We start from the raw sequence: 55468 nt of genomic DNA, 5'->3' as shown, positions 1-55468 counted from the left end.
CGACGTTGACGATGGTGGTGTCGAGCAGGTCCATAAACCCCGCGACGAGGACGACTACGAGCGCGATCCAACGTCTGCGCCCGGGCGGCGTCGAACGCTGCTGGGATACCGGCGCGCTCGCGACGGCCCGGCAGACGTCGTGAGCCTCCGAATCGCGAATCGACGGCTGCACCATGTCGACCTGCCTGCTGGTCCACGAAGCGGCTGCGGCCCTTTCGGTGACCGTACGACCCCACTGCCACTCCATCTATGGCCCTCCCATCGTTGACAGTGCTATAGCGCGGATGATTTCGGTCAGGGCCGAGAGTTCGCCGACGACGGCTTCCGCACGGTCGCGAGGCTCATCAGGGACGAGTTGAAGTGCCCCACCGACTCACCGCCGGCGGGGACGGCACGGCCGAGGGATTGCAAGTAGTCGACCAGGCCGGTGGCGGCACCGGTCCAGCCCTGCGGTGTGAACCATTGCACCGCTTGGGTTTTGCGATCGTTGTAGATGAGTCCGGCCCAGCGTGCGCCCGCACCGCGGTCGTAGCTGTCGGGATCGGTGGACGGCGTGGTCATGGCCGAGTAGACGCCGGAATCGATCGTGGCCATTTCCTCGATGCCCAGCCAGCTGCCCGGGGCGGACAGTGCGTTCAGGGTGTCGAACAGTTGATCTTGGGCGGCGGGGGTGAGGTAGATGACGAGACCTTCGACCAGCCATGCTGTCGGTAGCGATGGGTCGAAGCCGCTGTCGCGCAGGGCAGTTGACCAGTCGTCGCGCAGATCGACGGCGACTTCGTGACGATCGGCGGTAGTCGTCGCGCCGGCCTGGTCGAGCACGGCGCGTTTGAATTCGAGTACCGGCGGGCGGTCGAGTTCGTAGATGACCGCGCCGTCCGGCCAGGGCAGGCGGTACGCGCGGGAGTCGAGTCCGGCGGCGAGGATGACGACTTGACGCACGCCCGCCTCGGCGGTGGAGCGCAGATAGTCGTCGAAGTACCGGGTGCGTGCGGCTTGGAAATCTTGAAACAGCGATCCGAAGTCGGCCGAGCGCAGCGGATGGTGTTTCGTCAGTTCCGGGTCGGCGGTGAACAGCTCGGCCCATTCGTCACCTGCGGCGCGACAGAACACTTCGGCGAACTCGTCGACGGCAAGGGCCTGCGGGTGCCGAGCGGCCAGGCCGCGGGCTGCCGCGACGAACAGCGCCGTGGCGCCGACGCTCGTCTTGATGTCCCAGGAATCGTTGTCGTTGCGCATGCTCACTTTTCTCCGATCAGGGTGGGGTTGCTGGTGCGATGGGTGGGGGATGGTTCGGCGGCCGTGTGGTCGGTGGCCAGGACCTGCTCGAGGCTGTAGCCGTGCAGCGCGAGCCCGTAAGTGCCGACACCTTCGAGAAGCCACCGCAGTGTGCGGACGAGGACGGGCGGCACGGTGAAGGTCGATAGGCGGAGGCCGGACGAGTCCGGGCCGGCGCGGGATGGTGCGGTCGCGGTCACGAAAGTTCTCCTTCCGGCGCCGGCGTGGCGGTGTTCGTGGGCGAGGGGATGTGTGCGGTACTGGAGTGCGCGACGATGTGGATGTCGCGGCGGACTCGCCCCGCCCAGTACGGACGCATGGGGGTGGTGGTCTGCCGGTGGATCGGGGCGTCTTCCCAGGCGAGGAACGCCTCTTCGTCGGTCCATTCCGACAGCAGGATGTAGTGGTCGTCGTCGGCGCACGGCCGCAGCAACTCGTCACGAATATGGCCTGGTGTACCCGCCACCTGCGCAGTGACCTGCGCATATGCGGCTTCGAAGGCTGCTTCCTCCCCCGCCCGTATGCGGGCGCGGACCATCACTCGCGCCGTCATGCGATCACCTGGCCGGTACGGGCCGGTACGTCCACCGTGCTCAGTTGCATGTCGTTGCTGGTGCGGACGGCACGCAACGCGGCGGTGGCGGCGTCCTGTGTGCGGCTGCGTTCGAAGGCATGGAAGCAGCCCTCGTCAGCCCAGTCGCTGGTGACGACGAAGGTGCGCACGTCCGGGTCCGCGGATACGGCTCGGGTGATGCGCTGCCGGAGGAAACCCGGGGACTGTGCGGCCAAGGTGAACACCGGCCGCAGGCCGTTGAGCAGGCGGGTAGCGTCGCGTCTTGCGACGGTCATGGTGATGGTGGCGCGCAAGGCGGTCATCGTCAGATTCCTCCGTCGACGTTGAGGCAGATGCCGTTGACGAACTGCGCGAGTTCGCTGGCGAGGAACAGCACGGCACCGGCGACGTCGCCGGGGCGGCCGAGACGGCCGAGGGCCGCCAGGGCTGCGTAGCGCTGTTTCTGAGGTTCGGCCAGACCGATGAGCTGGTCGGTTTCGATGATTCCAGGGGCGACGGTGTTGACGCGGATGCCCTGTGGCCCCAATTCCTTGCACAGCGAGCGAGTCAGGCCGTGCACGCCGGCTTTGGACGCTGTGTAGTGCGTCCGGTTGGGCATTCCGACGTTCGCGACGGCGGAGGAGATGTTGACGATCGACGCGGACTTGCCGAGGCGAGGCAGAAGCGCGCGCACCACCAGGTACATCCCGGTCAAATTGGTGTCGACGATGCGGTGCCATTCGTCCGGATCCATCTGCAGCAGTGGCGTATTCGACACGACCCCTGCGTTGTTGACGACGATGTCGACGGTGGCCGGGGCAGTCTCGACGGTGGCGGCGACTTCCGCGGGGTCGGTGACGTTCGCGAAGCACACACGGCCGGGTGCGGTGGCCTTGTCCAGTTCGCGTGCGAGGTTGGCGGCGGCGTCGCTGGGTTTGCTGCCGATCGCTGTCACGTGCGCGCCTTGCGCGGCCAAGGCGCGGACGATGCCCAGGCCGATGCCGCGGGTGCCGCCGGTGACGATCGCGGTCTTGCCGGTCAGTCGCAGGTTCAGCTGCGCCTGCTGCACGGCTGGGGGGTTGGCGGTGGTCGGATGCTCACGCTGTCGCGCAGCAGCGGGTCCGAGCCGGCCGGCGCCGGTGTTCTCGTTGTCGTTCACTGGTCTCCTTTGGTTCGGCGCAGTATCAACGCACTGTTGAAGCCGTCGTATCCGCGGGCGGCGACGGCGGCGACGTGGACGGCCGCTCGTTGCGGAGCAGCGATGAAATCGAGTTCGCATCCGGGGGCCGGGTTGGCCAATGCCCCGAACGCAGGCAGGGTTTGTTCGCGCATTGCCAGCACGGCGGTGGCGACGTCGAGCGCGGAGCTGCCGTGGGCGGCTCTGCCCAGCAGTCCTTTGTGACTGGTGACGGGCACCCCGTCGGGGAAGACGGTGCGGATCGCCTCGGCTTCGGCCCGGTCGGCGGTCGGCACGCCGGTCGCGTCGGCGAACAGGACATCTGTTCGTCCTGGCGAGGTCTGCGCGCGCTGCAGTGCTCGATGTAAGGCAGCGGCAAGGTATTTCGACGGCTGCTCGCCGGTCATGTCGCCGCGCGGGCGGGAGGTGCGCCCGTCGTGGGTGGCGGCGTACCCGGCGACCTCCGCATACACGTACGGTGCGCCGCGCCGCAGGGCGTGCTGCTCTTCTTCCACCACGAAGATGGCACCGCCTTCGGCGGGGACGTATCCGGCGGCATCGGTGTCGAAGGGCAGATATCCGCGTGCCGGGTCGGTCCGCCGGCTCAGCCATCCGCTGCGCTGCAGGCAGGTCAGCGCGTAGGGGCCCAGTGGCGCTTCGGTGCCGCCGGCAACGACGACGTCGACTCCGCGACGGATAGCGCGTGCCGCGTATCCGAGGCTGTCCAGGCCGCCCGCTGCTTCGGCGACGAGCACGCTCGACGGGCCCTTCATCTGATGCAGAATCGAGGTTTGCCCAACGCTTGCCGCATAGAACCAGGCGATCGACTGGTAGGCGCCGACGGTGCGGCTCGCTCCTGACCACAGCCGCTGCAGCTCCCGCTGGCCGAAGTGATTTCCGCCCGATGAGCTCGCCAATGCGACCGACATCCGATACGGATCCAGGCTGGACGGATCGAGTTCCGCATCGGCCAAGGCTTGGGTTGTGGCCGCCAGCGACAACCACGTCCACCGGTCGGTCTGCACGATCAGTCGGCGGTCCAGGTGCTGTTCCGGCACGAAGTCACGGACCTCTCCGGCCAGCGTGGTCGAGTACTCGGAGGCGTCGAAGTGGGTGATCGGTGCGATTCGGTTCTCGCCCGCCACCACGGTCTTCCAGTGCTCGCTCGCCGACGTGCCGCTCGGGGCCACGACGCCGATCCCGGTGATCACTGCCCGTCGGCTCATCGCAATTCCTCCGGACGGGTGAAGACCATCGCGGACTGGAACCCGCCGAACCCACTGCCGACCGACAACGCCGTATCGACTGTTGCGTTGCGGGCGGTATCGGGGACGTAGTCCAAGTCGCACTCCGGGTCTCGGTTACTCCAGTTGGCGGTCGGTGGTATCACCCCGGTGTCGATCGCCAACGCACAGGCCACCATCTCGATGGAGCCGATCGCGCCGAGCGAGTGCCCGACCATCGACTTGATCGAGCTGATCGGCACCTCGTACGCGGCGGCACCGAGCGCCTTTTTGAAGGCGGCCGTTTCATGGCGGTCGTTTTGCTTGGTGCCCGAGCCGTGGGCGCTGATGTAGTCGATCGCGCCTGCATCGAGCCGGGCCTGGTCCATCGCTTCGCGGATGGCGATGCTCATCTCCAGTCCGTCCGGGCGGAGTCCGGTCATGTGGTAGCCGTTGCAGCGCGAGGCGTACCCACCGATCTCGCTGTAGATGTACGCACCTCGATCCAGGGCGTGTTCGAGCTTCTCCAACATCAGCACCGCCGCGCCTTCCCCGAGCACGAATCCGTTCCGCGTCAGATCGAAGGGGCGGGACGCGTGCGGGGGATCGTCGTTGTCATCGGTGGTCGCCCGGATCGCGTCGAACGCCGCGACGGAGATCGGTGAGATCGGCGCGTCCGATGCTCCCGCGAGGACGAAGTCGGCGTCACCGTCTTCGATCATGTGCAGTCCGTGACCGATCGAGTCGATCCCGGACGTGCAGCCGGTCGAGATGACCGCGGCCGGGCCGTGCAACTCGAAGTCCGCAGCCACCTCGCCGGCCATGCTGCTGGGGACGAGGGCCTGATACAGGTACGGCAGCACCGAGCCCTCGTCGACCAGCCATTCCTGGCCGTTGTTACTGGCGACCAGGTACTCGCTCTCCAGGGTGATGGTCGCCCCTACCGCTGAGCCCAGCGACACCCCGAATACCGCACGCGCGGCGTCGGACAACTCGAGACCGCAGTCGTGCAACGCCTCGCGGGCGGCGACGAGAGCGAACTGGGTCATCCGATCGCAGCGGCGCGCTTGCCTGGGCGACAACCCGCATGCCTGCGGGTCGAAATCGCATTCCGCCGCCACCTGGGAGCGGAATCCGGTCGGATCGAAGGAACTGATCCGGCGGGTCGCCGTCCTCCCGGACGACAAACAGTCCCAGAACGGCTCGCGTCCGATTCCGCCTGGAGCGACGACCCCGATCCCCGTCACGGCGACGCGTGTCATCGCACCTCCGGCATCGCGGGGGAAGCTGCCGGCGACTCGGTGTCGACGTGGCCGAGTTCGGGTCGTGGGGCCAGCGGTCCGAGATGGAAGACGATGCTTGCGGTCTCGTTCCCGGTATTGCGCAACCGGTGCCGGACACCGATCGGCACGAACAATCCCTGCCCCGCGGTCAGGGACCACTCCGCACTGTCGAGGTCGACGGTGAGGTCGCCCTGCACGCAGAACAGAAACTCCTCGGAATACGGGTGGTAGTGCTCGGCGATGCGTTCCCCGGGCTCGAGCGTGGCAACGCCGGTGAATCCGGACGTGCTGCCGACGGTTTTCGGGCTCAGTACGGTCTTGATTTCACCTCCCCGGCGGCGGTCGGCGGGAAGGTCGGAAATATCAACGCGGTTCGGTCGAATATCCGGCATGATGACAGATCCTCTCGACGAATGATGCGGCGGCATGGGTCGGGCGCTGGGTGCCGCGGTCAGGTGAGCGTTCGCGCGAAGTTGCGGGACCTTTCGACCTTTTCTTTGATGAGCTGCATTTGGACCGCGCTGTTGGTGTTGATTCGGTCGGTCATCCCGGCGTCGTCGAGCGGCGCATCCTGGCGCATGTGGAAGTCCTGCACCCAGGTCATTCGGGTGCCCGATCCGGACTCGGCATAGTGCCAGTGGATGCGCATGTATTCGAACGGCCCGGTCTCCACCCGATGGGCTTGCACGGTCCTGTGGACCGGATCAACGGTTCGCTCGCTGACCCAACTCCATATGCGACCCGCCTCGTCCGGATGCATCGTGAGCCGGAATCGGACGGCGTCGCCGTGCTCTGCGAGAACATCGACGGCGGCGTATTCGGAGAACAGATCCGGCCAGCGGCGCACGTCGTTGGTCGAATTCCATACCACGTCGAGTGGTGCGTCGATGTGGATCGAGTTTTCTGTATGTCCTGGCATCAGGCGACCTCCACACTCGATTTGCGCTCGACGTACCGGACCACTTGCGCGCCGGTCATGTCGAGGAGCTCGTCGGGCAACTCGACGTCGAAGTCGCGTTGCACAACGCTCTGAATCTCGAAGACGGCCAGCGAATCCACGCTGAGTTCCGCCATTGTCAGCCGGTCTGCGGCCGTCAACTCGTCTGGGCTGACGTCGACCCCGACGTGCTTATCCAGGATCGCCCGCAGAGTTTGGATGGTGAATCTTTCGGACATTTATTTTTCCTTGTTCCATTTCGTAGGGACATCCGACACGCTTTCCGGCGTCGGGCCTGTTTGCGGTGTCCAGCTGTAGAACATGCGTGCGCGGGCATCCGCCGGGGATTGCCAGGTAGGAAGGTAGGGTGAAATGAATTCACCCAGCCGGGAGCTCACGCGGGCGAATTCCGGATGCTGCTGAGCGAGACCGATTGCGGTATTACCGGTTTCGGTGGTCTCCAGCATGTGCACATACAGATCGTCCAGGGCGTAGAGTTCTCGCCGGGAGACGCCGGCGATCACCGGAAGAGCTGTCGCGTCGGATTCGGCGAAGATCTCGGCAACGCGGGAAACGGCGTCCGGGCGTATTCGAGCGATAATCAGTGAACGGTTCATCCGGCGACTCCCCGTGGAATACGCGGCACCGCCGCGTGACTGCTGCAATATTGAATGACCATGAATCTTCTCCGATCCGGCTTCGTGGGGAATGGGCCCAACGCCTCATTGCATCGGAACACAACATGAACTTTATGAGCGAAGCCGGCGGGTGATCCACCACCCTGATGTCCCCGATCCGGAACCCGAGGGTGGTGATAATCAACACTCAGGGTGGCGCCCGACCGCGAGAAAATATTTCTCGACCTTCGTGCCGCCGGTATGCACGGCACACCTCGAAGTGGTGTCGACGGTAACGCGGAAGTATGCGATTCGCCGGCACCAGGCTGGATTCGGAAAATGATCAAGCGGATTGCAATAGTCAAGAGAGGCGAAGCGGCCGTGCGCCTGACCCGGGCCGTCCGGGAGCTCAACGCCGAGCACAATCACGGAATCCGCACCATCGCCCTGCACACCGATGCCGAGCGGCGCGCGATGTTCGTGCGCCAGGCGGACGAGAGTGTCACCCTGCGGCGCAACGGCGTGGTCAACCCATACCTCGACCACGCCGAGCTCGAGCGCGCGTTGCTCGCGGCCGAGGCCGACGCGCCGCCAGCGGCAGCCGTCCGGTGGTGGTACTGGCGAATCTCTCCGGCTTCGACGGCTCACCAGAATCGCTGCGCGGCATCCAACTCGAGTACGGCGCCGAAATCGGCCGCGCCATAGTCAATTTCGACGGCCCGATTGTGTTCTGCGTCATCTCGCGCTACCATGGCGGAGCGTTCGTGGTATTCCCCGGCGCGCTCAACGACAAGATGGAGGTGCTCGCCGTCGAGGGATCCTTCGCCTCCGTCATCGGCAGCGCACCTGCCGCGGCGGTCGTGTTCTCCCGCCAGGTGAACACCCGCACCGCTGCGGACCAGGCAGTGCGCGAGCTCGAGCAGCAGATCTCGACCGCCGCCGACGGTGCCGAAAGAGCCCGGCTGCGCGTCGAACTCGCTGCCACTCGTTCCGCGGTGCGCTCGGACAAACTGGGCGAGGTCGCTGCTGAGTTCGAGGCTGTGCACAACATCGAGCGCGCCCGCGAGGTCGGTTCCGTGCACTCGATCGTCCACGCGGCCGCGCTACGCCCGCGACTCGTCGCAGCCATCGAGCGCGGCATGGCCCGCACAGCGGTCTGCTAGTCGCGAGTATCGGCGCGGGTGGTCAGCTGGTGTTCGCAGCGACCGCCATCACGAAGAACACGGCATGGTTTTTCGAGTCAGGCACGCAGGTAGTCGGCCTCTCGACGCGGCTTCTTTGCTGGTCAGGCGCCGACCCAGAACTTTCTCGGAGACAACCCACCGAACCGTCAGGCCGGTGCTATGCCGGTGATCAGGGTCTGGCTCGAGCCCGTCCGGGTGGTGACGATCTGTGTGAACGTGCTGGGCTGCTCATCCGGGAACTGCTGGGTCAACCGGACCTCCCACCGCGCCTGCCCATCGGCGACGTCCCCGGTGCGGGTGATCAGCACGCAGTAGCGGGTGCCGGCCGGCACCTGATTGATGCCGCGCTGGATCTGCTCGGCGGGCGCGACCGCCGCGTCCGGGGCGACCACCGCGCGGGCCCGGTACCCGGAACGCTCGGCGTAGTAGGCGTACTCGAAGGCCAGGATGGCGTCGGGGCCGTTGCCGGTCCCGCCGGGGTCGGTGCCGGAAATGACGTCGGCGGTGCGCCGTTGCTCGCAGCCTGGTGTCGCGATGGCCCATGGTGGCCTGGCCGATGTCGTTGTCGCCGAGGTGGCTTGTGCGGAACGTGATGCACGCGCGGGTGAACTCGCCGCGGTCGTGCGCGAATTCGATCCGGAACCGTAGAGGATGGTCAGCGCGATCGAGACGGCCGCGACCACGACCCCGAGCACGATCAGCACGGCCAGTGGACGATTGTTGCGCTGCTGATCCGTTCGCCGGGGTCGGCGAACCGGAGTGCCGGGGTGGATTCCGGATCGGTTGACGATCGTGGGCGCCTGGACGGCGTTGTCCTCGACCTTCGGTGGTTCGTCGTCGACGGCAGGCACATGCCGGTTCTGCGCGACGGGTGGGTCGGGCAGCTTCTCGCTCGGGGCCGCAGGCTCGAGCCATTCTTCCCACTCCCCGAATCGCGGCCGCGTACTCGTCTTGTCCGTCGGTGACGGCTCGGAAAGGTCGAGTTCCGATTGGGGAAGGTCGAGTTCCGGTTCGCGGCGACGAACCGGTCTGCGGCGACCAGGTGGGCGTCGGCGCTTCGCCCCCTTGCCCGCGGGCGTGCGCAGCATCGGCAGACCCGTGTCGAACGGATTGCTCTGGGCCGGGCCCTGACTCGGATGCTCCCGGTCAGGGGGCGTCATCGTCGAATTCGCCCAGCACGGGCACGACGGCGGTCGCCATGGACGGCACGGTCACGCCGAGTTGGCCGTCGCGGGGCTTGTGCTCCTGGTCTGTCCCGGGCAGGGGCGGCGTCGGCGGAATCACCATGCCGCCCGCCGGTCCCGGGCGGGCCTGCTGGTCCGGGCGGGTGGCAGGCGCGGGGGCGGATTCGGCAAATGGTCCCGTCCCGGGAATGGGCCTGCTCTGCGGCTTCGGCGCGTCCGACTTCGCGGTGGGCGCGGAAGTGGAGGCGCCGGGACCGGTCGACGTCCCGGGTTTGCTGTCCTGCGACCCACCGCCGAAGTCGAACAGTTTCGAGGAGTTGGGCGAGTTCTTCACGCTGTCGTCGTGGGTGGTGGAGCCGGGGTGGATCGCCTCGGAAATGGCCTTGTCCGCCGACGCCGCAACGGTGTCGATGGTGTGGATGCCGACCTCGGCGATCTTGTCGATGATGTGCGTGCCGATGTCGACGCCCGCGCTGATGCCCGCGGTGCCGATCTGCACTCCCGCGGAGATGAGCTGCTGCTGCAATTGAAGCTGCGCGGCCAGCGCCGGGTCCATCGGCTGCCCCGCCCCCTGCGCTGCGGTGCCGGGCACGAATTGTCCTGTGGCGCCGGGTTGGACGGATTGCCCCTGCGCCACCCCTGCCGGTGTGGTGACCGTGAGCGGTCCCATGCCATCCAGTTTCCTGGTGTGGTCGTCCATCTCCGATCGCGCGTTCGTGACCGTGGTGAGGGCGTCGCGCAGCGCCTGGGTGGCGCGTGCGATGACGGCGTCGGTGTCCGGGGCGGTGGTCGCGTTGTCCAGAATCTCGCGCGCGTCGCGTCGGAACTCCGCGATGATCTGGTCGACGCGCTGCGCTGCGCGCCCGGAGGTGGCGTGCGCGTCGGTGAGCACCGACAGATAGGCCGGGCCCCGGTCGGAGATGTCGCCGATCTGGGTCTGCGTTGTGCGCAGTGCGGGCACCGCGGCGTCGGCGGCGCGAGAGATCCAGGTCGACTCCAGCGCATGCAGGCCGTCGCGATGCGGGCCTTCGGTATCGGCCGCCTTGGTGGACGCGGACGACAATGCGCTGGTCGCCGTTTCGTTCGGAATGCCGACGCCGGTGCCGAGTGAGGAACGTAACGCCAGCAGCGGGCGCACCAACGCGGCCACGATCGGTGGGTCGACCCCAGGATCGGTACTCAGCGGCCTTGTGGTCTCGGCGGAGGCCTGCGTGGCCTGCGCCCGTTTCCGCAGTCCCATCAAACTTCTCATGCCAGTGCCTCCCCCGCCTGGTCGATGGCGCCCGCGGTGTCTGCGTCGGCGCCTTGTGCTTTCGCGCTGTAATCGCGCAGGACCTGCCCGTAGGTGCCGACCAGCTGTCCCGCGGTCGACAACGCTTGCGCGTGTTCGGACACGGCCGTAGCGAACCGTGTCGCGAATTCCGCTCCCACGAGGCCGAGATCGGCGGCCAGCTGGTCGGGATTCACCGCGCCGGACGCGACCGCCGCCGCCGACGCCAATTGTCTGGACACCGCGTCCGCGATCGCGGTGTAGGCGGCCACCGCCGCCGGGTCGAGCCTGAGCGTATCCACTGTTCCCCTCCCGGATCCCAGTCTGTCGCTGCCGCGCCATGATTCATCGCCAAGCGTACTGTGCGACCCGGACACCACGCGGCCGATCCTCGGTGTCCGTTTCGATCGAGTGCGGCCGCGGACGCCGGCAGCGGATCCGATGGCCGCCGTCCGGTGTCTCGCCGGCATCGGAGTACCGGCGCAGGGCGATCGGCCGACGAGCCTGCTCAGGAGCGTTCGCGGCACGGTGTCGTGGGCCCGATAAGGCCTTCACCTGACTCATGTATCGAAATCGTCATCGGGAACACGAATCGCCTTCTCCGAACATCATATTGTGCGCCGCGTCACAGTCGAATATGTTGCCGGGTCGAGCGTCGAGGACCACCGGAAGCGCGACCAGACCGTGCGCGCGCCAAGAGTCTCGGTAGGCCAACTCGGCTTGCGGGACGGCCAGCCGCGCCCGCGGGTGCCGGGCCGAAAATTCCGGCACGACGGCGTCCACGATGAGGTCGGCGGTTCGCGCGCCCAGACAGTAGTGCGGGCCACGGCCGAACATGAGGCTGGGCCTTCCCGCGCGGGCGGGATCGGAGTCGGCGCCGAACACCGAGAGCAAGACAGTGTCGCCGCGGGGGATGGTGTGGCCGCCGACGGTCAGATCGGTTACCGCGAAGCGGCGGATGGCGAACGGCAGCGGGTTCGCCCGTTCCATCAGGTCGCGGCGGCGGGTGGCCCAATCGGTCGCGGCGGTACCTCCGGAGCCGAGCAGCGCGGCAATCAGGTTGCCACACAGGTGTACCGCGTTTTCCAGGCCGGCCAGCATCATCAGGAAGGCGAGCGAGACGAGTTCGTCACCGGTGAGGGTCTCGTCGTCGGTGGCGCGGATCCATCCGCTGAGCAGATCGTCGCCGGCCTCAGCGCGCTTCGCGTCGATCAGAGCAGTGAAGGTCGTGGTCAACCAGCCGATCGCCGTGCCGAGCCGCTGGCCGGACTCCTTCGACGCCGGGTCGAAAGTCACCATGGCCGTTGCGGCATCCCGAAGGCCGGGATGGAGATCGGCAGGCACGCCCAGCAATTCGCCGATGACCAATGCGGGAACCGGAACGCACAACCGGTCCAACAGGTCTACCGTCTGGCCCGCGGACGCGGCCAGCGCGGCGAATGTCTCGTCGGCGATCCGGCGCACCACGAGCTCGAGGCTCTCGGTCGAGCGTCGCGAGAACGCGGGCATCGCGAGCCGTCTGATCCTGCCGTGCTCGTCACCGTCCATGTTCAGCAGATTGCGGTCCAGCGCGGGCGGCAGCGCGAAGCCCGCGTACCCGCCGCCGGAGTGCCGTTTGTCCAGGCTCAGCCGTTCGTCGGCGAGCAGCGCGGCTACCTCGTTGTATCCCGAGATCACCCAAACCTGTTGACCACCGGGGAGTTCCGCGCGCCGAACCGCTCCGCGCCACCTCGCGTGCTCGTCCCACCGCAGCCGCGCCGCTGTTCCGATCGCCCGCACCATCACTCAATCCTCACTGCCGCCGTCCTGGCAGAATAGGCGGCTGCCTCGCCTTCGCTCGGCCCGGCGCGGAGCTGTGGACGGACTCCGTCCGGCTGCGCGCGTTGTGCGGCTGCCTCGCCTTCGCTCGGTCCGGCGCGGGGCTGTGGACGGACTCCGTCCGGCTGCGCGCGTTGTGCGGCTGCCTCGCCTTCGCTCGGTCCGGCGCGGGGCTGTGGACGGACTCCGTCCGGCTGCGCGCGTTGTGCGGCTGCCTCGCCTTCGCTCGGCCCGGCGCGGGGCTGTGGACGGACTCCGTCCGGCTGCGCGCGTTGTGCGGCTGCCTCGCCTTCGCTCGGCCCGGCGCGGGGCTACTGGGCGCCCAGGGCACTGAACGCGGAGAGGTGCGAAGCGAGCAGTCGCACTCGGGACCGCTGCTGGACGGTGGTCTCCTCGGGATGGTGGATCTCGATGCTCAGTCGGTCGTCGAAGGTGCTGATGATGATGGTGCCGCTGGGCTGCTGCAGCCGGTGTCCGGTCTTGTCGGGCTTTCCCAGCATGATCGAGCGGAAGTCGGTGACCCGCAAGCCGTCCGGGACCTGGGGCCGTCGCACGCGACCCCAGTTCGTAGCGAGGACGATTCCCGGCGCGGACGGCGGGGGCCCGGACGCGATATCCGGAATGTGCAATGGGGTCTGCTGCACGGCACCCGTCGCGAGTTCGGCGCACAGGGAGTCGCTGATGCCGTGGGCCAGGCCGACGAGCGTGCCGACTCCGGGCGCCGGGACGAAGTTCGCGAAGCCGAGGACGTTGGTGCCCTCGGTCATGCCGATCCGCTGCGCCACGCGGGTGCGCAGGTCGACCGAATAGGTGTAGCTCAGCTCGGAGAGGGGTAGCTCACGCAGCTCGGCCTCGGTGAGCAGGATCGCGGCGGAGGCGAGTCCGTTGATCGTGGTGTTTTCCCGGTGCCCCAGCTCGGCCAGTGCCGCGGTCTGCTCTCTCGTCAGCCTGCATCGTGCCGTGCGGGGGAGTAGATAGCCGGGATCATCTGGGCCGCAGGGAGTTCGGGCCGCCGCGGTAGGACGGGGCGGCATTGCGGGTGTATCGAACTTTTCGATACCGCGCGCGGTCAGCAGCTCCTCCACCGAACTCGGGTAACCGTGCGGCTCCAGCTCGGGTGAGCGGCCCCCGGCCAGATCGGCATAGCTGGACCATAGCTCGGCGAGCACGGCCAGCGAATGGCAGGCATCCGCGATGCTGTGGTGGGTGACCAGCGTGACGCCCGCATTCTCGCCGTCGCGCACGACGCACAGCGCACAGAGCGTTCTGCGCTGATCCAGCTGCGCGCCGGCGAGCAACCGTTCCGGATCTCCTTCGGCGACCGAGATCTCCGGTGGCGCGCCGGGCGATTCGAGCAGGATGTGTCCGCCGTGCCCATCCGGCTCCAAGCGGGCGCCGAGGATCGGGCGGGCCCGAACAACCGCCTCGAACGCTGCCGCCAGCGCGGCCAGGTTCAACCGGCCCGTTACTCGAACCGAATAGCCGACGAAGACTTCGCTGTTGGCGAAGATCTCCTCACTAGGAGCCAGCGGACGGATGACGATTGCTGTGGTCATATCGATTCCTCCACCTGAGCTCCTCCCAGACGCCAGCCCAAGGCGGTGCGCCGGTCTCCTTCGAATCATCGCTTCTGTCGTGTATCGCGACATCCAGCGGTGCTGTTTCTCGTCGTTGCTACAGCAGCATTTCGCGCGGTGCTCGGCGACGGGACGGTCGACTCCGGCGAGCAGAATGCGGCTCTGGAGAGCCGCACCACCGGAGGTTTCTCATGACCGGGCAGGTCAGGCGAAACTGCCATCGAGTGTCGGGCTACCTCGAGGGCGTGATCCGCTCCGGCGAGCGCGCGGCCGCCCAAGTGCTGGCGACACGGGAACCGGCGGAATGAATCGCTTGGCATCGGCCGAATGCTGGTTCAGCTCCCGACGAGGGATCACAATGGAGAGGTGTTCCAGCGGATCGTGGTGGGGTACGACGACTCACCCGGCGCCCGGGCCGCCTTGGAGATGGCGCTCGAACTGGCGGCGGTGCACAACTCCGCGCTGATCGTAGTCGCCGTCGAAGAGTATCTGCCGCACTATGGTCCGGTGGTCGGCGAAATAGAGGATGAGCGTTCGGTCGGGGAGTTGGCCTGCCGCCGGTGGCTCAGCACGGCCGCCGAGGCCGCCGGAAGGAGGGGCATCGAAGTGCGGGCGGAGATCCGGGCCGGGCAAGCGGCGCGGGAACTCGCCACCTCCGCTGCCGACCACGCTGCCGACCTGCTGATTCTGGGACGGAGCGGGCATTCCGGCATCTGGGGTCGGTTCATCGGCAGTACCGCGGAGAAGGCTGCGCGGCATGCCGACTGCTCGGTCCTCGTCGCACACGACGGCAACGGATAGGCCGATCACCGGTAAGCACGTCGGGACGCCTCGACCCCGGAATCCGGCCGTCGCATCCCCTTCCGTGTTCCCGATCGCGCTGCCGGTGTGACTATCCTTGGCACAACGCGGCGGTGGGGCTCGCCGCTCCGGTATCCGGAACAACCGCGGCAGACCGCCGCCGACAGTCCCTATTCGAACAGCACCTCGTCGTTCGTGTAGGAGACATCCCGTGCCCGGTGAACTGACCGAAGAACCCATCGCCGCGCGAGGGTCGGCACACCGCCGGCAACTCTGGCGCACCCACGGCACCGTGCTGCCGGTCGTCGCCGCGGGCGGTGCCTTCGGCGCGCTGGCCCGCTACGGTCTCGCGCAGTGGCTGCCCGCCCGGCACGGTCACGTGCCGTGGGCCACGTTCCTCACCAATGTCATCGGCTGCTTTCTGATCGGCGTGCTCATGGTCGCGGTCACCGAGATCTGGGCGGCGCATCCACTGGTGCGCCTGTTCCTCGGCGTTGGCGTGCTCGGCGGGTTCACCACCTTCTCCACCTACGTCAACGAGATTCGCGACTTGCTGCGGCTCGACACGATCGCTGTCGCGTTCGGCTACCTGGCGGGCACGCTGGTCTGCGCCCTGCTCGCCACACTCGCGGCGATGTGGCTCACTCGGGCCGGGTACGAGCGCCTGCACCACGCGCGGGAGGGGTCGGCGTGATCGTGTTGCTGGTGGCACTCGGCGGCGCGATCGGGGCGCCGCTACGCTACCTCACCGTCCAGGCGGTGCATGCCCGCCGGGACAGCTTGTTCCCGTGGGGCACGTTCGTCGTCAACTTCGCCGGATGCCTCGTGCTCGGCGGACTCGCCGGCGCCGGGACCGCGCTGTCGACGCCCGTGTTCGTTCTGCTCGGCACCGGTTTCTGTGGCGCGCTGACCACCTACAGCACCTTCGGCTACGAAACCGTGCGGTTGGCCGAACGCGGCGCCTTTTTCTACGCCGCGATGAACGTCGTGGTCAGCGTTGTCGCCGGGCTGGGCGCAACCTTCGCGTCCTACGCTGCGGTGCACGCCCTGTTCGGCTGACGGCTGGAGGTGGGCCGCCCTCACTCACGCGCTTCGGTTCCGACCTCGCCGATCAGAGTCCGTTGCCGGGTGCACCGTGTCGCGTTGCGAGGGAAGATGTTCAGGGCGCTGGGCCGTGGGCGGGGAAATTCACTATCTTCGTGTCAGCAGCTGGGTAGTAGGCGTGATCCAGGTCACTCGACGGGGATGTCGTGGACCATTCCGGGTGAGCTAAGCTGACGTAACAGATGCAGATATGCGCATACGTCGCTGAGATGAAAGCGGGCTGGGTCGATGGGACATGAACACGAGCATGATCACACACACGGACACGGGATGTCCGTCGATGCCGACCGGAAGTGGCTGACCGTAGCGCTGGCACTGATCGGCGGCTTCATGGTGGTCGAGGTCGTGGTCGGTCTGCTGGCCAACTCGCTGGCGCTGCTGTCCGACGCGGCGCACATGCTCACCGACGCCGCGTCGATCGTGCTTGCGCTCGGTGCCATCCGACTCGCCGCCCGTCCCGCGCGCGGCAAGTACACCTACGGCTACAAGCGCGCCGAGATCCTGTCGGCGCAGGCGAACGGCATCACGCTGCTCGTGCTCGCCGGCTGGCTGACCTACGAGGCCGTCCGGCGTCTGCTGGAGCCACCGGAGGTGACCGGCGGGCTCGTGGTGGTGACCGCGCTGGTCGGCATCGTGGTCAACATCGCGGCCGCGTGGGCGATCAGCAAGGCGAATCGGTCCAGCCTCAACGTGGAGGGCGCCTTCCAGCACGTGCTCAACGATCTGTACGGATTCCTCGCCACCGCCCTGGCCGGACTCGTCGTGCTGGTCACCGGATTCGCCAGGGCGGATGCGATCGCCACGCTGATCGTGGTCGCGCTGATGGTCAAGGCGGGGCTCGGGCTGGTGCGTGAATCCGGCCGGATCTTCCTGGAGGCGGCGCCCGCGGGTGTCGATCCGGACGCGCTCGGCCACCGGCTGGTGGAGATCGACGGCGTCGACGAAGTGCACGACCTGCACGTCTGGCAGATCACCTCCGGTGACATCGCGCTGTCGGCACACGTGCTGGTCCGGGCCGGCGCGGACTGCCACGGATTGCGTCAGCGGATCGAGCGGCTGCTCGATCACGACTACGACATCACCCACACCACCTTGCAGGTCGACCACAGTCACGTCGTCGAGGTGGCGGCGGCCGCGGACTCGCAACGCCTGCTGCCGGTCTTGGACGACCACTGCGACGATGCGCACGGCCCGGTGCACCGCGACCGCCCGGCGTCCGCGGCGGGCATCGGCGCGCCGTAACCTACCGAGTGAGCTCGGTCGGAATGCGCTGGTCGCGTCGGGGAGCGGAGTCCGAGCATCGGCGGTGACCGAATCCAGGGTGTGAACGAGGCAATCGGGCTCGGCGAGCCGAAAGGAGCGCAGGTGGACGCCACACACCCGGATCCGATGCCGCCGAGGAGCCGGATCGGCGCTCTGCTGTTCGCGCTGCCATCGGTGGGCAGGCGATGGAGCGCGGCGGTGCGCGCTGCCGCGGCGTTCGCCCTGCCCGCCGCACTCGTCACGGGGCTGGGGCACCGGGACGCGGCGGTATTCGTCATGTTCGGCGCCTTTGCCGTGCTCTACGGCGAGCGGCGGCCGTTCCGGGCGCGCGGCTGGGTGGTGCTCACCGCCGGTGTGGCCCTGTTCGCCGCGTGTGCTGTCGGCGGGCTGGTCGGCAGGGGGCTCTCCGTCGGATTCGGCTCCTCGCTGATCACCGTGGCCGTGGTGTCGGCTGTCGCGGTGATCACCGTTTTCGTGATCGACGCGCTGCGGCTCGGCCCACCGGGCGCGCTGTTCTTCGCGCTGGTCTGCGCGGGCGCGGTGAAGGCCGCCGAGTCCGGCACCTCGATCGCGATGCTGTTGTCCTGCACTGCCTTCGGAGCGGCGGGGTCGGTTGTCGTCGCGATGGCCGGAGTGCTGCGCGACCACCGCAAACCTGAACGAATGGCCGTCGAGGCCGCGGTGCGCGCGGTCGAGGAGTACGTCGTGGCGCGGGAGGCGGGCACGCGGGCCATCGATCTGCGGCACCGGGCAGGCGCCGCGATGGCCGACGCCTGGGCCGCAGTGTACGACGCGGGTCTGCCGACGGGCGTTTCGGAATCCGAGATGTTGGCCACCCTGCTGGTGGCACGGCGCAGGCTCGCGGGGCACGCCCTCGACGACGACACCGATGACCTGTTGGTCGATCCGCTGATCTCGTTCGCCCGCCCGAGCGTGGCATTCCGGCTGCGGCGTTCACTGTCGTTCTCGTCGCACGCGGCGATCAGCGCCCTGCGCGTCGCGGCGGCTTGCTTCGGCGCAGGTGTGCTCAGCGCGCTGCTCGGCATGGAACGGCCGCACTGGGCGGTGCTCAGCGCGCTGATCGTTTTGCAGAGCGGGCCCGATCGGGTCCGCGGTCAGGTGCGTGGCATCCATCGTTTCGCCGGCACCGTCGTCGGCCTCGGACTATTCGCGGGCGTGTACCAGCTCGCGCTGACCGGCTACGCGCTCATCGTGCTGATCGCTGTACTCCAGTTCTGCATCGAACTGTTCGTGCCGCGCAACTACGCGCTGGCCGCCGTCTTCATCACGCCCGTCGCGCTCATCGCGGGCGGCGTAGCCGCGGGCGGGCCGGTCGGGCCCGTGATCCGGGATCGTCTGATGGAGACCGTCCTCGGCGTCGCCGTCGCCGTGGTCGCGCTGCACGGTGTCGCGCCGCACGCGCATCGGCACACCTTCCGCTGGATGGCCCGCAGAGTTCGGTCCGTGGCCCGCGCCCTGCTCGACCTGTTGCGCACCCAGCCGATGAACGCCGAGGCATGGGCACTGGTCCAGCGGCTGCAATTCGAACTGGTCGGGGTGGTCCGCAGCGGAATCGACTCGGCAGCCGACGATCCCGCGTGGACCCGCGAGCACTGGCCGGAGCACGCAGCCGTCGCCCATCTCGGCTACGACCTGCTCGCCGCCTGCTGGGTGCTGCCCTCGGGTCGGCCGCTGCCCGACGTGGACAGCTGGGCCGCCCGTCTGGAATCCGGCACACTCGATCCATCGGCGCCGAACCGACCGCCTGCTAGCGTTCGGCGTATGCAGGACAGCGTGACGGTCCGGATGGCCGCCTCTGCCGACAAGATCTGGGAACTGGTCAGCGACATCGAGAACACCGGGCGGTTCAGTCCCGAGACGTACGACGCGCAATGGCTCGGCGGCGCCACCGAGCCCGCGGTCGGCGTCACCTTCCGCGGCCATGTCAACCGCAACGGCTGGGGTCTGAAGTACTGGACGGTGTGCCGAATCGTCGCCTGTGCGCCGGGCCGCGAGTTCGCGTTCACCGTTCTGGGCCCGGGCGGCATGGCGATCAACACCTGGCGCTACGTCTTCGAGCCGGTCGAGGGCGGCACCGAGGTGACCGAGTCGTTCCAGCTGCACAACAACCCGGTTCTGCGGCTGTACTGGCTGCTGGCCGGATGGACCCGCGGCAAGACGAACGTCGAGGGGATGCGGGAGACGCTGAACCGGATCAAGGCCGTCGTCGAATAGCGCACGGATCAGAGCATGCGGTCCGCTAGTTCACGCAGGGCACCGAGTTGCCGATGGTGGTGGTGACCGGCTTGCCCGCATCCGGCGTCGGCGGAGCGGAACCGCTCGGCGTGGACGATGCGGTGCCCGCCGAAGTCGAGTCGATTTCGGCGGGCATGGAGAAGTCGCTGCCGACGACGATCTTGACGTGGCCGGCCGGGACGTCTGGTGACGCGGTGGCAGTGAATCCGCCGAGCAGGTCGGCTAGTTGGGTGGCGTCGGTCTCGGCGCCGGGGCCGTAGGTGATCGTGGTGGCGGAGCCGTCGGCGTAGGTGCCGTTGGCCACTGTGCCCTGCTGGTAGCCGCGCCCGGCCAGCGCGGAGGAGAGCTTGGCGGCCCGGCCTGCGACGTGGCTGGCGTTGTGCACATCGACGACGCTGGTCGGCAGGCGCACCGAGGTAGGCCGCGGCTGTTCGACGCCGAACGCGGCGCGTACCTCCTTCTTGATGGCCGCAGCGTCCACGATATTGACGTCTTGGCCGTCGATGTTGTCGTAGCGCAGGACCGGCAGCGTGCGGAACTCGACCGACGTCGCCCCCGCCGTGCCGAGGTCGCGGGCGAAGTCGAGCAGGTTCCAGTCGTCGGAGAGCACGACGTCGCGGTGCGCCACGTCCATCAGCTGGGAGAGCTTGCCGATATTGGTCAGCGTCCCGGAATCCTGTAGCGACTTGGCCACCGAGGTGAGGAACGCCTGCTGACGGTGGGTGCGGTCGAGGTCGCCGTTCTCCAGGCCGTGGCGCTGCCGGACGAACGCCAGCGCCTCGGAGCCGTCGAGATGCTGCGGTCCGGCCGGGAAGGTGGCACCCGAGTAGTAGCTGTCGTCCACGGCGTGGTTCAGGCAGACGTCCACGCCGCCGAGTGCCGTGGCGAGGTCGTAGAACCCGGCCAGCGAGATCTCGGCGAAGCGGTCGATCGGGACGCCGACCAGGTTGCGCACGGTAGACACGATGGACGCGCGTCCAGCCTCCCGTCCCTCGCGTTCCAGGGTGACCTGGTCCTTCTCGCCCGCGGCGATCAGCTTGGTCTGGGCGGCGGCCTTCTTCAGGCCGTACGCCTCCTTGATCTTGGCGTGGTCGTAGCCGGGGATGCCGGAGACCTGGACATAGTCGTCACGCGGAATGGAGAATGCCACGATCTTCCGCATGTCCGCCGGAATGTGCAGCAGGATCAGCGAGTTCGCGTTGTAGCCGCCCTCTTCACCATCGCCGGCGTGCAATTGGTCGAGGATCGGCTTCGGCAGATCGTTGCCGTTCTGGTCTTTGCGGGTGTCCAGGCCGATCAGCAGGATGTTGAGGTCGCCGCCGAGGGAGCGCGGCGCGTCCGCGCCGATCGCGTCGGTGCGGGTGAACCCGTGGTCGAAGTCGGTCTCGGCGGACCAGGCGAAGCCGGTTCCGGCCAGGATCCCGAGGGCGGAGGCCGCCGCGACCAGCCGGGTCGCGATGCGGGCTGCGTGCAGGGTTCGCCGGTGCCGCTTGGTTTCGGGGTGACGGCGGGCGTTGTTGCGGCGGTGGTGAGGTGCGGCGTCGCGCGGTAGCGCGCTGATCCTGGCAAGAGGAACGGTGTCGTCGTCGATCGGTGCGGCGGTTCTCCTGGCCGGTATCCGTCGTCGTTCCACCGGATCGCTCCTTGCCGCCGCACCATCGCCCTCGACTCGACAGTACCCACGGTCCGGCGTGATGGTCTGGCCTGCGGTCACGAACCGCCAGTGTCATTGCTCCTCGCCATTGCATGAGCACCCGTTCGCCGGGACGGTCCCGTCGACGGTGAGCAGCGGCGCGGCTATACGGTCCATGTAGGCACTGAGCGTGGCACGGTCGGCGCTCGACAGCGCTGTCGTGCCGACCTTGTTGCGCAGGAAACTGACGCCGACGAGGAGCGCGGCGAGTAGCTCCGCGCGGAGGGCGGCATCGGGGCCGTCCAGGCGGGTGGCGAGCAGGTCCCCGAAGGCGGAATTGATGCGATCGCGGAGTATGGCGCGGACGGTGTCGTCGTTTGCCGCGCTGAGGAACCGAGAGATCGAGCCGCCATCGTCCCCGCCGGCCGCGCTCACCTCGAGCGCATGGTCGAGCAGGATGTGCGGCAACTCGGCCAGCGGTGTGTCACTGATGATGCTGTCCGAACCGTCGGCGCCGCCGGCCGCTTCGGCGAACAGCTTCTCCTTGGAGCCGAAATAGCGGTAGACCAAGGCTTGGTTGACGCCCGCGGCCGCGGCGACATCGCGGGTGCTGGTGCCAACGGCATCCAAGCCGGGATCACGCGCACCGGCGCCGACGGCCGGTTCGAGGTCCCCGACCTGGCCTCCGGTGCATATCTGGCGATCTTCTCCTGCATCGGTTATCACCCGCACGCGACGATGGTCGTACCCGGCCTGGCGGCGGCACCGCTCGATGTCATCCTCGACCCTGCCACCAGTATTCGTGGCGTCGTCTACGACCGACACAGCGAGCAGCCCGTCGCAGCGGTGACCGTCACCGCGGTCGGTCCGGGCGGCGAGGTTATCGCCAGCACTGTGTCCGATCCGGATGGCGGGTACGTCATCACCGGGATCGACGCGACGGAGATCACGCTCGTGGTGGTCGCCGCCGGCGCCGACCCGGTAGCCACCGTGGTCCGCTGCGGCAACGGCACCGAGTATCAGGTGGACCTCCCGCTGGACACCTACAGCTCGCTCGGCGGGATGGTCACCGAAGACGGTGTGCCCGTCGCCCACTTGCGGCTGACACTTCGGCACAGCAACGGCTCCGTGGCCGCGACCACGTTCACCGATGCCCACGGCGCCTACCGGTTCGTCCGGCTGAAGGCCGACCAGTATGTGCTGGACAGCGCTACCAGCGGGCCCGGCGCGATCACGATCGCGCCGGATACCACCACCGCTGACCTGGCACTTGTTCCTTGGGGCACCGATCCATCTGCCGCACAATCGCTTTCACCCCTCGATAACGGGCAGAGCAGCTGGCCACGCGCATAGCCTTCGCCTGGCCGATGACAGCCCGGTCAGGCGGACATCGAGGGCTGTCCGCGCACCGACTCGATATCTCCGCCGCGCCGAACCTCGAGTCCCTCAGGCCGCGAAGCGATGAGGAAACGCTCCTCTAGGCTCGGGAAACATGACTGCTCCTGTGCTCCTCGTGCTCGGCGCCGGACCCGGCGTCGGGCTCTCGGTCGCCCGTCTGTTCGCCCGTGACGGCTTTGCCGCAGTGTTGGCTTGTCGCTTCGATACCGAGGCCGAGCCGCTGGCGAAACAGCTGCGTGGCGAGGGGTTCGACGCGGACGGTATTGGAGTGGATCTGGGAGATCCCACCGACGTGGGCCGTGCCGTCGCTGGTGTGGGGGAGCGGCACGGCCGCATCGACGTGCTGCATTTCAATCCGAGCATCTTCCGCCAGGCCGATCCGCTGCAGCTGTCGGTGCCCGAGCTGATCGAGGACTTCACCGTCGGCGCCGCAGCACTGCTTCCCGCGGTCCAGGCCGCGAGTCCGTACCTGTCCGAGGGGGCTCGCGTACTGGTCACCGGCAGTGCGGCCGCGGACAAGCCGTGGTATCAGGCTGCCTCGCTCGGCGTCCAGAAGGCGGCGGTGCGCAACCTGGTCACCAGCCTGGACACCACGCTGGCGCCCGCGGGCATTCGTGCGGTCGCGGTGCAGATCAATGGTGTGCTCGGCGAAGGGGCGTTCACCCGGGACCGTGTCGCCGAGGCGCTGCACGCGGCGGCTACTCGCCCGGCCGACGCGTGGACGCCGCACGTCTCCTACGACGGCTGAGCTATCAGGGTCCGATCGCAGCGAACTCGTGCGGAGGCCGAACACAGTGCGCACCGGATTGTCGAGGCCACGGGAGGCGACCAGCTCGCGATGCGCTGGAACCGTACGCGTTCAGTCCAGGAGATGGGTGATGGCTTCGGCCAGATAGACCGGCAGCAGGAGGTAATACAACAGCATCGCCATCGAATCGGCTCCGATCATGAACGCAGGCCCCACCCCGTGCCGCGGCGGATACGTCGGGCAGGGATCGGAGACCGAATGGTCTCGCGACAGCGGGAGGTTAGTGCAGGCGCCGATCGTCGGCAAGAGCGCTCAGCGTGTCGGCGAGCCGGTGCGCTACCGCAGCGCGCTGCCCTGCACCCACTGATCCCACGGCAGACCCCAGTCGCCGTTCTGCCAGACCTCCAGAGGGGCGCCGCCGGTGTTGCGGATCTCCACCACGTCACCGGGGACGGCGAAGGTGAAGAACCACTGGGCGTTCTCGCCGCTGAGGTTGAGGCAACCGTGCGAGACGTCGGTGTTGCCCTGAGCCCAGACGGTGGAGTCGAGCTGATGCAGGTAGATGCCGTCGGTGCTGATCCGGGTGGCCCAGCCGATGGCCTCCTTGTAGCCGAGGCGGGAGTTGATCGGCAGGCCGTAGGTGGAGGAGTCCATGATCACCGGGTTGGCCTTGTCCATCACGGTGTAGACACCGGGCTGGGTCCAGAAGGTGAGCGTCTTGCCCGCGATCACCTCGCGACCGCCCATGCCCATCGAGGTCGGCATCGTGCGAATCAGCTTGCCGTTCTCGAAGACCTGGATCTGCTTGGTGTTGTCGTCGGCGATCGAGACGTGCGAGGCGCCGATGGTGAACGAGGTCTTGGTGTCCTCTTGGCCGTAGAGGCCATGGCCGAGTTCCTGGCCGTAGATGTTCGCCGCGACGGCGACCTTGGTGCCCGGGGTGTAGTACTCCTTCGGGCGCCAGTGGGCGTTGCGGTCGTCCAGCCAGTACCAGGAGCCTTCGACCGGCGGGTCGGTGGTCACCGAGAGTCGCTTCTCGGCGGCGGCGTGGTCGGGGATGTCCTCATCGAAGTGGGCCACGACGACGGTGCCGACGCCGAATGTGCCGCCGTCGGCCAGCGGCGTGCCGCCGGTGGTGGTCAGATACACCTTGGTCTGGTTGTTCGGCTTCAGTGTGGCGAAGGTGGAGCTGGTAGGGCCGATCCGGCCGGTGATGGTGAGCCCCTCGGCGGTGACCGTGTACGTGTGCCCGTAGCCGAGCGGTTCGACGGGCTTCCAGGTGGTCTTGTCCGGGGTCAGGATGCCGTCGACCGCCTTGCCCTGTTCGTTGGTCATCGTGACCGAGGTCAGCATGCCGTCGGTCGCGCTCACCTGGACCGGCGCGAGCGGATCGACAACCTCGGCGCCGGACCCGGGCGTGATGGCGATCGGCGCGACCGCGGGGCCGGTGGCTCCCGGGGCGGGTTTCGGTGCCGATGAGGATGAGCACGCCGCCACGACGAGCGCCGTCACCAGGGCGAACCCCGCGATGACACCGGATCGGAAGCGGGGGGTCGCCATGGATTCTCCTGTGTTCGCCGTGCGCCACCGATAGCGCACCCTCGTACTGTCCAGGGCAGTAGTTTACCGGTCACCCATGCGGTGAAATGCCCGCGACAGCGGCTCACGGCAGGTTCCCAGCCGCTCCACAGGAACGGTCTGCGATCGCCGAAATCGGTGGATTGCGGCTCGACTTCGAGGATCTGCTTGCGCCGTCCTACTTCGATTCCTGCCGGTCCGGTCGACGGCGGCAGGGTTGTTGCGCCTGCGGAATGTGGGATGAGGATGCGAGGGCCCGCGCGAGCTAGTTGCGGCGAATCCTGGCCAGCCAGGCAGCGACGTCGACCTGGCCGGACTCGGAGACGTCCAGTTGCGCTGCCTCCTGGGCCACGACGTCGGTGATCCGTCCCCGGTAGCGCGTAGGGCGTAGGTCTTCGATCTCCCAGCCGTCGCGGAAGGAGTCCCGGATTACCGAGTCGCTGATCCGCGGGCCGAACCCCGGTTCGATATCCGAGAGAGCGAGGATATGGACCGCGCCGCCCGGCTTGCAGATCGCGTGCAGACTGCGGACATAGGCAGCTCGTGCCTCGTCCTCGTTGCCGAAGACATGGAACAGGGCGCTGTCCACGATGGTGTCGAACGCGGGTGCGGAGCCGGGCGGATCACCGGCGAAATCCGGGCGGTCGCCGAGCGCGAGCGCGTCGGCCACCTCGAATACGGCGGTGGGGACATTCTGCTCGGCGGCATTGGCGCGAGCATAGGCGACGGCGCTGGGCGACATGTCGATACCGAGTACGTCGTAACCGAGTCGCGTCAGCAGGATCGTGTGTTCGCCCGCGCCGGAACCGGGGTCGAGTACCCGTCCGTTGATCCACCCGTCACGTTCGAGTGTGACGATGGCGGGCTGTGGTGCACCGATCACCCATGGCGCGGTGTCGTTGTCGTAGACGGTGTTCCAGAATTCGGCGGGCCTTGTCATGGTCTCCATGGTCCATCCTGAACCGGGGTTGAGGTCAACCCGCGGGTCGCGGCCGCGCAAGCCACGGTCGGTCTCGGCCCTGCATTCCTTCGCCGACACCGGGTACGCGGCGATCATGAGCACACCGGAAATCGATCCGACGACGGCGGAGTCGATGCAGCAGGACTCCGATTTCGCCGAGGAGCACAGCAAGCCGACCCACGCCGACGAGCACCCCACCGACGAAGAACTCGAGACCGACGAATCCACCTCGCGCGGACACGGCGGGATGGACCACTGAGCCGGGTGCGTGGCACAGCTCCCGCGCAACCGTGCCACGCACCGGGTTCAGACGACGGCGACCAGTCGGGCCGCGTTCGCGGACTCGTCGTCGGCCGCCTGGTTGGCGGCCAGTTCGGCGTGCACCCGGTCTCGGTAGCGGGTGATCTCGCGGTCGGTGTCCGCGGCGTCCCAGCCGAGGCGAGCGCCGACGAGCCAGGCTACCGCGGGTGCGGCGGCCAAGCCGCGGTCCGCGGCCTCGATGGAGATGCGGGTGCGGCGGGTGAGCACATCGTCCAGGTGCAGGGCGCCCTCATGGGTCACCGCGTACGCGGCTTCGGCACCGAGGTAGTCGGGCGCCCCGGCCAGCGGCTCGGCCAGTTCGGGCTCGTCGGCGATCAGGTCGAACAGGTCGGTGATCGCCGAGCCGTAGCGGCCGAGCAGGCGTTCGACCGTCGCCCTCGGCAGCCCGCGGCGCAGCGCGGGGCTGTCCAGGTCGGCGGCGAGTTCGTGGTAGCCCACCGCGCCGAGAATCGGCACTGATTTCGACCCAGCACGTCATCAGGATCGTCGAATGCGTTTCTATCGCCTGTTCGACCCTGTTGTTGGATCGGCATGCCCGAGGCGGCTTTTCGCTGTTCCGATGCTGCCATCGCCGTGAGCGGAATGCAACAGTCGTGGTGATCCTAGACGGGAAGGTGTCGCAGTCTTCGACGTCGGGTCGGTCGACCGCTCGGCGGCGACGATCGTCGGGGTTTCGAGTTTGCTAGCGCCGACCGGCGTGTAGGGCGTGATAGCCGTGGCTCAATCGTCGGCGAGGCGGTATCCGACTCCGCGATGGGTTTCGATGCTGTTGGTGCCGAATGGGGTGTCGATTTTCTTGCGTAGGTAGCCGATGTACACCTCGACCACGTTGGCGGGGCCGTGCCAGTGTGCGTCCCACACGTCGGCGAGGAGATCGGTCTTGGTGACGACGGTTCCTTTGTGCCGCATGAGGTGTTCGAGCAGCGCGAATTCGCGGGGAGTCAATGCCACGATTGCGTCGCCCCGCTGGACTCGGCGTCGTGTGGGGTCGAGGGTGAGATCGCAAACGGTGAGGATCTCGTTGGGGTCCGGTGCTCGGCGTAGCAGTGCGCGTAGCCGTGCGACGAGGACCATGAATGAGAACGGTTTGGTGAGGTAGTCGTCGGCACCCATGTCGAGGGCGTCTATTTGTTCGTGGTCGCCGTCTTTGGCGGTGAGCATGAGGACCGGGATTCGCACGTCGTATGCGCGGAGCTGTCGGAGCACTTCGTAGCCGCTGAGTCCGGGGAGCATGATGTCCAGGACGACCACGTCGAATTCGCCGTCGGTGGCGAGGCGGAGGCCGTCAGGACCGGTGAGCGCGACGCGGCTGTCGTAGCCTTCGAGTTCGAGTCCACGTCGCAGCATCTCCGCCAGGTGGGGCTCGTCTTCGACCACCAGCACTCGTGTCATCCGGGGTGTCCTCCGTGCCCGGTTGGTGTTGTCATGCCACCGCTTGCGTCCATCCTATGGCGGGGTGACCAGACGCGCGGCATGGGTGCGCCGCGTGTGCTCACCCGGCCGGGGCTGTCGCGGTGCTGCTGGTGCTGTTGGTTTCGAAGGTGTTTCGACGATGTTGGCGGATGTTGTATGCGATGCCGATGGCCAGGATCGCGAGAATGACCACCGAGGTCCATCCGCTGCCCAGGTTGAGGCCGCCCTTGGCGTGTGGCTTCCACAGGAAGTCGCCCATGGTCGCGCCGAGCGGGCGGGTCAGCACGAACGCGGTCCAGAACAGGAACACCCCGGAGATGTTGGTGAAGTAGTGAGCGAGCAGGATCGCGACCATGGTCCCGGCGATGACGGCGGCTCCGCCCCAGTAGCCGAGGCCGGAGCTGTCGGACAGGAAGTCGCCGGTGGAGGTGCCCAGGGTGTTCGAGAGCACGATCGCGGCCCAGTAGAGCAGTTCGCCTCGGTGGGTGGTGATGTGGGCGACGTTGTAGGTTTCGCCGCTGAATTTCCAGATGACGAACACGATCGCCAGCGCGGAGATCAGGATCGCCGCCCCGGCCCGGTAGCCGAGTCCGTTTTCGGCGGAACCGGATTGGTCGCCTCGGTTGAGCAGGTCGGACAGGGTGGTGCCCGACGTGCTGGTGGCGGCGATCAGAGTCCAGTACAGCGCCGGGTGGAATGTGCGCGCCCGCAGTTGGCCGATCAGCACGACGACCATGGCGGCGAAGAAGAACAGTGTCGCGTCCAGGTATCCGAATTTCAGGGTCTGCGCGACCCAGTCGCCGCCGGTCTCACCCAGCGTCGTAGCGGCGATCTTCAATACCCAGAACAGGACGGTGATCTGGGGAAGTTTGTATGAGGTGTGGGCGCTGCCCGCTGCTCGACTCATCGCCTTGGACTCCCATCCCGATGGCGCCAGTGTGCGCCCGATATGTCGAGGTGAAGTGTGCCCGAAGACCGCTGAGAGCACGCTGAGAACCGTTTCCGTATCGGTGCGGCGTGTTCTGGACGCGCCGGGCTTTTCATCGGGTGGGTGGCGGCTCGGTGGTGGGGAGTTCGACGACGAAACGTGCGCCGCCGGTGGGTGAGTTCTCGACAGTGACGGTTCCGTGGTGGGCCGCGACGATCTCGGCGACGATGGCCAAGCCGAGGCCGGTGCCGCCGCTGTCGCGGCTGCGGTCGGGTTCCAGGCGGGCGAACCGCTCGAATATCCGGACACGGTCATCCGGGGGAACGCCGGGTCCGTCGTCGTCGACGGTGAGACGGGCACGCCCCTGCACGACGGCTGTGGACACGGTCACGGTCGTGGTGGCGTGGCGGGCGGCGTTGTCGACGAGGTTGCGGATCACCCGGTCGATGCCGGTGCGGTCGCCCACCACGCGGGCTGGCACCAGCTCGGCCCGCACGATCGCCGCGTGACTGGTGTCAGCGGCGCTGACCGCGGCGGCGGCGAGGTCGTCCAGATCGATGTCCTCGTGTCGCGCGCTGGGGCCGTGCTGGTCGGTGACGGCCAGGATCAGCAGGTCGTCGATGAGGTGGCGCATCCGCCGCCCTTCCGGCAACAGTGTGTCGGCGAGCAGATCACGGTCGAGGAACCCGGGGTGTTCGAGGCCGAGTTCGAGCGCGGTGAGCAGGGTGGTCAATGGGCTGCGCAGCTCGTGGGAGGCGTCACCGACGAACCGCCGTTGGGCCTCGTGCCCGGCCTGGATGCGAGACAGCATCTCGTTCATGGTGACCGCCAGCCGCGCGATCTCGTCGCGGGTGGGCGGGATCGGGACCCGTTGCGACAGGTCGCCGGTCTCGATCCCGGCCACCCGAGCACGGATGTCCTCGACCGACCGCAGCGAGCGGCCCACCAGCCAGTACGTGGCCGCCGCAGTGACCAGCACGATCAATGGGCCCAACCCGGCCAGCAGTTGCGTAACGTCGGCGACGGTGTCCTCGATCGGTTGGGTGTCCGCGGCGGCCAACACCGTCACCGACCCGTCAGGTCCGGCGACGGTGCGGGCGCTGATCCGCAGATCCTCGTTCGATGCCGCCGCGACACCGTTACGACGATCGACGCCCGCGGTGATCGGGTCACCGATCAACGGCGCGGTCCAAGCCTGGCTCGAGGTGCGCAGCACATGTCCGTCCGGGCCGATGATCTGCACGATCGTGACCCGGCCGACGCTGGCGAACAACGACTCGTCCAGCTGGTCGGGCCGATGCGTGCGCAACTGCTCGGCGACGGCGTTCGCCCGCGCCGATGCCGACTCACCGGCCACACGCAGCAGCGACAGATCCAACAGCCGCAACACCACTCCCGCTCCCACCAGCGTCGCGACACCGACCACCAGCGCCACTACCGCAGCCGAGCGGACACGCAACCCCCAATGGGACGGGCGTGCCGACAATGCCAATCGAGTCACGACCGACATCATCACCCGCGCTCCGGTGTGACCGGTCACATTCTCGACATGGCTTGTGCCGCGCGTTGCACTCGTGCACGCGGCGCGGCCAACACTGGACGCAGCCGCGAGTGGGTCGCTCGGAGTACGACGGCGGTCAGCCCACGGCGTATCAGCACCCACCCGATGAGCGTGACGGCAGCGCCCAGGACAAGTCCGGCGATGACGTCGTGGGGGTAGTGGGCGGCGATGTAGACGCGGGCGAACGCCATCAGCAGCGCGGCGGCCACGGCGGCCTTTCCGAGACGGGGCGAGACCAGGAACAGCCCGGCCGCCGCAGCACCGGCCATGGTCGCGTGATCACTGGGGAACGACGGGTCGGTGCTCCGGTCCGCGAGCACCAGCAGACCCGGGACGGCATCGTAGGGCCGTTGCTCACCGACGGCGTGGACGAGGGGTTGATTGACGCCCACGGCCAGCACCGTCGCGACACCGGCCCAGATCGCCGCGGCCATCCGTGCGGGGTCGCCGCTGCGGCGAGCGAGCCACCAGCCCGCGATCAGCAGCGCGGCGAACAAGACCACGCCGTAGGTGGCGTAGTCGTACATCACTGCACGCAGCCAGGGCGTGTGCCGGGCGAAGGCGTTGATCTGCCGAAGCTGCTCGTCACCGAGCCCGTTCACGTCGAGGGCCGCGATAGTGGGTGTGGTCATGTGGCCTTTCGGTCGGGTGTGGCCGGTCGCCGGCCGTGTGCGCTCGATGTCGTCGCGCGCGGCGGAGTTGGTGCCGGCAGACTCAGCCGAGCGTGGTCAGCAGCGTGGTGAGGGTCCGTGTTTCGGTCGCCGGGTCCGGGTTGTGCGCGCGCAACGCTTTCAACGCACTGTCGATACTGTGGTCGACCACGTCCCACCCGGCCTCATCCATCGGCTGCAAGCTCGACTGGTCTTGATCCCACGCGGTTTCCAGGTCCTTGATCCGGGCCGTAGCCGCGTTTTGCTTGCCGCTTTCCACCAGCGCCAAAGTGTCCTGCGTGATGGTGCGCAGCCTCGCGACCTCCGCTGTCGGGAAATGCGCGGTCGCCTGACCTGAGGCCGGCGCGGCAGCAGCCGGCGCGGAGGAGGTCTCTTCGTCGCTGGCGGCGGCGTGTGGTTGGGTGGAGGCCCATCCCAATAGGCACCCGACCAGCACCGCCACCACCGCGTAGTACCCGAGCATGATGCGCTCGCGGGCCGGGCTGGTCCTCGCGGTCTCGGGTGCGGGTGGTCGCTGATCGTCGATGACGTCGCTGCGGGTGCGAGTGAGGTAGACGACGGTCGCGCCGATCGCGGCCAGGAAGATCACGCTGGTGGCGGCGGTTCCCAGACCGAGACCGTGTGCGTTTCTCGGGGAGGCGAGCCAGTCGCCGAGGTTCGCGCCCAACGGGCGGGTCAGGATGTAGGCGAGCCAGAACGACAGCACCGCGTTCGCGCCCGACCGCCATCCGATCACGATCGCGGCGATCAGTCCGGCGGGCAGCAGTACCGAGGTTCCCGGCCCCCAACCGGTCGTGGCCAGCGTCCAGTCACCGACCGCGGTGCCCAGAGCGAAGGTGACCAGCACCGCCAGCCAGTAGAACAACTCGCGCGGCGTGGTGACGATGCTGTGAATCGACAGTGTGCGTTCCCGCGCGAACCATACGGCGAACACCACCGCCAGGACCGCGGCGAACACGGCGGTGCTCAATGCGAGCGGGACCGAGAGTTTGTCGGTGAGGATGTCGGTGTACAGCGTGCCGGTCACACTCAACACCACCACGCACAGCCAGTACACGAACGGCACATACCGGGCAAGGCGCAGCTGCCAGGCCAGCACCGCCGCCAGTACCACGCTGAAGATCACGGCCGTGGTCACCAACCCGAGCGCCAATGTGGAGTTGATCCAGTCGGCGAAGCTTTCCCCGACGGTGGTGCACAGGATCTTGATGACCCAAAACCAGACCGTGACTTCGGGCACCTTGCTCAGCATGCGCCCGGCCGTATCGACCCGAATCCTCGTGTTGTCCGTCACGCTCGGTGACCGTACAGACCCCTCGCTGTGGAACCGCTGAGAAATCAGCCCTGACCAGCACCAGGCACCAGCGAGCGGGTCCTGGACGTAGCTCGTCCGGGCGGCTCCCGCTTCTGCTGCCCACCGGACAGCGGTGTGCGGTCGACGGGACCGATCAGCCGATGTCGTCCCCGTCGGTTCGGGTGCGGCGTCGCCGAGCCGACTCCAGGTCCGTGACGGCTGCTGCGCTGTCGGCGGTGTGGCGTTCCAACGCGAGCAGGTTGATCACCCCGGCGTAGAGCTGCACCTGTGCTTCCAGCTCGGCGCAGTGTCGGCGTAGGTCGGCGTACTCAGCTCTCAGCTTCTCCAGTTCGCCGGGTTCTCCTGCGCCGGCGGCGTTTACGGCGGCTTTGACGCGGGCCTGGAACAGCTCTTTCAGGTCCAGGTGCTGGTGGGTGAGCTGCCAGCGCCCGACACCGGCCTCGACGGCGAGTTGGGAGACGCTGAGCCGTCCGGTCGAGCGCAGCGGCTTGCCGTCCAGGAGCCGGTCCATCGCGGCGAGGAGCTTCTTGCGGACGGGATCCTTCTCCGTCACCGTGGTCGAGATCATCGGTGGTTCTCCACCTCGTCGTGGCGGGCCAGCAGGTCGGCGAGCTGGGCGTGGGGCAGCGCGAACCGCCGCGCCCACGTCAGCGGCGTCATCTCGGCCCTGCGCGCGTCCAGCCGGTCGTGCACGAGCACCTGGATCGGCAGGTGACCGGGCAGCGCCCGCGCGCACGGGCAGTCCAGGCATTGCATGAACGAGGCCCGGCATGGCTGTCGCGCCGGGGCATGGGGGCTGTTGTCGCCCGCGACGCAGGCCGCCATCACGGTGTCGAGTTCCCCGGCGATCATGCGTTTGAGCGTCACCGCGTCGACACCGTGCCGCGCGGCGACGGCCTCGGATCGGTGAGCGCCTGCGCGAGGTCGGCCTCGCTCAAATGCGCCATGATACCCCGCACGCGGGCCTTGTCGACCTCGCCGGTCAACGCGTCGGCCACCACCTGGCGATACTCGGCCAGGTTGCCGCGGTTGCGGGCCAGGTAATCGTTGACCAGAGTCGACTCGGTGTGCGCGACCGGCTTCTGGTTCAGTTCCAGGTAGGTCAGCCGCAGCAGACTCATCTTGATGGTCAACGCCTGCGGAGCTGTGTCCACGCCGTCGGCGTCGGCGGTCAGGTTGTGGCGTTTCGACCAGGCCGGAAGCAGAAGCTCCCGTCGACCACACGGAACCCGCGCCCGTCACGGCCTGTGGTGTGGTGGCCGATCAGCAGCCCATCGCAGCCGGTGATCTCGCGGGAGCGGCTGGTCAGCTCCAGCAGCAGTGTGTAGACCCCAAACGGGGTGTGCAGCTCGTCGTGCGCGGACATCGGAGCCGGCTCGGCGGGAATACTGATCCAGTTCGGAATCTGTTCCAGCACCAGGTTCATGTGCGCTCGCCGCCCGCGCCGAGGTTTGCGGGTGTCCAGGATCGCGGTGGCCGCCCGCCCGGTGTGGCCGTCGGCGCGGTGATGGGCGGCGGGCGCGTCGAGTATGACGTTCTTGTTCTCCCCGGTCATCACCGCCAACAGGATCGCGCCGGCCGTCGCTTCTATCGCGCTCAAATGCGCCCAGGCCACGACCTCGGCCACCGTGCCGAACTTGAGCACCCATTCCATGCGCGTCTCCCGGGTGCCTGAGCCGGCCCGACCGATACGACGCGGCACGTCACCGTGGCGGTCCACGAAGTCCAGCAGCTCCAGCCGCCGATTCGGATCATCGACCTCACCGGCCCGGTATCGGTCAAACAGCTGCCGGTTGCCGCGGATACGGGCAGCGGCGGCCCGCAGGTCCGCGCGCGCCGCGTCCGCGACGCGCTTGAACTCCATTCGGGTGTAGCTGGTCTTGGCCGCCGAGCGGCGGGCTCGCGGCGGATGACGCGTGTGCAGCTTCACCATCAGCGCGTCATCGAGGCCGTCCGCCCTCAGCAGCAGCTTCTTTATCGTTCCCGCACTACGCGGTTTCGCCGTCGGGCATCTTGCCCCGTCGCCGGTCCACGTCGACCACCATCCGCCCCGGCAACCGCTCGTATACGCCCGCGGCCTTCGCTTGCCGCACAGCTCGCGCCCGGGCGCCCTCGACGTAGGCCCACACCACGCTCAACGCGCGCCGCAGAATCCAATACGGATGCCCGTACCCGCCCTTGGCGCACTTGTCCGCCAACGCGCACGTGTAGAAACCGCGACCGGCCTCCGGCCTCGGCAGCTCCGGCAACACCACGCTGCCCCACTCGCTCAACCGCAACGCCGTACCGTAGAGGCCGTCGACGAACGCGGCGTCACGCTGTTCGTTGCGGCCCCGCCACGCACGATCCCGGCGACCCGAAACGTCTCGCCCACGTAGCCCGACATCGCGCCACCGCGCCCACGCCGCCGGATCCACCCACTTCACCGCCGCGTCTCGCCTGGCCATCGGGAAATCCACCTCGGCGAAAACATCGGCCACATCGCTGTAGCGGCACGACATCCACCGGTAGAACTTCTTGTACGCCGCAACGTCTTTCGCGAACGTCGAAGTCCCCACCGTCGCCACATTCGCCGGGTCCGTCAACCGCCAGAACTGGAAATCCTCGGCATGCTCCTCGTCAGCCTGCCAGCGCGGGCAGCCCGAGACCCCAGAAAACTCAGCCACAAACCCAACGAACGCGCGTAGTCCCGCCGTGTCGTGTTCGCAAACACCCCGAACTTCGCCGACGCCAGGAACCGATTCACCCGAACATCGGGAAAACCACTCGGAGCCAAAAGGAACCACTGCCCATACCGCACACCCAGCCGCCGAGCCCACGACCCCAGATCCTCGGCAACCCCACCGACCCCTTCCGGCAGCTCGGGCCACGACCGCTCCAGATCGAACCGATGCACCGTCCACGACCCGACACCCAATCGTCCACTCTCCTCGATGATCTCGGGTCATCGAACCACAACAGGAGAACAGCTATAGAACGATGTCGGAGGCGATGATGACGGCGGTGTCCCGCAGTGATCGGCTCGCAGGCGAAGGACGTCGCGGTGGATGTGGCTGGGTCGTCAGCGTCGCCAGCCGGGTCGACCGTCCACCCACACGACCGGGGCGGGGATGGTTCCGTCGCCGATGCACAGCCACAGCGTGACCCAGTTGATCCGGCACTCCCGGCGCATCTCGGCAGTGTCCGCGAAGCGCCGGCATTCGGGCCTGCGGAATGGTTGGTGGTCCACGGCGATCCAGTGCTCGACGCACGGCTGCGACCATCCAGGCCAGCGGCCGATTTGAATGTCCGGCGAAGGCACCCAGACCGGGCCGCAGTGGCGCCAGCGCAGCAGGGTGTCGTAGTCGATATCGGCGAGCGTGGCCATGCGGCCCATACCGAGGAAAGAGCGGACCCCGGCATCGTGGTGGTGCGGCGCTGGTCGCGTCATATATCGTCGTCCTCGTCGGTCATGCCGATTCTATTGCCGTGCGATAAGTTTCGTCAGAAATCGCGGTGCTGCCGCAACCGTCTGACACATAGTCGTAGGCGAACTGCGGCAGGGTGATGCGACGTGAGTGGTCCAGGGACAAAGCGCATCCCAGTACGCGGCTTTCACCGCGTCCCACAATTTCCAATGCTTGGGGGACCACTCGCGGACAAGGGCGAGGTCGGGCCGTGCGCCCGCTTCGCCGAAGTACACGACGCCCGGCAGACCGCTCGGCACTGCGTGCGACAAACCAGAAAAAGGCAGGGCAATCAGGTGGCGGCCGCCACAAATTTTCGGTGCCTCCTGCATTGCCATCACGCCGCGGAATACGTACAATTTTTTGTACGTCTCTGGCGGAGGGTGGTCGACGTGCGAACTATGTCTTACTCGGAGTCGCGCAAGCGGTATGCCGAGGTATTGAACAGTGTGGTCGACGACCGAGAGGAAGTAGTCATCACCCGAGCCGGGCACGATCCGGTGGTGATGGTGTCGCTCGATGACTACGAGTCGTTGAAGGAGACCGCGTACCTGCTGCGTAGCCCGGCCAACGCGCGCCGGTTGCTGTCTGCGATCGAGCGCTTGGAGGACGGTGAGGGCACCGTGCGGGATCTGGTCGAGTGAAGCTCGTCTGGGATGAGAACGCCTGGGCCGACTACCTGTGGTGGCAGGCGCAGGACCGCAAGATCCTCAAACGGATCAATCAGCTGATCGCCGATATCGCGCGTAACGGCAACGAGGGCATCGGCAAGCCGGAACCGTTGAAGCATGGGTTCCGCGGCTACTGGTCACGCCGGATCACCGACGAGCACAGGCTGGTGTATAAGGTCCTCGACGACGAGGTGCGTATCGCAGCCTGCCGGTACCACTACAACTGATGAGCCCTGCTGTCGAGAGTGCCTACCAGAAATCCCGCCACATCCGGACAGCGCCGCGAACCCCGGCACAACGCACGCAGTGCTCGCCGACTGTGCCCCGGAACGGACAGTTGGCTGCGGCCGACGCCGCGGTCGGGCCGCTGAGCCTCGCCCGGCAGTGAGTCCCTAGCCTGCCAGGCAAACTGACCCGGGCTTGTGGGTCGACTCGGCACTGTGGCCGCGTCCCGCCCTGTCGGCTGCCTGCGTTAACGTCGCCGGTATGCGGCTTCACGTGGGATGTGCGATGTGGACGCACGCGGCATGGCAGGATCGACAGCTCGCGCCGGGGGAGCGGCTGCGCTGGTACGCCACGTGGTGCAACGCGGTCGAGGGCAATACGACGTTCTACGCGACGCCGTCGCGTCGCTCGGTGGAATCGTGGGCTGCTCAGTCCGATCCCGAATTCCGATTCGTGATCAAGCTGCCAAAGCCGATCACGCACGAGCACAGGCTGATCGGCGCCGACGAAGCACTGCGGTCGTTTCGTACGTCGATGGAGCCGCTCGGAGAGCGCATCCACGCGCTGTGGGTCCAGCTGCCCGGCTCGTTCGGCCCGACCGATCTCGGCGCGCTGGCCGGATTCTTGCGGCGGCTGCCCGCCGCCTACCGGCCGGCCGTAGAGGTCCGGCATCCCGCGTTCTTCGCCGACGAACAGGCGGCGCGGAGGCTGGAATACGTGCTGTCGCGAGTCGGCGCCGAATGGATACCGTTCGATACCACAGTGCTTTTCGACGGTCCGCCCACCAGCACGGGCGAGCAGGAGGCGGCGGCGAAGAAGCCACGCCTGCCGCGCCGGATGTGCGCGCTGACGGAATACCCGATCGTGCGATATCACGGCCGCGACGACATCGCACGGACCGTCGAGGGCTGGCAACAGTGGGTCGGCGTGGTCACCGAATGGCTGCGCGAAGGCAGGTCGCCGACGGTGTTCTTGCATACTCCGGACAACGCCGAGGCATTGGGGCTGGCCCGCCGTTTTCACGACGAGGTTCGTGCACGGCTGCCCGAGCTCGATCCGCTCCCGGAGCCGACGCCGACCGAGCCGATGACCTTGTTCTGACCGAAAAGGACGTTCCCGCAGGATAAGGAACACCTGCGGGAACGTCCGGTCGGTCAGGACTGCAAGCCGACCTCGACCTCGAGGCTCAGCGTGATCTTGTCGCCGATCACCGCGCCGCCGTCGGGCAGCGGCATGTCGATGGTGATGCCGAAGTCGCGGCGGTTGATCACGGTCTTGGCCTCGAATCCCGCGACCGGGCCGTGTCCCATGCCGGGGTTCACGCCCAGGAACTCGACGTCGAGCGAGACCGGCTTGGTGACACCGCGGATGGTGAACTCGCCGTCCACCACGAAGTCCGCGCCGTTCACCCGGAACCCGGTGGACTTGAAGGTGGCTACCGGGAAGTCCTCGGCGTGGAAGAAGTCCGCGGCGCGCAGGTGCTCATCGCGCTGTTGGTTGTCGGTGGTGACCGAGTCGACCCGGATCTCGGCCTCTGCCGAGGTGGTGCCGTCCTCGCCGATGACCAGCTTGCCGGAGAAGTCGGTGAAGCGGCCGCGAACCTTGCTGACCATCAGGTGGCGCACCGAGAAGCCGAGGGTGGAGTGGGTGGGATCGATGGCCCAGGTGCCCGCGGTCAGGGCGTTGGCGATGCCGGTCGTCATATCGTTCTCCTCATATAGTTGAGATTTCAATTACTGGGATGTGCGTCGGTTTTGTGGAGGTCGGTCGGTGGGGGATCAGGGGGCGCCGAGCAGCTGTGCGAACGGTACAGGGTCTTCGTACGGATCGGTAGTGTGCCGTGCGTTGCCGAGCAATGGCGCGAATTCTGCTGCGGCGCGGTCGATTCGAGCACGCAGCCCGTCAGTTTCCGCCGACGCCCAGTCTTCGGACGACGCGTAGACCGACGTCGGCACGACCATCGCGCGCAGGTAGCTGAACATCGGTCGCACCGCGTGCTCGAGCGCGAGGGAATGCCGCGAGGAGCCGCCGGTCGCGCCGATCAGCACCGGCATCCCGGTGAGCGAATCAGATTCCAGCACATCGAAGAAAGTCTTGAACAGGCCGCTGTAGGAGGCGTTGAAGATCGGCGTGACGGCGATCAGGCCGTCGGCCGTGACGACGGTGTCGAGCACCTCCCGCAGTCCGCCCGCCGCGAATCCGGTCAGCAGGTTGTTGGCCAGATCGTGGGCGTGGCCGCGCACTTCGACGACGTCGAACATCGCGCCCCCACCGGACGCCGTCAGCGCGCGGTCGGTGGCCGCGGCCAGCCGATCGGCCAACAGCCGGGTCGACGAGGGCTGGGACAGGCCCGCGGAGACGACGGCGATGCGGGTCATCGGGTTGCCTCCAGTGCGGCGTCGCGTGCGGTGACCAAGGACGCGTGCGTCGGCGCGTCCGGAACGTGGGCCGGTCGCCGCGCGTCGAATTCCTTGCGCAGCACCGGGACCACTTCCTCGCCCAATAGATCCAGTTGCTCCAGCACCGTTTTCAGCGGGAGGCCCGCGTGGTCCATCAAGAACAGCTGGCGCTGGTAGTCGCCGAACGACTCGCGGAAGGTGAGCGTCTTGTCGATGACTTCCTGCGGGCTGCCCACGGTCAGCGGCGTCTGCTCGGTGAACTCCTCCAGCGAAGGGCCGTGTCCGTACACCGGCGCGTTGTCGAAGTATGGGCGGAACTCGCGGACCGCGTCCTGGGAGTTCTTGCGCATGAATACCTGTCCGCCCAGTCCGACGATGGCCTGGTCGGCCGAGCCGTGTCCGTAGTGTTCATACCGCTGCCGGTACAGCGCGATCAGCCGTTGGAAGTGTTCCTTCGGCCAGAAGATGTTATTTGCGAAGAATCCATCGCCGTAGTAGGCCGCCTGCTCGGCGATATCAGGGCTGCGAATCGAGCCGTGCCAGACGAAAGGCGGCACGCCGTCCAGTGGGCGCGGGGTCGAGGTGAACGACTGCAGCGGCGTGCGGAACTTGCCCTCCCAGTCGACCACGTCCTCCCGCCAGAGCCGGTGCAGCAGGTGGTAGTTCTCGATTGCCAGCGGGATCCCGTCGCGAATGTCCTTGCCGAACCAGGGGTACACCGGTCCGGTGTTGCCGCGGCCGAGCATCAGGTCGACGCGGCCCTCGGCCAGGTGCTGCAGCATCGCGAAGTCCTCGGCGATCTTCACCGGATCATTCGTGGTGATGAGCGTTGTCGCGGTGGACAGCTGCAGCCGCTCGGTCCGCGCCGCGATGTAGCCGAGCATCGTCGTCGGCGACGACGGCACGAACGGCGGGTTGTGGTGTTCGCCGGTGGCGAACACGTCCAGCCCGACCTCCTCGGCCTTGCGCGCGATCGTCACCATCGCCGTGATGCGCTCGTGCTCACTCGGCGTCCGGCCGGTGGTCGGATCGGTCGTCACATCACCGACCGTGAAAATCCCGAACTGCACGATGCCTCCTCGATTCCCAGTCTGACAGCAATTTGGTGGATATGGCAACCAAGGCAACCGGCGGAAGTGCCCGGCTATTCCCGCCGCGCCGGTGTGGCGTCGGTTACGGCAGGTATTCCCGCAGTCAGGTCACCTGTCAGGTGGCGGGTGACCGGATGGATTCCTAGCTACAGCCGCTACTCGCTCGGTCATGCACGATCTCCGCCTCATATGGGTGCGTGCCTACTCCAACATGCGGTGCCCGGTTCGTTCGCCCGTGTCCGGTAACTACAAGCTCGGCGACAGCGGGCCACTGGATTCGCGTGTGCGCCGGGAGCGCTACGGGAATCGGGTAGCCGACTACCCACGACATCCCGTGGTGGGTCCGCAGAATTGGCCGTCACAGGGTTGTAGCAACGGGTCGAAGGGGTGCCACATGGCTGGATATCGCGATTGGCTGTCGCCTGCTCCGAATCCGGAGCCGCCGTTGGAAAGTCGTCGCCGCGGCGAGGTCGAGCGGGTGGCAGGAAATCCGGCGGCGCGCGTGTTGCCGTGCCGGCCTCGCGCGCACGCCGCCGAGTCGGGACGGGCGGGTGCGGGTGTGCGACACGCGATGCGGAAGGGGCATGCGGGCGACACCTCGGCCGACCACGAAAACTACTCGGCGGCAAGGCATTTCGCCGAAGCAGCGGTTCGAGCCACGTTGGAGGTGCTCGATCGCAGACGACCGGTGTCGCAGCTGGCCGGGGTCGCCGACCCGACGGTGATCGCCGCGGTGCGCACCTTGATCGGTGCCGATCTCGTGCCGGGCCGCTCGCTGGGCGTCGCGGTGCCGAGCCGGGTGAGCGTGACGCTGGTGGACGCCAAGACCGCCGAGGTCTACGCCGGGTATACCCGCGGCAGGCGGCATTTTGCGCTGGCGGCGCGCATCGCACGCACCCGATCCGCGGGGTGGCGATTGACGGCACTGCGGATCAGGTGAAGCGAGGCCGCGGCGCGGTTCGCTTCCGCGGCCGGACGCCGCTCCGCGGGTCAGTTGCGCAGCAGCAGCAAGGTGCCCGCGACGAGGAGTGCGAGGATCACCGATGCGACGCCGTACGCCAAGCGATGGTCGCGCACGGCGGGGATGGCGCGGTCGACGGCGTAACGGCCGGGGCCGGTCAGAGTGATCGTGGTGGCGGCAAAGGTGAGCAGCAGTTCGTACTCGATGCCTTTGGGTGCGAAGAATCCGCTGCCCCATTTGACCGCGATCGCGTTGAGCATGGTGCCGACGATGGCCGCGCCCGCGAGCGGGGTGAGCAGACCGGCCGCCGACGCGAGGCCGCCGAAGGTCTCGGTGACACCCGCGACTACGGCCATGGCCTTGCCCGCGGGATAGCCGCTCGCGGCGAAGAACCGGCCTGTGCCGTCGAGGCCGCCGCCACCGAACCAGCCGAAGAGTTTCTGCGCGCCGTGTGCGGCCATAGTCAGGCCGACGGCCAGGCGCAGGACCGCGAGGCCGATATCGTAGGTCAGGGTGGTCGGCGCGTCGGTGCGCGCAATGGTGTCTGTCATTTTCCTGTCTTTCGGTGGGGCGGCGCTCAGCCGAGTTGAATGGATCGGCGGGCCATGCCGAACCAGTAACCGTCGATGACGGTGCGCAGCGAGTCGAGGTCGTTCTCGCCGGCACCGAGTGCGACGAACAGCGGTGCGAAGTGATCGGTGCGCGGATGGGCGAGGCTCGCCGTCGGCGCCTTGTGCTCGAAGTCGAGCATCGCGTCCAGATCGCGGGCGGCCAGCGCTTCGCGGCCCCACTCGTCGAATTCCACGGTGAATGCGTGGACGTGCTCGTCGTCGGTCGTCATGGCGCGCAGGTTGTGGGTGAAGAATCCGCTGCCGATGATCAGGACGCCCTCGTCGCGCAGCGGAGCCAGCCTGCGGCCGACCTCCATCAGCGCCCGCGGGTCCAGCGTCGGCATCGACAGTTGCAGCACCGGCACGTCGGCCGCCGGATACATCTCCTTCAGCGGCACATAGGCGCCGTGGTCGAGCCCGCGGTCCGGGACGTCGGCCACGGCGCCCTCTGGGCCAGGCAACAGGTTCCACACCTTCTCGGCCAGCTCCGGTGCGCCCGGCGCGGCGTAGCGCACCTGGTAGTAGTGCTCGGGGAAGCCCCGGAAGTCGTAAACCAGCGGCACGATGGTGGTAGCGCCGAGCGCGATCGGCGCGGCCTCCCAGTGCGCGGAGATCATCAGGATCGCGGTGGGTCGCGGAAGATCGCGCGACCACGCGGCCAATTCGGCGGGCCAGCTCACATGGTCGGCCAGCGGCGGGGCCCCGTGCGAGAGGTACAGCACCGGCATTCGTCCGGAATCCGCGCTGGCCATGCCGTTCCACCTCGAATCGCTAGTAGTTCAAATTTGAACATAAAAGGGACTGTAGCAAGTTGTTCAAATTTGAACAATGGGACTAGGGTAGAAGTCGTGGATCCGCAGTGGTTGAACGCGCGTGAGATGGAGGTCTGGCAGAACTTCCTCGCGGCGGGAGCACTCGTCGCTCGCGAGGTCGAGCGTCATCTCAAACAGGAGGGGCTGTCGCACACGCAGTATGAAGTCCTGGTCCGGCTCGCGGACGCACCGGAAGGCAGCCTGCGGATGACCGAACTCGCCGATGCGCTCTACACCTCGAAGAGCGGTCTGAGCTACCAGGTGACGCAGCTGGAGAAGGCCGGGCTACTGGTGCGCGAGGCATGCCCGACGGACGTGCGCGGTGTCATCGCCGTCCTCACCGACGCAGGCCGGGATCGTCTGGCGCAGATCGCCCCCGGCCACGTTGCCACGGTTCGCCGGGTACTCGTCGACGTGCTCACGCCCGCCCAGCAGGCTGCCATCGCGGACGGGCTCGGCGAGGTCGGCCGACGGCTGACCCCCTCGTGAGGTGAAACCGACCTCAGGCCACCGAGCTCAGCCAGTCGTGCATCCAAGACAGAGCGGTCTTTCCGCCGCCGACCGGATAACTGCCATAGCGGGTGTGCGCCTGGGAGCGGTAGAACTCGTCGAACAGACGAGCCCGTTCCTGGTTGGCCGACTCCGAGAGCTGGTTCTGCAGCAGCGTGATCCCGCCGTTGGTCATGAGATCGGCGACGATCGCGCCCATCTCGAGCTGGTAGCGCCAGATGTTGGCCGGTTCGGGATGGGAGGTCTGGGCCAGGAAGCCCGCGAAGCGGGTCACGAAATCGTCCGCCGCGGTGGCGCAGTAGAGGTCCCCGATCGCGCAGATGGTGCGGGTCTGTGGGCTGACGAAGCCGAACCCGCCGATCCGGGGACCGCCCGCGCCTGCGCCGGGGACCTGGGGGCCGACCAGCGCGTCGGCGGGCGAGCGGCGTGGGTCGGAGATGAGACCGACCGCGGCGATCCGGTGTGGCGGCACGACGCCGAGGCCGGTGCCGATCTCCGCGGCGAGATCACCCGCGGCGTCCGCGCCCTGGCTGTATCCGATCAGCGCGATCCTGGCCGCGCCGCACTGGTGGGCCATAGCCGCGATCATGCCGCGCGCGCCGTCCACGGCCTCGCGCTTGGAGGCTCCGTAGACCTCGCTCTCCCACGGAAATGCCGTCGCGGCGTAGCTGACGTAGTCCACGCGCACCGAGTCGGGCAGTCCGTTGGTGACGGCTGCGAGCATTCCGGGCCCTGGCCCTTCGCCATCCGGCCGATCGGTGGTCTCCCACGTCCCCGGGATCGCCACCACGTACATGCTCGGGCACCCTGAGTCGGCGGCGGCGGGCCCAGCCCCCGGGCCGACGCAGGACAGCGTCATCGCCGCGATTCCGATGGCCGCCGACATCAACTTCGATCGCATGGCGTTCGCTCCTGGTACTCCACGCGCCGCAGGGCGCTGCCCGGCAGGAATCGGCCTTCGCCAGTGCCGTGCGGTGGTCGGACCCGGCTCGTCGAAGGCGGTATTGAGACTCGTTGGTCTCAAATGTCCAGCCAGGATAGCGGCGGTGTGTGAGACGGCACAATTACCGTCTCAAGTGACGCATATCACATTGATAGATGCTGTGCTATTTGTTTGATTGGGTGCCGCTTTGGGGATGTGCTTTCCTCCTTTTGGTGTCGGTCGCTGAACCTGCTGATGGTTGACGACATAGCACAATCGGATCACCTCCTTCGGGCGGCCGGTTCGGTTGCGGTCTGAGCGTGAAATCCCCCGCCTCCAAGCAGGGAAGCGTTAACGAAAGGAACATCAGTGACAGACCGTGGCATCCAGGCCGATGCTGGGCCGGGCGCGTGGTATCGGAACTGGACCGAAACGCCCGACTCGCCCTGGGCGGGCCGTCCGGAGCCGGAGAGCGACCGGGAGTACCGGACGCTGACCTACGAGCGGGACGGCCGCATCGCGCGGATCACCTTCAACCGCCCGGAGAAGGGCAATGCGATCACGCCGGACACCCCGCACGACCTGGCGCACGCCGTGGAGCGTGCGGATCTGGATCCCCGGGTGCATGTGATCCTGCTGTCCGGGCGCGGCAAGGGATTCTGCGGCGGGTACGACCTGAGCATGTTCGCCGAGCAGAGCTTCGTGGTGCGCGGCGGTCCCGACGATGTGGCGGGGACGGTCGTCGATCCGACGGTGCAGGGCCGCAACCACAATCCGGCGCAGACCTGGGACCCGATGATCGACTACGCGATGATGAGCCGCTTCAACCGCGGCTTCGCCAGCCTGCTGCAGGCGAACAAGCCGACGGTGGCGAAGCTGCACGGCTTCGCCGTCGCCGGCGGCAGCGACATCGCCCTGTTCGCAGACCAGATCATCTGTGCCGACGACACGAAGATCGGCTACCCGCCCGTCCGCGTCTGGGGCGTCCCCGCGGCGGGTATGTGGGCGCACCGGATCGGAGACCAGCGCGCCAAGCGCCTGCTGTTCACCGGCGACTGCATCACGGGAAAGCAAGCAGCCGAATGGGGACTGGCAGTCGAGTCGTGCCCCGTTGACGAACTCGACCAGCGCACCGAGGAATTCGTCGCGCGAATCGCCCGCATGCCGATCAACCAACTGATGATGGCCAAGCTGGCACTCAACTCGGCGCTGCAGGCACAGGGGGTCGCGAACTCCGGCATGATCAGCACTGTGTTCGACGGCATCTCCCGGCACACCAGGGAGGGCTATGCCTTTCAATCACGTGCTGCCACAGCAGGTTTCCGCGAAGCTGTGCGGGAACGCGATGAACCGTTCGGCGATCACAAGCGCGGTCCGTCCGACCGGTAGTCCGCACGGTATGGAGATCGAACCGAAGATGGGTCACGCAAGGGCGACGTGCGGCGCTGGCACCGTCGGAGGCTGCCGACGCCGTTGCTACGCGTCGGGAGCGTGTCCGAGCCGCTTGTTCACTCTCGCGCGGTGCTTCCGCTCGACCGCCGGTGGTGTCGGTCGGCAGCGGCGAGTCCGACGTGGAGGTGTTCCGATGGGGCGGTCGGCCCGGTGTCGCCGAGAGGGGGCGCTCGGCGACACCGGCGTATCCGAACGCGCTGCGAGAGCGCACGTGCCGCCGCGAAGGGTGAGCACGCCACACCAGCATAGAGCGATCAATGGTTCGGCGCGCGCCGCGCATCCCGCACGGGCACACCGGACCACGGTGCATAGGGGCCGAATCGTGGCGCGCGCATGCCGTTCGACCGACTCGCCTGCCTGATCACGGGTGGATCTCGCGACCGTGGAACCGCGCTACGCCGCGTGTGTCGTCCGCGGCGCGCCGAATTGTTCCTCGTCTCGGAAAATGAACAGTTTCGCTGGCAGCGGTACATCGACTATGAATGGGATGTGCCGTTGCCATACGTGATCACTTGTCCGCCATCGAATCTCCCGTGCGGGGAGCGCTGATGGTCATCGAACATCCCATCGAGGACGAGGTCACACAGCTGGCGAGACGGGTCGAAAAGGCCCGTGGGCGGCTCGCCTACCAGTTCGATCCCGCGCTCACCGAGGCGCTGTCGGAGGACGAGCTGTATGCCGAACGTGACCTCGCCGAACGGATTCGCACGCAGGAGCGCGGACAGCGCTGGAAGGAGGCGCAGGCTGCGGCCGCGGCATCCGACCGTGCCAGGCAGACCACCGAAGCGATCGAGAAGGCCGACATGCGAGACCTATTGCTCGCCCGCAAGGCGATTGCCGCGCAGCGGCGAGAATCCAGCCCGCACGCGAAACTGGCCTCGCTCTACCGGCACCGGTCGTGGTCGCTGCGCGCGCTGGCCGGCGTCGTGGCCGCGGGCATGCTGTGGTCGGCGGTCAACGTCCAGCACAACATCGCTCCCGGTGGCGCGGCCGATCCGCTGTACTGGTTCAGCTACCTGCTCGAAGGCATGATCAGTGTCTGCCTGATCATCATCATGATCGGCACCAACAAGGTCGCCGAATGGGGCGTCATCGACAACCGGCGCCAGGTCGCCGCTGCCGAAGTCGCCCTGCTGTCCTTGACGGTCAGCCTCAACACCTACCCCTACCTGCGGGCGGGCGCGTGGTACGACGCCGCCGTGCACGCTATCGCGCCGGTGATGATCGGTGTCGCGCTGCTCATCCACGACGCCGCCAGCGCCCGCTACGGCCTCGCCATCGCCAGGGCCACCGAGCAGGTCCGCGATCTGCCCGACCCAGCCGAGCAGATTCGGCTCACGCTGCCCAGATACCGCATGCCCGCTCCCGCGGAAGTGACGGCGCCGGGCGCGCCGTACGATCAGCCCGACGTCGAAACACATCCGGAGCCGCCGGCCGAGGTGGCGCAGGTGAAGGTGATCCCGCAGGCTGACACCGAGGACGCGATCGTCGAAACCAATGGCGCACCGGCACATCCCGAGCGTCCCGCTCCCGTCGCCATGGTGAAGGCCGAGAAGAAGCGCGCTCCGGTCGAATCACCCCGGAAACCGGTGCTGCCCGATACCATCGCGGCGCTCGACGGGCTGGAAGACTTCGAGACTCGTCCCACCGTTCCGGTGCAGATCGAGGACACCGACGCGTCGGTGGCCGCGAAGAGCAAGCCTGCCATGGCGGCCAACGGCACGAAGGCCGACGTGGACAGCGAGCCCGTCGCACCGGCAACCAAGGTCGACGAACGACCGGCGGCGCCAGCACACATCGAAGAGCCTGCCGCGGCCAAGGCGGTCGTCCGGCAGAAGACTTCGGCCAAGCCACGGCCTTCGGTGGCCGACTCCGAAGCCCCGACCGTCGCGCTGCCGGTAATCACCGGGAACCGCCCGGTCGCCGAAGCCAAGAGCGGCACCGGAACGGTCGATGCCAAGAACGGCAAGGACAGCACCACGTCCGATGTCCGCCCGCCGGACATCTACGACACCGGCTCGTTCCGCGTCGCCGATATCCTCGAGCAGGAACTCGCCGAACTGCAGGCCGAGCGCCGTCGCGCCCGCACCAGCAGGCAGCGGACCGCATCAACCGCGGGACGCGAGTCCTAGCGAGTCCCGTTCTTCGACAACGGTGCCCGTCTCACCAGGCGACAGACCTGGCGAGACGGGCACCGTCGTTTCCGTCGTCCACCGCAGGATCTGTCGCGCCTCGGACGCCATGCCATCTGCCGTTGATCTGCCGACAGCTCTGCCGTCGATCTGCCGACAGCTCTGCCGTCGATCTGCCGACGCTCAGCCGTCGATCGGCCGAAAAATGGCCCGATCGGGCGCTTCGCCGACCAGAACGCCAAGTCTCGGCCAGGGTGGGCCTACGGCCACCGCTCGATTTCAGTCACATACTGCGCCGTGCGACGCGGAGCCCACGAGCTTCGAATATTTGGCGAGCACTCCGCGGGTGTAGCGGGCCGGCAAGGGTTCCCAGCCCTTTCGGCGGTGCGCGAGTTCCTCGGCGTCGATCAACAGGTCGAGGGTGCCCGCGCCGACATCGAGCCGGATCTGGTCGCCGTCGCGCACGAACGCGATCGGACCACCGTCGACCGCCTCCGGCGCGACATGTCCGACGCACAGTCCGGTGGTGCCACCGGAGAACCGGCCGTCGGTGAGCAGCAGTACGTCCTTGCCCAATCCGGCACCCTTGATAGCCGCGGTGATCGCCAGCATCTCGCGCATCCCCGGACCGCCCTTCGGTCCCTCGTACCGGATGACCACCACGTCTCCGGCCGAGACGGTGCCGTCCTCGAGAGCGTCCATCGCCGACCGCTCGCGGTCGAAAACCCGTGCCGTGCCGACGAACACGTCGGAGTCGAAACCTGCCGACTTGACGACGGCGCCCCCGGGCGCGAGCGATCCGGCGAGAATGGTGATGCCGCCGGTCGGGTGGATCGGCGAAGCCATGGCCCGAACCACCTTGCCGTCGGGATCCGGCGGGGCGATGTCGGCCAGGTTCTCCGCCACCGTCCGCCCCGTCACGGTCAGACAGTCGCCGTGCAAGAGCCCGGCATCCAGCAGCACCTTCATCATCACCGGCACGCCGCCGATCCGATCCACGTCGGTCATCACGTGTCGGCCGAAGGGTTTGACATCGGCGAGGTGTGGCACTCGGCGACCGACACGGGCGAAATCATCCAGGGTAAGTTCGACATTCGCGTCGTGCGCGATCGCCAGCAGGTGCAGAACAGCGTTCGTGGAGCCGCCGAATGCCATCACGACCGCGATGGCATTCTCGAAGGCCTCCTTGGTGAGAATGTCCGACGTAGTGATCCCGCGCCGGATCAACTCCACCACGGCCGCACCGCTTCTTCTGGCATAGCCGTCGCGGCGGCGGTCGGTCGCGGGTGGCGCCGAGCTGCCGGGCAGCGACATGCCGATCGCCTCGGCTGCGCTGGCCATGGTGTTGGCGGTGTACATCCCACCGCAGGCGCCTTCGCCCGGACAGATGGCCCGTTCGATGGCGTCCACGTCCTCGCGGCTCATCAGCCCGCGCGAGCAGGCGCCGACTGCCTCGAACGCGTCGATGATGGTCACTTCGCGCTCGCTGCCATCGGAAAGCTTCGCGATCCCGGGCAGGATGGAACCGGCGTATAGGAACACACTCGCCAGGTTCAGCCGGGCCGCCGCCATCAGCATCCCGGGCAGCGATTTATCACAGCCCGCGAGCAGCACCGAGCCGTCGAGACGCTCCGCCTGCATCACCGTCTCGACACTGTCGGCGATCACCTCGCGCGACACCAGGGAAAAGTGCATTCCCTCATGGCCCATGGAGATGCCGTCGGAGACCGAGATGGTGCCGAACTGCATGGGATAGCCGCCGCCCGAGAACACGCCGTCCTTGCATGCCCTGGCGAGCCGGTCGAGCGAGAGGTTGCACGGGGTGATCTCGTTCCAGGAGGAGGCCACTCCGATCTGAGCCTTCTCCCAATCCTCGTCCCCCATGCCGACCGCCCGCAGCATCCCGCGGGCGGCGGTCTTCTCCAGGCCGTCCGTGACGTCACGGCTGCGGGGCTTGATGTCAGGGGCGTTCGGATCATTGGCCACGGTTCCTCATCATCCCCGCCGGGACCGGGATGCGGGCGTCGAACACACCGACGAGATGACCTGACCGGGACGGCTCACCGCAGTCCAAGGTGGTTGGGGGAGGCGACACGGATGTCAGTGCATAGTTGCGCACGGGAGCCTTGGCGGATGCGGTGACCGGCGGGATTCGAACCCGCGGGCGGTTTCGGAGCAGGACCGCTCGTCACCACCAAACCGATGCGCGAGGTTCCTTCGGGCATCGGTCTGCATTGGGCCGCTCTGCCACGGGCCGCATCCTGCGGGACTGCGCGATCCCGCTGGGGGCAGCCTAGGGAACGCTACGGGTCGGAGTCCGACCGCATCCTGGCGCCGGAAATATCGTTTCGGTGTCATCGCCAGTCGGGGTCGGGCGGGTTGTCACAGGGCGGAGCGAACCATTGTTCACTGCTGCCTCGGGGGCTGATCTGCGACGAGAATTCTGTCGACCCTGATGTTTCCCTGCCGGTGCGCCTCGCTTCCGGAGCGACACCATGCTTCTCAGGCAATTTTCAGGAAGCTGTTGAAAACGGTGATCAGTATCGTCTATGATTCTGCGCGGTAGTCCGCTGCCTGATCCCTGTAAGTATGGGCGTGAGATTCCGCCTGGAGCAAGGGGTTCCATTTCGCTGCGCAGACGCGGGTCGTGTCATCGCAGGTGATGTCGCGAGCGGACCGCCCGCGCACAGTGGCGTGCGCTGAAGTCGATGCATTTGCCGTGTGCACAGCGCCTGTGGGGGAGGGGCGCTCGGAGCGCGGGTTCATACGGTTTCCGTTTGGGAGGAACACATGTCGTCCGTCGTCGATGAACCGAGGATGCGTGCGGAGAGGCCCGCGCAGCCGGGGTGGTTCGTGAGCCCGCGCGTCGATGTCTTCCTCGTGCTGGGCCTGGGTGCGCTGCTGTCGGTTGTGCTGTCGCTGACCACCGCGCACAAGGGCGCGTTCCTGGTAGCCGCGGTCGGGTTCGCGGTGCTGTCGGATTATCCGCATGTCATGGCGACATCGGCGCGGGTGTGGCTGGATCCGCGGGAGCGAGAACGCTACGGACGGCATTACCTGATCAGCTGGTTTGTCGTTGCCGCCCTGGTCGGTTCGCTGATGTTCACCGGTTGGACGGTGGCTGTGGTGGCCGTGTGGGCGTACTGGCAGGTGTTCCATGTGCTCAAACAGCACTTCGGCATCATCAACATCTACGCGTCGAAGAACGGATACCGATCGGGCCGCAAGCTGGTGAAGTACGCGTTGTTCGCGGGATCCCTCGCCCCCGTGGTGTATCGGGCGAGTGAGGGTCTGCGGTTCTCCGAGTACGTGGTGCTCGGTCATCGCCTGCCGTTCTCCGATCTGCGGGTGCCGACGCCGCCCATCCCATTGCCTCTCGTCCTCACGGGCTTTGGCGTGGCCGCGGTACTGATCGGGTTGTTCGTGCGTGAGCAGATACTGCTGCACCGTTCGGGTGGGCGGGCGCTGCCTGCGATGTCGTGGGCGACGTTCGGTCTGGCGGTACTGTCGTACAACCTCTCGTACCTGCTGGTTTCGGACTTGTTCGCGCTCATCCTGATCGCGACTACCACGCACAGCCTGCAGTATCACCTGATCAACTGGACTCGGAACAACACGCGTTTCCAGCTGTCCGCGAATCCCGAGGAGCGGAAGCTGCTACTGGCCAGGTTGTCCAGCCGCCGTGCGCTGCCGCTCTATGTGCTGGGTTTCGCGGTCGTGGGCGTTGTCACCGGCCAGCTGGATACGATTCTGCTCGGTGTCATTCCGCTGACCTTCGTCTTTCATCACTTCTACATGGACGGTGCGTTGTGGAAGAGCAAGGGCAATCCTGAGCTGGCCTACGATCTCGGGATCGTGCAGCCCAAGCAATGACCATCGACAACGTCGAGATTGTTCGGAATCGGATTTCGGATGTGGTGGTCCGGGCCGCGGATACCCGACGCGGCAGGCGAGATTTCGTGAATTTGCCCTGGCGGATCCACGACGCGGATCCGGTGTGGCGGCCACCGCTGCGCCGGGGCGTGGCCGACGGGATGCGGGCGGCATCGAATCCGTTCCATGCCGAGGCCGATATCGCACATTTTGTTGCCTATCGCGGCGGGAATGAGCCGGTCGGCCGGGTGGCGGTGACAATCGATCACGAATATGTGCACCGCTACGGCGATTACGGCTTCTTCGGCTTCTTCGACAGCGTCGACGACGTCGGGGTCGCCGACGCACTGCTGGCGACCGCGCAGCACTGGGCGGGTGCGCGGGGTGCGTCCGTGCTGACCGGGCCCTACAGTTACTCGCCACGGCACGAAATGGGTTTGCTGGTTGACGGTTTCGACCAACCGCCGACAGTGATGCAGCCGCACAATCCGTCCTACTATGCCGCGCTGCTGGAAGAGTGTGGATTCCGTCGCCGGTTCGACACCACGACCTACCGCTGGACGCGCGAGACGGACGCCGAGCGTGCGGAAAGGCTCGTCGCGCGTGCCAGAAAGGTACTGGCGTCGGGGCGTATTCGGGTCCGAACTCCGGATATGCGCCGCTACGACGAGGAACTCGAGCTGCTGCGGCGGATCTACAACGATTCCTTTCACGATCATCCCGAGCACGTGCCGATCAGTGCGCCGGTGTTCGGTCGGATCGCCGCGGATTTGAAGCCGGTACTGGATCCGGAGCTGATCCGCATCGTGGAGATCGACGGAACGGCGTGCGGGTTCTCAATGCTGGTCCCGGATCTCAACGAGGTGGTGCCGCGGTCCGGTCGGCTCACCCTGCCGTTGCTGGCGCGGCTGCTGTGCAAGAGGGACACCAGGATTCGTGGTGTCGATACCGCGGTCGTCGTGATGATCGGCGTTGCGCGAGAACAGATGGGCTTGGGAGCCGGCCGGGTCGTCGCCGGTGAGATCGCGAATGCCGTGTTGTCGGGGCGCTACCGCCAGGTCACCACGACGTGGATCCATGAGCACAACCACTGGTCGAAAGCGCTGGTGGCGCAGATGAAATCACCGCCAACGCGTCGATATCGCGTGTACGAGAAGGCGATCGAATGAACGAAGTGACACTGGTGACGGGCGCGACCGGATGCCTGGGCGCGGCCCTCACGCGAGCTCTCCTCGACGACGGAGAGACGGTTGCCGCGCTCGTCGAACCCGGCGGTGCGGTCATCTCGGCGCCGCGGCTCGAGATCCGCTACGGCGACGTCACCGACCCCGGCAGCCTCGCCGCGGCGATGAAAGGCGTCGGCCGGGTCTATCACCTGGCCGGGGTGGTGGTGCCGCTGGACAGCATGGTCGACCGGATGTGGCAGGTGAACACGCTCGGTTCCTATAATATCGCTCGCGCCGCCGTCAACGCCGGCGTACGGCGGCTGGTCCATGTGTCGTCCATCGCCGCCATCGGGTACCCGCCCGACGGCGTAGTTGCCGACGAGACGTTCGATGTACGGGATTCGGTGACCGACAACGCCTATGCGACTACAAAGCGGTCAGCCGAGCGACTGGTGCTCGATCTCGCTGCCGCCGACGGTCTCGACACGGTCGTCGTCAATCCCTCGGCTGTGTTCGCCCCGGGTGGCGATCCGCGCTGGGCATGGTCCCGGATGGCGGGCGCCGCCCGGCGTGGGCTGCTGCGGGCGATGCCGATCGGCGGCACCGCGGTCTGCGCCGTGCGCGATTTCGTGGACGGCACGCGAAAGGCCATGCGGCAGGGTCGCACCGGTCGACGGTACATCCTCAACACCGCGAATCTGACCTACCGTGATATCGGCGAGCGGCTCCTGACCGCGGTCGGGAGACCTGGCTCGGTGCGCACGCTGCCCAGTCGAGCGTTGCGGCCGGTCGCGCGGTTCAACGCCGGCTTCGCCCGGCTGTCTCGCGATCCGATGCGGTCGTCACTGCTGGTGCCCGAGAACGTGGAGTTGCTGACCAGGCAGTTGTACTACGACCAGGGACGTGCGGTATCCGAGCTGGGCATGACCCAGACGCCGCTCGATGCGATGTTCCGTGATCTGATCGGCCCCGCACCGGCCGGAGGTGTGCGGTGACGACGCATGTCGCCGCGGGATCGGAAGCGGCACTGGGTATTTCGATGTCCGAGGCGCGCCGCATGATGGTCGACCTCAAAAGGCCGAAACCCTGGGTCTACTGGGCCGATCTGCTGGCCTCGGTCGCCATCGGAGCCACGGCTTTCCTGCTGTTCCCGGCGGGGAATCCGTGGTCGCTGACGGCGGCCGTTTGCGTGGTCGTTTCAGCGTCGGCGTTCTATCGTGCGGTGCTGTTCGTGCACGAACTCGTGCACGCCGCCGAGCATCTGCGGTCGTTCTCGCTCGTCTGGCATGTGCTGGTCGGGATTCCGCTGCTGTCGCCGAAGTTCATCTACGAGTTCCATCAGGAACACCATGCGTCGCGCACCTACGGCACCGAATTGGACGGCGAGTATGTCGATTACGCCGACCAACCTCGTTGGCGGGTACTGCTCACCCCGTTCACGGCGTTTCTCGGCCTACCGGTCTTCATCATCCGGTTCGTCGTCCTGGCTCCGTTGAGCTGGCTGATCCGGCCACTGCGCGAGTTCGTACTGACTCGGGCGTCGGCGCTGGCCATCGACGCGGAGTTCGTGCGGAAGCTACCCGATGGTCCGATCCCGCGCCGGTGGATCGTCCAGGAGGCGGCCTGCTTCGGCTACGGTGTGGTGATCGCGGGTCTGCTGCTCACCGAGGTGATCCCCGTCGTTCGTTTCGCCGAGGCGTACGCGGTGATCACGGTGTTGTTGTTCGTGAACTGGTGGCGGGTGCTGGTGTCGCACCGTTACGAGAGCGGTAACCGGCCGATGTCGTTCCCGGATCAGATCCTCGATTCCGTCGACCATACGTCGCACCCACTGCTGGCCGAACTCTGGGCGCCGGTGGGGCTTCGATATCACGCCGTCCACCACTTCTTCCCATGGTTGCCGTATCACGCGCTGCCCGAGGCGCGCCGCCGGTTGGCGGCGGCGATACCTGCTGGCGGCGGTTACTGGCACACTGCCGACCGGTCGTGGTGGACGACCTTGCGGCGGTTACTGTCCCGACCCCATCCGCAGTTGAACGGAGGTGCGCGGTGACGCAGACACCAGCGCCGATCACCCGCTATCACGAGTCGCGCGCAGCCACCTATTCCCGGCGTCTGCCGATCACACCCGTGCAGGCGCATGGCGTCCGGGTGCGCGATATCGACGGCCGGTGGTATCTCGACTGCCTCGCCGGGGCAGGTGCCATGTCGCTGGGCTGGAATCATCCGGTCGTGACCGAGGCCGTGCGGAACACGCTGGATTCCGGCGAACCGTTGCTGTCACTGGACTTTCACACGCCGACCAGGGACGCGTTCGTCGAGGACCTGCTCGCCACGCTGCCCAGGGGCCTGGCCGACGACTGCGTCGTGCACCTGTGCTCGCCCAGCGGCGCCAACGCGATCGAGGCCGCGCTGACGGTCGCCGAGATCGCGACGGGCGGTAGCGAGCACGTCGCGGTGCAGGGTGGTTTTCACGGTTGCAGCCGGGCAGCGCGGTCGGTGAGTTCCGGTGGCGGACTGCGCATGAGGCAGGTCGCACTATCGCCCGCAGTGCGATTCCTGCCGTATCCCCAGGACTATCGGTGCCCGTTCGGGGTCGGTGGCGAGGCGGGTGTGCAGCGCGCCGTCGACGCCGTCGCCGACACTTTCGACAACCCGCACAGCGGCCTGGTCGCTCCGGCCTCGGTACTGGCGGAGTTCGTGCTCGGTGAGGGTGGGGTGGTCCCCGCGCCGCGGCCGTGGGCGCAAGCACTGCGACACGCAGCCACCCACGCCGGGGTGCCGTTGATCGCCGACGAGGTCCAGGCGGGTGTCTACCGGACCGGGCGCGCCTGGGCCTTCGAACACAGCGATGTCGAACCCGACATGATCGCCATGTCCAAGGGCCTCGGTTCCGGAATCCCCATCGCGGTCCTGGTCATCCGCCGCCAGTTCGATGTCTGGGATCCGGGCACCTTCACCGGAACGTTCCGCGGGAACGCCATGGCGTTCGCGGCCGCCAGTGCCGTGCTGCGCTACGCGGCGACCTCCGGACTGGCCGACCACGTCACCGCGATGGGGGAGCTGCTCGGCTCCGGACTGCGCGCGATCGAGCAGCGGTCCGGCCTGATCGGAGAGGTGCGCACAGCCGGTCTGATGGCCGGCG

The 55468-nt window shown here is 67.4% G+C and carries 60 protein-coding genes and 2 pseudogenes (2 of these 62 only partly in view); 22 read left to right on the top strand and 40 right to left on the bottom strand.

Going from position 1 to position 55468, the window contains the following annotated elements; genetic code table 11:
* The 12 genes in view from AB4Z47_RS05865 to AB4Z47_RS05810 are tightly spaced (at most 59 nt apart) and all read right to left on the bottom strand, a layout consistent with a single transcriptional unit that may run on beyond the window.
* Positions 1–247, bottom strand: the beginning of a protein-coding gene (locus AB4Z47_RS05865; protein WP_441948455.1) for an MFS transporter. It extends 1598 nt beyond the left edge of the window; 247 of the gene's 1845 nt are visible here — the first part of the coding sequence; its start codon is at positions 245–247; its stop codon lies off the left edge, out of view.
* 47 nt (positions 248–294) lie between these two features.
* Positions 295–1239 carry a class I SAM-dependent methyltransferase gene (locus AB4Z47_RS05860; RefSeq protein ID WP_441948453.1) on the bottom strand — a complete coding sequence of 315 codons (945 nt, stop codon included), beginning with the start codon at positions 1237–1239 and terminating at the stop codon, positions 295–297.
* Positions 1240–1241: 2 nt separating this feature from the next.
* Positions 1242–1478 carry a hypothetical protein gene (locus AB4Z47_RS05855; RefSeq protein ID WP_441948451.1) on the bottom strand — a complete coding sequence of 79 codons (237 nt, stop codon included), beginning with the start codon at positions 1476–1478 and terminating at the stop codon, positions 1242–1244.
* On the bottom strand, positions 1475–1831 hold the full coding sequence (locus AB4Z47_RS05850; RefSeq protein WP_441948449.1) for an antibiotic biosynthesis monooxygenase family protein: 357 nt from the start codon (positions 1829–1831) through the stop codon (positions 1475–1477). The genes AB4Z47_RS05855 and AB4Z47_RS05850 overlap by 4 nt, the downstream gene beginning before the upstream one ends.
* Positions 1828–2154, bottom strand: coding sequence for an antibiotic biosynthesis monooxygenase family protein (locus AB4Z47_RS05845; RefSeq protein WP_441948447.1), 327 nt, complete (start codon positions 2152–2154; stop codon positions 1828–1830). The genes AB4Z47_RS05850 and AB4Z47_RS05845 overlap by 4 nt, the downstream gene beginning before the upstream one ends.
* Positions 2155–2156: 2 nt before the next feature.
* Positions 2157–2990, bottom strand: coding sequence for an SDR family NAD(P)-dependent oxidoreductase (locus tag AB4Z47_RS05840; protein ID WP_441948446.1), 834 nt, complete (start codon positions 2988–2990; stop codon positions 2157–2159).
* A complete protein-coding gene (locus AB4Z47_RS05835; protein WP_441948444.1) occupies positions 2987–4234 on the bottom strand; it encodes a beta-ketoacyl synthase N-terminal-like domain-containing protein in 1248 nt (415 codons plus the stop codon). Before AB4Z47_RS05835 ends, AB4Z47_RS05840 begins: the two co-directional genes overlap by 4 nt.
* Positions 4231–5493, bottom strand: coding sequence for a beta-ketoacyl-[acyl-carrier-protein] synthase family protein (locus AB4Z47_RS05830; RefSeq protein WP_441948442.1), 1263 nt, complete (start codon positions 5491–5493; stop codon positions 4231–4233). Before AB4Z47_RS05830 ends, AB4Z47_RS05835 begins: the two co-directional genes overlap by 4 nt.
* On the bottom strand, positions 5490–5906 hold the full coding sequence (locus AB4Z47_RS05825) for a cupin domain-containing protein (RefSeq protein WP_441948441.1): 417 nt from the start codon (positions 5904–5906) through the stop codon (positions 5490–5492). The genes AB4Z47_RS05830 and AB4Z47_RS05825 overlap by 4 nt, the downstream gene beginning before the upstream one ends.
* 59 nt (positions 5907–5965) lie before the next feature.
* A complete protein-coding gene (locus AB4Z47_RS05820) occupies positions 5966–6433 on the bottom strand; it encodes an SRPBCC family protein (RefSeq protein ID WP_441948439.1) in 468 nt (155 codons plus the stop codon).
* Positions 6433–6690, bottom strand: coding sequence for an acyl carrier protein (locus tag AB4Z47_RS05815; protein ID WP_441948438.1), 258 nt, complete (start codon positions 6688–6690; stop codon positions 6433–6435). Before AB4Z47_RS05815 ends, AB4Z47_RS05820 begins: the two co-directional genes overlap by 1 nt.
* Positions 6691–7068 carry a TcmI family type II polyketide cyclase gene (locus AB4Z47_RS05810; RefSeq protein WP_441948436.1) on the bottom strand — a complete coding sequence of 126 codons (378 nt, stop codon included), beginning with the start codon at positions 7066–7068 and terminating at the stop codon, positions 6691–6693.
* 261 nt (positions 7069–7329) lie between these two features.
* Here AB4Z47_RS05810 and AB4Z47_RS05805 point away from each other — a divergent pair.
* Together AB4Z47_RS05805 and AB4Z47_RS05800 are read left to right on the top strand one after the other, a co-directional pair.
* Positions 7330–7596: pseudogene (locus AB4Z47_RS05805) on the top strand (biotin carboxylase N-terminal domain-containing protein); the annotation flags it as partial.
* Between the two features lie 47 nt (positions 7597–7643).
* Positions 7644–8231, top strand: a pseudogene (locus tag AB4Z47_RS05800) (carboxyl transferase domain-containing protein); the annotation flags it as partial.
* Positions 8232–8398: 167 nt separating this feature from the next.
* On the opposite strand, the gene AB4Z47_RS05795 reads toward AB4Z47_RS05800, so the two are convergent.
* The 5 genes from AB4Z47_RS05795 to AB4Z47_RS05775 all read right to left on the bottom strand — a co-directional run bounded on the left by AB4Z47_RS05795 (position 8399) and on the right by AB4Z47_RS05775 (position 14080).
* On the bottom strand, positions 8399–9412 hold the full coding sequence (locus AB4Z47_RS05795) for a hypothetical protein (protein WP_441948434.1): 1014 nt from the start codon (positions 9410–9412) through the stop codon (positions 8399–8401).
* Complete coding sequence (locus AB4Z47_RS05790; protein WP_441948433.1) at positions 9399–10688, bottom strand: hypothetical protein; 1290 nt, start codon at positions 10686–10688, stop codon at positions 9399–9401. Before AB4Z47_RS05790 ends, AB4Z47_RS05795 begins: the two co-directional genes overlap by 14 nt.
* Positions 10685–11008, bottom strand: a complete 324-nt coding sequence (locus AB4Z47_RS05785) for a hypothetical protein (protein WP_441948431.1) — start codon at positions 11006–11008, stop codon at positions 10685–10687. The genes AB4Z47_RS05790 and AB4Z47_RS05785 overlap by 4 nt, the downstream gene beginning before the upstream one ends.
* 274 nt (positions 11009–11282) lie before the next feature.
* The gene (locus AB4Z47_RS05780; protein ID WP_441948430.1) at positions 11283–12488 is read right to left on the bottom strand and encodes a cytochrome P450; all 1206 of its coding nucleotides are present in this window, start codon (positions 12486–12488) and stop codon (positions 11283–11285) included.
* Between the two features lie 347 nt (positions 12489–12835).
* Positions 12836–14080, bottom strand: a complete 1245-nt coding sequence (locus AB4Z47_RS05775; protein ID WP_441948428.1) for a phthiocerol/phthiodiolone dimycocerosyl transferase family protein — start codon at positions 14078–14080, stop codon at positions 12836–12838.
* Positions 14081–14467: 387 nt separating this feature from the next.
* Here AB4Z47_RS05775 and AB4Z47_RS05770 point away from each other — a divergent pair, with 387 nt between their 5' ends.
* The 5 genes from AB4Z47_RS05770 (at position 14468) to AB4Z47_RS05750 (ending at position 19504) form a co-directional block, all read left to right on the top strand.
* A complete protein-coding gene (locus AB4Z47_RS05770; protein ID WP_441948426.1) occupies positions 14468–14902 on the top strand; it encodes a universal stress protein in 435 nt (144 codons plus the stop codon).
* A 211-nt stretch (positions 14903–15113) separates the two neighbouring features.
* Positions 15114–15596, top strand: coding sequence for a fluoride efflux transporter CrcB (crcB, locus tag AB4Z47_RS05765; protein ID WP_441948425.1), 483 nt, complete (start codon positions 15114–15116; stop codon positions 15594–15596).
* Positions 15593–15961 (top strand): fluoride efflux transporter CrcB, encoded by a 369-nt coding sequence (crcB, locus tag AB4Z47_RS05760; RefSeq protein ID WP_441948424.1) that lies wholly within the window; start codon positions 15593–15595, stop codon positions 15959–15961. Before crcB (AB4Z47_RS05765) ends, crcB (AB4Z47_RS05760) begins: the two co-directional genes overlap by 4 nt.
* 315 nt (positions 15962–16276) lie before the next feature.
* Entirely contained in the window at positions 16277–17248 is a 972-nt protein-coding gene (locus tag AB4Z47_RS05755) for a cation diffusion facilitator family transporter (protein WP_441948422.1), read from the top strand.
* Between the two features lie 81 nt (positions 17249–17329).
* Positions 17330–19504 (top strand): FUSC family protein, encoded by a 2175-nt coding sequence (locus tag AB4Z47_RS05750; RefSeq protein WP_441948420.1) that lies wholly within the window; start codon positions 17330–17332, stop codon positions 19502–19504.
* Between the two features lie 25 nt (positions 19505–19529).
* Here AB4Z47_RS05750 and AB4Z47_RS05745 read toward each other — a convergent pair whose 3' ends face one another.
* Together AB4Z47_RS05745 and AB4Z47_RS05740 are read right to left on the bottom strand one after the other, a co-directional pair.
* Positions 19530–21086: an LCP family protein gene (locus AB4Z47_RS05745; protein ID WP_441948548.1), complete on the bottom strand. Its 1557-nt coding sequence runs from the start codon at positions 21084–21086 to the stop codon at positions 19530–19532.
* 165 nt (positions 21087–21251) lie between these two features.
* Positions 21252–21788, bottom strand: a complete 537-nt coding sequence (locus AB4Z47_RS05740) for a helix-turn-helix domain-containing protein (RefSeq protein WP_441948419.1) — start codon at positions 21786–21788, stop codon at positions 21252–21254.
* On the opposite strand from AB4Z47_RS05740, the gene AB4Z47_RS05735 reads away from it, so the two are divergent.
* Together AB4Z47_RS05735 and AB4Z47_RS05730 are read left to right on the top strand one after the other, a co-directional pair.
* On the top strand, positions 21732–22511 hold the full coding sequence (locus tag AB4Z47_RS05735; protein WP_441948417.1) for an MSCRAMM family protein: 780 nt from the start codon (positions 21732–21734) through the stop codon (positions 22509–22511). The genes AB4Z47_RS05740 and AB4Z47_RS05735 overlap by 57 nt on opposite strands.
* 139 nt (positions 22512–22650) lie before the next feature.
* Entirely contained in the window at positions 22651–23304 is a 654-nt protein-coding gene (locus tag AB4Z47_RS05730; protein ID WP_441948415.1) for an SDR family NAD(P)-dependent oxidoreductase, read from the top strand.
* A 336-nt stretch (positions 23305–23640) separates the two neighbouring features.
* Here the strand turns inward: AB4Z47_RS05730 and AB4Z47_RS05725 are convergent, their stop codons facing one another.
* Complete coding sequence (locus tag AB4Z47_RS05725; RefSeq protein WP_441948413.1) at positions 23641–24864, bottom strand: L,D-transpeptidase; 1224 nt, start codon at positions 24862–24864, stop codon at positions 23641–23643.
* A 283-nt stretch (positions 24865–25147) separates the two neighbouring features.
* Complete coding sequence (locus AB4Z47_RS05720; RefSeq protein ID WP_441948546.1) at positions 25148–25822, bottom strand: class I SAM-dependent methyltransferase; 675 nt, start codon at positions 25820–25822, stop codon at positions 25148–25150.
* 115 nt (positions 25823–25937) lie between these two features.
* On the opposite strand from AB4Z47_RS05720, the gene AB4Z47_RS05715 reads away from it, so the two are divergent.
* On the top strand, positions 25938–26102 hold the full coding sequence (locus AB4Z47_RS05715) for a hypothetical protein (RefSeq protein WP_441948411.1): 165 nt from the start codon (positions 25938–25940) through the stop codon (positions 26100–26102).
* Positions 26103–26149: 47 nt separating this feature from the next.
* Here the strand turns inward: AB4Z47_RS05715 and AB4Z47_RS05710 are convergent, their stop codons facing one another.
* From AB4Z47_RS05710 to AB4Z47_RS05655, 12 genes are all read right to left on the bottom strand, one after another.
* Complete coding sequence (locus AB4Z47_RS05710; RefSeq protein WP_441948409.1) at positions 26150–26620, bottom strand: glycerol-3-phosphate dehydrogenase C-terminal domain-containing protein; 471 nt, start codon at positions 26618–26620, stop codon at positions 26150–26152.
* A 264-nt stretch (positions 26621–26884) separates the two neighbouring features.
* Entirely contained in the window at positions 26885–27556 is a 672-nt protein-coding gene (locus AB4Z47_RS05705; protein WP_441948407.1) for a response regulator transcription factor, read from the bottom strand.
* Positions 27557–27656: 100 nt separating this feature from the next.
* Positions 27657–28484, bottom strand: coding sequence for a COG4705 family protein (locus tag AB4Z47_RS05700; protein ID WP_441948406.1), 828 nt, complete (start codon positions 28482–28484; stop codon positions 27657–27659).
* 133 nt (positions 28485–28617) lie between these two features.
* Complete coding sequence (locus AB4Z47_RS05695) at positions 28618–30006, bottom strand: sensor histidine kinase (protein ID WP_441948404.1); 1389 nt, start codon at positions 30004–30006, stop codon at positions 28618–28620.
* 35 nt (positions 30007–30041) lie between these two features.
* Positions 30042–30698, bottom strand: coding sequence for a phosphatase PAP2 family protein (locus tag AB4Z47_RS05690; RefSeq protein ID WP_441948403.1), 657 nt, complete (start codon positions 30696–30698; stop codon positions 30042–30044).
* An 82-nt stretch (positions 30699–30780) separates the two neighbouring features.
* Positions 30781–32031, bottom strand: coding sequence for a COG4705 family protein (locus tag AB4Z47_RS05685; RefSeq protein WP_441948401.1), 1251 nt, complete (start codon positions 32029–32031; stop codon positions 30781–30783).
* A 154-nt stretch (positions 32032–32185) separates the two neighbouring features.
* Positions 32186–32620, bottom strand: a complete 435-nt coding sequence (locus AB4Z47_RS05680; RefSeq protein ID WP_441948400.1) for a hypothetical protein — start codon at positions 32618–32620, stop codon at positions 32186–32188.
* The gene (locus tag AB4Z47_RS05675) at positions 32617–32919 is read right to left on the bottom strand and encodes a hypothetical protein (RefSeq protein WP_441948399.1); all 303 of its coding nucleotides are present in this window, start codon (positions 32917–32919) and stop codon (positions 32617–32619) included. The genes AB4Z47_RS05680 and AB4Z47_RS05675 overlap by 4 nt, the downstream gene beginning before the upstream one ends.
* Entirely contained in the window at positions 32916–33206 is a 291-nt protein-coding gene (locus tag AB4Z47_RS05670) for a hypothetical protein (protein ID WP_441948398.1), read from the bottom strand. The genes AB4Z47_RS05675 and AB4Z47_RS05670 overlap by 4 nt, the downstream gene beginning before the upstream one ends.
* Before the next feature lie 17 nt (positions 33207–33223).
* Positions 33224–33985: a hypothetical protein gene (locus AB4Z47_RS05665; RefSeq protein WP_441948396.1), complete on the bottom strand. Its 762-nt coding sequence runs from the start codon at positions 33983–33985 to the stop codon at positions 33224–33226.
* 55 nt (positions 33986–34040) lie between these two features.
* Positions 34041–34718 (bottom strand): hypothetical protein, encoded by a 678-nt coding sequence (locus tag AB4Z47_RS05660; RefSeq protein ID WP_441948394.1) that lies wholly within the window; start codon positions 34716–34718, stop codon positions 34041–34043.
* A gap of 395 nt (positions 34719–35113) precedes the next feature.
* Positions 35114–35482 (bottom strand): hypothetical protein, encoded by a 369-nt coding sequence (locus AB4Z47_RS05655; protein WP_441948393.1) that lies wholly within the window; start codon positions 35480–35482, stop codon positions 35114–35116.
* 408 nt (positions 35483–35890) lie between these two features.
* On the opposite strand from AB4Z47_RS05655, the gene AB4Z47_RS05650 reads away from it, so the two are divergent.
* The 3 genes from AB4Z47_RS05650 (at position 35891) to AB4Z47_RS05640 (ending at position 37495) form a co-directional block, all read left to right on the top strand.
* Positions 35891–36142 (top strand): type II toxin-antitoxin system Phd/YefM family antitoxin, encoded by a 252-nt coding sequence (locus tag AB4Z47_RS05650; RefSeq protein ID WP_441948391.1) that lies wholly within the window; start codon positions 35891–35893, stop codon positions 36140–36142.
* Positions 36139–36396, top strand: a complete 258-nt coding sequence (locus AB4Z47_RS05645; RefSeq protein ID WP_441948389.1) for a Txe/YoeB family addiction module toxin — start codon at positions 36139–36141, stop codon at positions 36394–36396. Before AB4Z47_RS05650 ends, AB4Z47_RS05645 begins: the two co-directional genes overlap by 4 nt.
* Positions 36397–36655: 259 nt before the next feature.
* Positions 36656–37495, top strand: coding sequence for a DUF72 domain-containing protein (locus tag AB4Z47_RS05640; RefSeq protein WP_441948388.1), 840 nt, complete (start codon positions 36656–36658; stop codon positions 37493–37495).
* A gap of 53 nt (positions 37496–37548) precedes the next feature.
* Here the strand turns inward: AB4Z47_RS05640 and AB4Z47_RS05635 are convergent, their stop codons facing one another.
* From AB4Z47_RS05635 to AB4Z47_RS05625, 3 genes are all read right to left on the bottom strand, one after another.
* Complete coding sequence (locus tag AB4Z47_RS05635) at positions 37549–38097, bottom strand: YceI family protein (RefSeq protein WP_441948387.1); 549 nt, start codon at positions 38095–38097, stop codon at positions 37549–37551.
* Positions 38098–38172: 75 nt separating this feature from the next.
* Positions 38173–38772 carry an FMN reductase gene (locus AB4Z47_RS05630; RefSeq protein ID WP_441948386.1) on the bottom strand — a complete coding sequence of 200 codons (600 nt, stop codon included), beginning with the start codon at positions 38770–38772 and terminating at the stop codon, positions 38173–38175.
* Positions 38769–39863, bottom strand: a complete 1095-nt coding sequence (locus AB4Z47_RS05625) for an LLM class flavin-dependent oxidoreductase (RefSeq protein WP_441948385.1) — start codon at positions 39861–39863, stop codon at positions 38769–38771. Before AB4Z47_RS05625 ends, AB4Z47_RS05630 begins: the two co-directional genes overlap by 4 nt.
* Positions 39864–40278: 415 nt before the next feature.
* Here AB4Z47_RS05625 and AB4Z47_RS05620 point away from each other — a divergent pair, with 415 nt between their 5' ends.
* A complete protein-coding gene (locus tag AB4Z47_RS05620; RefSeq protein ID WP_441948384.1) occupies positions 40279–40824 on the top strand; it encodes an Rv3235 family protein in 546 nt (181 codons plus the stop codon).
* Between the two features lie 50 nt (positions 40825–40874).
* Here the strand turns inward: AB4Z47_RS05620 and AB4Z47_RS05615 are convergent, their stop codons facing one another.
* On the bottom strand, positions 40875–41396 hold the full coding sequence (locus AB4Z47_RS05615; protein WP_441948382.1) for a DoxX family protein: 522 nt from the start codon (positions 41394–41396) through the stop codon (positions 40875–40877).
* A 26-nt stretch (positions 41397–41422) separates the two neighbouring features.
* A complete protein-coding gene (locus AB4Z47_RS05610) occupies positions 41423–42208 on the bottom strand; it encodes a dioxygenase family protein (RefSeq protein WP_441948381.1) in 786 nt (261 codons plus the stop codon).
* Positions 42209–42304: 96 nt separating this feature from the next.
* Between AB4Z47_RS05610 and AB4Z47_RS05605 the strand changes: the two genes are divergently transcribed.
* Complete coding sequence (locus AB4Z47_RS05605; protein WP_441948379.1) at positions 42305–42757, top strand: MarR family winged helix-turn-helix transcriptional regulator; 453 nt, start codon at positions 42305–42307, stop codon at positions 42755–42757.
* 13 nt (positions 42758–42770) lie between these two features.
* Here the strand turns inward: AB4Z47_RS05605 and AB4Z47_RS05600 are convergent, their stop codons facing one another.
* The gene (locus AB4Z47_RS05600; protein ID WP_441948377.1) at positions 42771–43679 is read right to left on the bottom strand and encodes a cutinase family protein; all 909 of its coding nucleotides are present in this window, start codon (positions 43677–43679) and stop codon (positions 42771–42773) included.
* Positions 43680–44069: 390 nt separating this feature from the next.
* Here AB4Z47_RS05600 and AB4Z47_RS05595 point away from each other — a divergent pair, with 390 nt between their 5' ends.
* A complete protein-coding gene (locus tag AB4Z47_RS05595) occupies positions 44070–45089 on the top strand; it encodes a crotonase/enoyl-CoA hydratase family protein (RefSeq protein WP_441948375.1) in 1020 nt (339 codons plus the stop codon).
* Positions 45090–45700: 611 nt separating this feature from the next.
* The gene (locus tag AB4Z47_RS05590) at positions 45701–47284 is read left to right on the top strand and encodes a hypothetical protein (protein ID WP_441948374.1); all 1584 of its coding nucleotides are present in this window, start codon (positions 45701–45703) and stop codon (positions 47282–47284) included.
* A 279-nt stretch (positions 47285–47563) separates the two neighbouring features.
* Here AB4Z47_RS05590 and ilvD read toward each other — a convergent pair whose 3' ends face one another.
* Positions 47564–49270: a dihydroxy-acid dehydratase gene (gene ilvD, locus AB4Z47_RS05585; RefSeq protein ID WP_441948372.1), complete on the bottom strand. Its 1707-nt coding sequence runs from the start codon at positions 49268–49270 to the stop codon at positions 47564–47566.
* Positions 49271–50074: 804 nt separating this feature from the next.
* Here ilvD and AB4Z47_RS05580 point away from each other — a divergent pair.
* The 5 genes in view from AB4Z47_RS05580 to AB4Z47_RS05560 are tightly spaced (at most 44 nt apart) and all read left to right on the top strand, a layout consistent with a single transcriptional unit that may run on beyond the window.
* A complete protein-coding gene (locus AB4Z47_RS05580) occupies positions 50075–51157 on the top strand; it encodes a hypothetical protein (RefSeq protein WP_441948371.1) in 1083 nt (360 codons plus the stop codon).
* The gene (locus AB4Z47_RS05575) at positions 51154–52326 is read left to right on the top strand and encodes an N-acetyltransferase (RefSeq protein WP_441948369.1); all 1173 of its coding nucleotides are present in this window, start codon (positions 51154–51156) and stop codon (positions 52324–52326) included. Before AB4Z47_RS05580 ends, AB4Z47_RS05575 begins: the two co-directional genes overlap by 4 nt.
* The gene (locus AB4Z47_RS05570; RefSeq protein WP_441948367.1) at positions 52323–53318 is read left to right on the top strand and encodes an NAD-dependent epimerase/dehydratase family protein; all 996 of its coding nucleotides are present in this window, start codon (positions 52323–52325) and stop codon (positions 53316–53318) included. The genes AB4Z47_RS05575 and AB4Z47_RS05570 overlap by 4 nt, the downstream gene beginning before the upstream one ends.
* A gap of 44 nt (positions 53319–53362) precedes the next feature.
* On the top strand, positions 53363–54376 hold the full coding sequence (locus AB4Z47_RS05565) for a fatty acid desaturase family protein (RefSeq protein ID WP_441948545.1): 1014 nt from the start codon (positions 53363–53365) through the stop codon (positions 54374–54376).
* On the top strand, positions 54373–55468 hold the 5' portion of the coding sequence (locus AB4Z47_RS05560) for a diaminobutyrate--2-oxoglutarate transaminase family protein (protein WP_441948366.1). The gene runs 269 nt beyond the window's last position; 1096 of the gene's 1365 nt are visible here — the first part of the coding sequence; it begins with the start codon at positions 54373–54375; the stop codon falls past the right edge of the window. The genes AB4Z47_RS05565 and AB4Z47_RS05560 overlap by 4 nt, the downstream gene beginning before the upstream one ends.

The organism is Nocardia sp. 2TAF39, assembly GCF_052114905.1.
Taxonomy (GTDB): Bacteria; Actinomycetota; Actinomycetes; order Mycobacteriales; family Mycobacteriaceae; genus Nocardia.
This window is presented reverse-complemented; position numbering and strand designations above follow the sequence as displayed.

What these genes read in the sequence shown, in the direction of transcription:
- AB4Z47_RS05860 (WP_441948453.1), bottom strand. Translation starts at nt 1,239, where the DNA reads ATGCGCAACGACAACGATTCCTGGGACATCAAGACGAGCGTCGGCGCC.
- AB4Z47_RS05850 (WP_441948449.1), bottom strand. Translation starts at nt 1,831, where the DNA reads ATGACGGCGCGAGTGATGGTCCGCGCCCGCATACGGGCGGGGGAGGAA.
- AB4Z47_RS05845 (WP_441948447.1), bottom strand. Translation starts at nt 2,154, where the DNA reads ATGACCGCCTTGCGCGCCACCATCACCATGACCGTCGCAAGACGCGAC.
- AB4Z47_RS05835 (WP_441948444.1), bottom strand. Translation starts at nt 4,234, where the DNA reads ATGAGCCGACGGGCAGTGATCACCGGGATCGGCGTCGTGGCCCCGAGC.
- AB4Z47_RS05830 (WP_441948442.1), bottom strand. Translation starts at nt 5,493, where the DNA reads ATGACACGCGTCGCCGTGACGGGGATCGGGGTCGTCGCTCCAGGCGGA.
- AB4Z47_RS05825 (WP_441948441.1), bottom strand. Translation starts at nt 5,906, where the DNA reads ATGCCGGATATTCGACCGAACCGCGTTGATATTTCCGACCTTCCCGCC.
- AB4Z47_RS05820 (WP_441948439.1), bottom strand. Translation starts at nt 6,433, where the DNA reads ATGCCAGGACATACAGAAAACTCGATCCACATCGACGCACCACTCGAC.
- AB4Z47_RS05815 (WP_441948438.1), bottom strand. Translation starts at nt 6,690, where the DNA reads ATGTCCGAAAGATTCACCATCCAAACTCTGCGGGCGATCCTGGATAAG.
- AB4Z47_RS05810 (WP_441948436.1), bottom strand. Translation starts at nt 7,068, where the DNA reads ATGAACCGTTCACTGATTATCGCTCGAATACGCCCGGACGCCGTTTCC.
- AB4Z47_RS05795 (WP_441948434.1), bottom strand. Translation starts at nt 9,412, where the DNA reads ATGACGCCCCCTGACCGGGAGCATCCGAGTCAGGGCCCGGCCCAGAGC.
- AB4Z47_RS05790 (WP_441948433.1), bottom strand. Translation starts at nt 10,688, where the DNA reads ATGAGAAGTTTGATGGGACTGCGGAAACGGGCGCAGGCCACGCAGGCC.
- AB4Z47_RS05780 (WP_441948430.1), bottom strand. Translation starts at nt 12,488, where the DNA reads ATGGTGCGGGCGATCGGAACAGCGGCGCGGCTGCGGTGGGACGAGCAC.
- AB4Z47_RS05775 (WP_441948428.1), bottom strand. Translation starts at nt 14,080, where the DNA reads ATGACCACAGCAATCGTCATCCGTCCGCTGGCTCCTAGTGAGGAGATC.
- AB4Z47_RS05755 (WP_441948422.1), top strand. Translation starts at nt 16,277, where the DNA reads ATGTCCGTCGATGCCGACCGGAAGTGGCTGACCGTAGCGCTGGCACTG.
- AB4Z47_RS05730 (WP_441948415.1), top strand. Translation starts at nt 22,651, where the DNA reads ATGACTGCTCCTGTGCTCCTCGTGCTCGGCGCCGGACCCGGCGTCGGG.
- AB4Z47_RS05725 (WP_441948413.1), bottom strand. Translation starts at nt 24,864, where the DNA reads ATGGCGACCCCCCGCTTCCGATCCGGTGTCATCGCGGGGTTCGCCCTG.
- AB4Z47_RS05720 (WP_441948546.1), bottom strand. Translation starts at nt 25,822, where the DNA reads ATGACAAGGCCCGCCGAATTCTGGAACACCGTCTACGACAACGACACC.
- AB4Z47_RS05715 (WP_441948411.1), top strand. Translation starts at nt 25,938, where the DNA reads ATGAGCACACCGGAAATCGATCCGACGACGGCGGAGTCGATGCAGCAG.
- AB4Z47_RS05705 (WP_441948407.1), bottom strand. Translation starts at nt 27,556, where the DNA reads ATGACACGAGTGCTGGTGGTCGAAGACGAGCCCCACCTGGCGGAGATG.
- AB4Z47_RS05700 (WP_441948406.1), bottom strand. Translation starts at nt 28,484, where the DNA reads ATGAGTCGAGCAGCGGGCAGCGCCCACACCTCATACAAACTTCCCCAG.
- AB4Z47_RS05690 (WP_441948403.1), bottom strand. Translation starts at nt 30,698, where the DNA reads ATGACCACACCCACTATCGCGGCCCTCGACGTGAACGGGCTCGGTGAC.
- AB4Z47_RS05680 (WP_441948400.1), bottom strand. Translation starts at nt 32,620, where the DNA reads ATGATCTCGACCACGGTGACGGAGAAGGATCCCGTCCGCAAGAAGCTC.
- AB4Z47_RS05665 (WP_441948396.1), bottom strand. Translation starts at nt 33,985, where the DNA reads ATGGTGAAGCTGCACACGCGTCATCCGCCGCGAGCCCGCCGCTCGGCG.
- AB4Z47_RS05655 (WP_441948393.1), bottom strand. Translation starts at nt 35,482, where the DNA reads ATGACGCGACCAGCGCCGCACCACCACGATGCCGGGGTCCGCTCTTTC.
- AB4Z47_RS05640 (WP_441948388.1), top strand. Translation starts at nt 36,656, where the DNA reads ATGCGGCTTCACGTGGGATGTGCGATGTGGACGCACGCGGCATGGCAG.
- AB4Z47_RS05635 (WP_441948387.1), bottom strand. Translation starts at nt 38,097, where the DNA reads ATGACGACCGGCATCGCCAACGCCCTGACCGCGGGCACCTGGGCCATC.
- AB4Z47_RS05630 (WP_441948386.1), bottom strand. Translation starts at nt 38,772, where the DNA reads ATGACCCGCATCGCCGTCGTCTCCGCGGGCCTGTCCCAGCCCTCGTCG.
- AB4Z47_RS05620 (WP_441948384.1), top strand. Translation starts at nt 40,279, where the DNA reads ATGGCTGGATATCGCGATTGGCTGTCGCCTGCTCCGAATCCGGAGCCG.
- AB4Z47_RS05615 (WP_441948382.1), bottom strand. Translation starts at nt 41,396, where the DNA reads ATGACAGACACCATTGCGCGCACCGACGCGCCGACCACCCTGACCTAC.
- AB4Z47_RS05610 (WP_441948381.1), bottom strand. Translation starts at nt 42,208, where the DNA reads ATGGCCAGCGCGGATTCCGGACGAATGCCGGTGCTGTACCTCTCGCAC.
- AB4Z47_RS05600 (WP_441948377.1), bottom strand. Translation starts at nt 43,679, where the DNA reads ATGCGATCGAAGTTGATGTCGGCGGCCATCGGAATCGCGGCGATGACG.
- AB4Z47_RS05590 (WP_441948374.1), top strand. Translation starts at nt 45,701, where the DNA reads ATGGTCATCGAACATCCCATCGAGGACGAGGTCACACAGCTGGCGAGA.
- AB4Z47_RS05580 (WP_441948371.1), top strand. Translation starts at nt 50,075, where the DNA reads ATGTCGTCCGTCGTCGATGAACCGAGGATGCGTGCGGAGAGGCCCGCG.
- AB4Z47_RS05575 (WP_441948369.1), top strand. Translation starts at nt 51,154, where the DNA reads ATGACCATCGACAACGTCGAGATTGTTCGGAATCGGATTTCGGATGTG.
- AB4Z47_RS05570 (WP_441948367.1), top strand. Translation starts at nt 52,323, where the DNA reads ATGAACGAAGTGACACTGGTGACGGGCGCGACCGGATGCCTGGGCGCG.
- AB4Z47_RS05565 (WP_441948545.1), top strand. Translation starts at nt 53,363, where the DNA reads ATGTCCGAGGCGCGCCGCATGATGGTCGACCTCAAAAGGCCGAAACCC.